Annotated in this window: 55 protein-coding genes (2 of these 55 running past the window's edge); 40 read left to right on the top strand and 15 right to left on the bottom strand. The window is 71.6% G+C overall.

What is annotated here, in order from left to right:
- The 16 genes from prfA to IEX42_RS06610 all read left to right on the top strand — a co-directional run.
- Window positions 1–507 carry the end of a peptide chain release factor 1 gene (gene prfA / locus IEX42_RS06685; protein WP_188779082.1) on the top strand. 567 nt of this gene lie to the left of the window's left edge, so the window shows 507 of its 1,074 coding nt (coding positions 568–1,074); its start codon lies off the left edge, out of view; it ends in the stop codon at window positions 505–507.
- Window positions 504–1,382 (top strand): peptide chain release factor N(5)-glutamine methyltransferase, encoded by an 879-nt coding sequence (gene prmC, locus IEX42_RS06680; protein WP_188779081.1) that lies wholly within the window; start codon window positions 504–506, stop codon window positions 1,380–1,382. The genes prfA and prmC overlap by 4 nt, the downstream gene beginning before the upstream one ends.
- Window positions 1,383–1,386: 4 nt before the next feature.
- On the top strand, window positions 1,387–2,103 hold the full coding sequence (locus IEX42_RS06675) for an L-threonylcarbamoyladenylate synthase (RefSeq protein ID WP_229660667.1): 717 nt from the start codon (window positions 1,387–1,389) through the stop codon (window positions 2,101–2,103).
- Entirely contained in the window at window positions 2,096–3,238 is a 1,143-nt protein-coding gene (locus tag IEX42_RS06670; protein WP_188779080.1) for an MraY family glycosyltransferase, read from the top strand. Before IEX42_RS06675 ends, IEX42_RS06670 begins: the two co-directional genes overlap by 8 nt.
- A gap of 123 nt (window positions 3,239–3,361) precedes the next feature.
- The gene (locus tag IEX42_RS06665) at window positions 3,362–3,838 is read left to right on the top strand and encodes a hypothetical protein (protein ID WP_188779079.1); all 477 of its coding nucleotides are present in this window, start codon (window positions 3,362–3,364) and stop codon (window positions 3,836–3,838) included.
- A gap of 45 nt (window positions 3,839–3,883) precedes the next feature.
- Entirely contained in the window at window positions 3,884–4,135 is a 252-nt protein-coding gene (locus IEX42_RS06660; protein WP_188779078.1) for an AtpZ/AtpI family protein, read from the top strand.
- A 28-nt stretch (window positions 4,136–4,163) separates the two neighbouring features.
- Entirely contained in the window at window positions 4,164–5,003 is an 840-nt protein-coding gene (atpB, locus tag IEX42_RS06655) for a F0F1 ATP synthase subunit A (protein WP_229660666.1), read from the top strand.
- A 95-nt stretch (window positions 5,004–5,098) separates the two neighbouring features.
- Window positions 5,099–5,302: an ATP synthase F0 subunit C gene (atpE, locus tag IEX42_RS06650; protein WP_188779077.1), complete on the top strand. Its 204-nt coding sequence runs from the start codon at window positions 5,099–5,101 to the stop codon at window positions 5,300–5,302.
- Between the two features lie 45 nt (window positions 5,303–5,347).
- Window positions 5,348–5,911 (top strand): F0F1 ATP synthase subunit B, encoded by a 564-nt coding sequence (locus IEX42_RS06645; protein WP_188779076.1) that lies wholly within the window; start codon window positions 5,348–5,350, stop codon window positions 5,909–5,911.
- Between the two features lie 5 nt (window positions 5,912–5,916).
- Window positions 5,917–6,738 (top strand): F0F1 ATP synthase subunit delta, encoded by an 822-nt coding sequence (locus IEX42_RS06640; RefSeq protein WP_229660665.1) that lies wholly within the window; start codon window positions 5,917–5,919, stop codon window positions 6,736–6,738.
- 77 nt (window positions 6,739–6,815) lie between these two features.
- Window positions 6,816–8,465 carry a F0F1 ATP synthase subunit alpha gene (atpA, locus tag IEX42_RS06635; protein WP_188779074.1) on the top strand — a complete coding sequence of 550 codons (1,650 nt, stop codon included), beginning with the start codon at window positions 6,816–6,818 and terminating at the stop codon, window positions 8,463–8,465.
- A gap of 3 nt (window positions 8,466–8,468) precedes the next feature.
- Window positions 8,469–9,389 (top strand): F0F1 ATP synthase subunit gamma, encoded by a 921-nt coding sequence (locus IEX42_RS06630; protein ID WP_188779073.1) that lies wholly within the window; start codon window positions 8,469–8,471, stop codon window positions 9,387–9,389.
- A 10-nt stretch (window positions 9,390–9,399) separates the two neighbouring features.
- The gene (gene atpD / locus IEX42_RS06625) at window positions 9,400–10,854 is read left to right on the top strand and encodes a F0F1 ATP synthase subunit beta (protein ID WP_188779072.1); all 1,455 of its coding nucleotides are present in this window, start codon (window positions 9,400–9,402) and stop codon (window positions 10,852–10,854) included.
- 34 nt (window positions 10,855–10,888) lie between these two features.
- On the top strand, window positions 10,889–11,278 hold the full coding sequence (locus tag IEX42_RS06620) for a F0F1 ATP synthase subunit epsilon (RefSeq protein WP_188779071.1): 390 nt from the start codon (window positions 10,889–10,891) through the stop codon (window positions 11,276–11,278).
- A gap of 69 nt (window positions 11,279–11,347) precedes the next feature.
- Complete coding sequence (locus IEX42_RS06615; RefSeq protein ID WP_188779070.1) at window positions 11,348–11,794, top strand: DUF2550 domain-containing protein; 447 nt, start codon at window positions 11,348–11,350, stop codon at window positions 11,792–11,794.
- Window positions 11,791–12,975 carry an MFS transporter gene (locus IEX42_RS06610; RefSeq protein ID WP_188779069.1) on the top strand — a complete coding sequence of 395 codons (1,185 nt, stop codon included), beginning with the start codon at window positions 11,791–11,793 and terminating at the stop codon, window positions 12,973–12,975. The genes IEX42_RS06615 and IEX42_RS06610 overlap by 4 nt, the downstream gene beginning before the upstream one ends.
- Here IEX42_RS06610 and IEX42_RS06605 read toward each other — a convergent pair.
- Window positions 12,972–13,562 (bottom strand): cob(I)yrinic acid a,c-diamide adenosyltransferase, encoded by a 591-nt coding sequence (locus IEX42_RS06605; protein WP_188779068.1) that lies wholly within the window; start codon window positions 13,560–13,562, stop codon window positions 12,972–12,974. The genes IEX42_RS06610 and IEX42_RS06605 overlap by 4 nt on opposite strands.
- Before the next feature lie 196 nt (window positions 13,563–13,758).
- Here IEX42_RS06605 and IEX42_RS06600 point away from each other — a divergent pair, with 196 nt between their 5' ends.
- On the top strand, window positions 13,759–15,858 hold the full coding sequence (locus IEX42_RS06600) for an ethylmalonyl-CoA mutase (RefSeq protein ID WP_188779067.1): 2,100 nt from the start codon (window positions 13,759–13,761) through the stop codon (window positions 15,856–15,858).
- 219 nt (window positions 15,859–16,077) lie between these two features.
- Here IEX42_RS06600 and IEX42_RS06595 read toward each other — a convergent pair whose 3' ends face one another.
- The gene (locus tag IEX42_RS06595; protein WP_229660664.1) at window positions 16,078–16,575 is read right to left on the bottom strand and encodes a DUF427 domain-containing protein; all 498 of its coding nucleotides are present in this window, start codon (window positions 16,573–16,575) and stop codon (window positions 16,078–16,080) included.
- An 82-nt stretch (window positions 16,576–16,657) separates the two neighbouring features.
- Complete coding sequence (locus tag IEX42_RS06590; protein WP_188779065.1) at window positions 16,658–17,647, bottom strand: malate dehydrogenase; 990 nt, start codon at window positions 17,645–17,647, stop codon at window positions 16,658–16,660.
- A 107-nt stretch (window positions 17,648–17,754) separates the two neighbouring features.
- Here IEX42_RS06590 and IEX42_RS06585 point away from each other — a divergent pair, with 107 nt between their 5' ends.
- Window positions 17,755–18,411, top strand: coding sequence for a DUF1707 SHOCT-like domain-containing protein (locus tag IEX42_RS06585; RefSeq protein ID WP_188779064.1), 657 nt, complete (start codon window positions 17,755–17,757; stop codon window positions 18,409–18,411).
- 52 nt (window positions 18,412–18,463) lie between these two features.
- Window positions 18,464–20,695 carry an NADP-dependent isocitrate dehydrogenase gene (locus IEX42_RS06580; protein ID WP_188779063.1) on the top strand — a complete coding sequence of 744 codons (2,232 nt, stop codon included), beginning with the start codon at window positions 18,464–18,466 and terminating at the stop codon, window positions 20,693–20,695.
- A gap of 85 nt (window positions 20,696–20,780) precedes the next feature.
- On the opposite strand, the gene IEX42_RS06575 is transcribed toward IEX42_RS06580, so the two are convergent.
- Window positions 20,781–21,908 (bottom strand): GNAT family N-acetyltransferase, encoded by a 1,128-nt coding sequence (locus IEX42_RS06575; RefSeq protein ID WP_188779062.1) that lies wholly within the window; start codon window positions 21,906–21,908, stop codon window positions 20,781–20,783.
- A gap of 84 nt (window positions 21,909–21,992) precedes the next feature.
- On the opposite strand from IEX42_RS06575, the gene IEX42_RS06570 reads away from it, so the two are divergent.
- Window positions 21,993–23,219: an MFS transporter gene (locus tag IEX42_RS06570; RefSeq protein WP_229660663.1), complete on the top strand. Its 1,227-nt coding sequence runs from the start codon at window positions 21,993–21,995 to the stop codon at window positions 23,217–23,219.
- Window positions 23,220–23,309: 90 nt separating this feature from the next.
- On the opposite strand, the gene trpS is transcribed toward IEX42_RS06570, so the two are convergent.
- Window positions 23,310–24,413: a tryptophan--tRNA ligase gene (trpS, locus tag IEX42_RS06565; RefSeq protein ID WP_373286184.1), complete on the bottom strand. Its 1,104-nt coding sequence runs from the start codon at window positions 24,411–24,413 to the stop codon at window positions 23,310–23,312.
- A 53-nt stretch (window positions 24,414–24,466) separates the two neighbouring features.
- Between trpS and IEX42_RS06560 the strand changes: the two genes are divergently transcribed.
- On the top strand, window positions 24,467–24,985 hold the full coding sequence (locus IEX42_RS06560; protein ID WP_188779061.1) for a 2'-5' RNA ligase family protein: 519 nt from the start codon (window positions 24,467–24,469) through the stop codon (window positions 24,983–24,985).
- Between the two features lie 21 nt (window positions 24,986–25,006).
- Here IEX42_RS06560 and IEX42_RS06555 read toward each other — a convergent pair whose 3' ends face one another.
- Genes IEX42_RS06555 through IEX42_RS06545 form a run of 3 tightly spaced genes read right to left on the bottom strand, consistent with a single transcriptional unit; the run spans window position 25,007 to window position 28,521 of the window.
- The gene (locus IEX42_RS06555; protein ID WP_188779060.1) at window positions 25,007–25,750 is read right to left on the bottom strand and encodes a succinate dehydrogenase/fumarate reductase iron-sulfur subunit; all 744 of its coding nucleotides are present in this window, start codon (window positions 25,748–25,750) and stop codon (window positions 25,007–25,009) included.
- 13 nt (window positions 25,751–25,763) lie between these two features.
- Window positions 25,764–27,791 (bottom strand): fumarate reductase/succinate dehydrogenase flavoprotein subunit, encoded by a 2,028-nt coding sequence (locus tag IEX42_RS06550; RefSeq protein WP_229660661.1) that lies wholly within the window; start codon window positions 27,789–27,791, stop codon window positions 25,764–25,766.
- Window positions 27,792–27,804: 13 nt separating this feature from the next.
- Entirely contained in the window at window positions 27,805–28,521 is a 717-nt protein-coding gene (locus IEX42_RS06545) for a succinate dehydrogenase cytochrome b subunit (RefSeq protein ID WP_229660660.1), read from the bottom strand.
- A gap of 97 nt (window positions 28,522–28,618) precedes the next feature.
- Here IEX42_RS06545 and IEX42_RS06540 point away from each other — a divergent pair, with 97 nt between their 5' ends.
- Window positions 28,619–29,197, top strand: a complete 579-nt coding sequence (locus IEX42_RS06540) for a GNAT family N-acetyltransferase (protein WP_188779059.1) — start codon at window positions 28,619–28,621, stop codon at window positions 29,195–29,197.
- An 88-nt stretch (window positions 29,198–29,285) separates the two neighbouring features.
- Here IEX42_RS06540 and IEX42_RS06535 read toward each other — a convergent pair whose 3' ends face one another.
- Window positions 29,286–30,767 (bottom strand): flavin-containing monooxygenase, encoded by a 1,482-nt coding sequence (locus IEX42_RS06535; protein ID WP_188779058.1) that lies wholly within the window; start codon window positions 30,765–30,767, stop codon window positions 29,286–29,288.
- A gap of 131 nt (window positions 30,768–30,898) precedes the next feature.
- Here IEX42_RS06535 and IEX42_RS06530 point away from each other — a divergent pair, with 131 nt between their 5' ends.
- From IEX42_RS06530 to IEX42_RS06470, 13 genes are all read left to right on the top strand, one after another.
- Window positions 30,899–32,671 carry a methylmalonyl-CoA mutase family protein gene (locus IEX42_RS06530; protein WP_188779057.1) on the top strand — a complete coding sequence of 591 codons (1,773 nt, stop codon included), beginning with the start codon at window positions 30,899–30,901 and terminating at the stop codon, window positions 32,669–32,671.
- Window positions 32,668–34,821, top strand: coding sequence for a methylmalonyl-CoA mutase (gene scpA / locus IEX42_RS06525; protein ID WP_188779056.1), 2,154 nt, complete (start codon window positions 32,668–32,670; stop codon window positions 34,819–34,821). Before IEX42_RS06530 ends, scpA begins: the two co-directional genes overlap by 4 nt.
- A 7-nt stretch (window positions 34,822–34,828) precedes the next feature.
- Window positions 34,829–35,821, top strand: coding sequence for a methylmalonyl Co-A mutase-associated GTPase MeaB (gene meaB, locus IEX42_RS06520; protein ID WP_188779055.1), 993 nt, complete (start codon window positions 34,829–34,831; stop codon window positions 35,819–35,821).
- A gap of 271 nt (window positions 35,822–36,092) precedes the next feature.
- Window positions 36,093–36,425 (top strand): antibiotic biosynthesis monooxygenase family protein, encoded by a 333-nt coding sequence (locus IEX42_RS06515; protein WP_188779054.1) that lies wholly within the window; start codon window positions 36,093–36,095, stop codon window positions 36,423–36,425.
- Window positions 36,426–36,435: 10 nt separating this feature from the next.
- Window positions 36,436–37,647: an amidohydrolase gene (locus IEX42_RS06510; protein WP_188779053.1), complete on the top strand. Its 1,212-nt coding sequence runs from the start codon at window positions 36,436–36,438 to the stop codon at window positions 37,645–37,647.
- Window positions 37,648–37,781: 134 nt separating this feature from the next.
- Window positions 37,782–38,807, top strand: a complete 1,026-nt coding sequence (locus IEX42_RS06505; protein WP_229660659.1) for a BMP family lipoprotein — start codon at window positions 37,782–37,784, stop codon at window positions 38,805–38,807.
- A 72-nt stretch (window positions 38,808–38,879) separates the two neighbouring features.
- On the top strand, window positions 38,880–40,442 hold the full coding sequence (locus IEX42_RS06500) for an ABC transporter ATP-binding protein (protein WP_188779051.1): 1,563 nt from the start codon (window positions 38,880–38,882) through the stop codon (window positions 40,440–40,442).
- Window positions 40,439–41,551, top strand: coding sequence for an ABC transporter permease (locus IEX42_RS06495; protein ID WP_188779050.1), 1,113 nt, complete (start codon window positions 40,439–40,441; stop codon window positions 41,549–41,551). The genes IEX42_RS06500 and IEX42_RS06495 overlap by 4 nt, the downstream gene beginning before the upstream one ends.
- Entirely contained in the window at window positions 41,548–42,798 is a 1,251-nt protein-coding gene (locus IEX42_RS06490; RefSeq protein ID WP_188779049.1) for an ABC transporter permease, read from the top strand. Before IEX42_RS06495 ends, IEX42_RS06490 begins: the two co-directional genes overlap by 4 nt.
- Window positions 42,795–43,184, top strand: a complete 390-nt coding sequence (locus IEX42_RS06485; protein ID WP_268236432.1) for a cytidine deaminase — start codon at window positions 42,795–42,797, stop codon at window positions 43,182–43,184. The genes IEX42_RS06490 and IEX42_RS06485 overlap by 4 nt, the downstream gene beginning before the upstream one ends.
- Window positions 43,156–44,310: a cytochrome P450 gene (locus IEX42_RS06480; RefSeq protein WP_188779048.1), complete on the top strand. Its 1,155-nt coding sequence runs from the start codon at window positions 43,156–43,158 to the stop codon at window positions 44,308–44,310. Before IEX42_RS06485 ends, IEX42_RS06480 begins: the two co-directional genes overlap by 29 nt.
- A 26-nt stretch (window positions 44,311–44,336) precedes the next feature.
- Complete coding sequence (locus tag IEX42_RS06475) at window positions 44,337–45,635, top strand: thymidine phosphorylase (protein WP_188779047.1); 1,299 nt, start codon at window positions 44,337–44,339, stop codon at window positions 45,633–45,635.
- A gap of 86 nt (window positions 45,636–45,721) precedes the next feature.
- The gene (locus IEX42_RS06470; protein WP_188779046.1) at window positions 45,722–46,621 is read left to right on the top strand and encodes a bestrophin family protein; all 900 of its coding nucleotides are present in this window, start codon (window positions 45,722–45,724) and stop codon (window positions 46,619–46,621) included.
- On the opposite strand, the gene IEX42_RS06465 is transcribed toward IEX42_RS06470, so the two are convergent.
- From IEX42_RS06465 to IEX42_RS06455, 3 genes are all read right to left on the bottom strand, one after another.
- Complete coding sequence (locus IEX42_RS06465) at window positions 46,602–46,904, bottom strand: hypothetical protein (RefSeq protein WP_188779045.1); 303 nt, start codon at window positions 46,902–46,904, stop codon at window positions 46,602–46,604. The genes IEX42_RS06470 and IEX42_RS06465 overlap by 20 nt on opposite strands.
- A 117-nt stretch (window positions 46,905–47,021) precedes the next feature.
- Window positions 47,022–48,116: a Nickel transporter NicT gene (nicT, locus tag IEX42_RS06460; RefSeq protein ID WP_188779044.1), complete on the bottom strand. Its 1,095-nt coding sequence runs from the start codon at window positions 48,114–48,116 to the stop codon at window positions 47,022–47,024.
- Window positions 48,117–48,263: 147 nt separating this feature from the next.
- Window positions 48,264–48,716 (bottom strand): MaoC family dehydratase, encoded by a 453-nt coding sequence (locus IEX42_RS06455; protein ID WP_188779043.1) that lies wholly within the window; start codon window positions 48,714–48,716, stop codon window positions 48,264–48,266.
- Between the two features lie 43 nt (window positions 48,717–48,759).
- Here IEX42_RS06455 and IEX42_RS06450 point away from each other — a divergent pair, with 43 nt between their 5' ends.
- The 4 genes from IEX42_RS06450 (at window position 48,760) to IEX42_RS06435 (ending at window position 52,978) form a co-directional block, all read left to right on the top strand.
- Window positions 48,760–49,866: an adenosine deaminase gene (locus IEX42_RS06450; RefSeq protein ID WP_188779042.1), complete on the top strand. Its 1,107-nt coding sequence runs from the start codon at window positions 48,760–48,762 to the stop codon at window positions 49,864–49,866.
- A gap of 220 nt (window positions 49,867–50,086) precedes the next feature.
- Complete coding sequence (locus IEX42_RS06445; protein WP_188779041.1) at window positions 50,087–50,542, top strand: OsmC family protein; 456 nt, start codon at window positions 50,087–50,089, stop codon at window positions 50,540–50,542.
- A gap of 46 nt (window positions 50,543–50,588) precedes the next feature.
- Window positions 50,589–51,923 (top strand): HNH endonuclease signature motif containing protein, encoded by a 1,335-nt coding sequence (locus tag IEX42_RS06440; protein ID WP_188779040.1) that lies wholly within the window; start codon window positions 50,589–50,591, stop codon window positions 51,921–51,923.
- Window positions 51,924–51,952: 29 nt separating this feature from the next.
- A complete protein-coding gene (locus IEX42_RS06435; protein ID WP_188779039.1) occupies window positions 51,953–52,978 on the top strand; it encodes a 5'-3' exonuclease in 1,026 nt (341 codons plus the stop codon).
- Here IEX42_RS06435 and IEX42_RS06430 read toward each other — a convergent pair.
- From IEX42_RS06430 to IEX42_RS06420, 3 genes are read right to left on the bottom strand one after another with little or no spacing between them, the layout of a single operon-like run.
- On the bottom strand, window positions 52,960–53,562 hold the full coding sequence (locus IEX42_RS06430; RefSeq protein ID WP_188779038.1) for a nucleoside/nucleotide kinase family protein: 603 nt from the start codon (window positions 53,560–53,562) through the stop codon (window positions 52,960–52,962). The two genes, IEX42_RS06435 and IEX42_RS06430, sit on opposite strands and share 19 nt — an antisense overlap.
- A 5-nt stretch (window positions 53,563–53,567) precedes the next feature.
- Complete coding sequence (deoC, locus tag IEX42_RS06425; RefSeq protein ID WP_188779037.1) at window positions 53,568–54,248, bottom strand: deoxyribose-phosphate aldolase; 681 nt, start codon at window positions 54,246–54,248, stop codon at window positions 53,568–53,570.
- 45 nt (window positions 54,249–54,293) lie between these two features.
- Complete coding sequence (locus IEX42_RS06420; protein ID WP_229660658.1) at window positions 54,294–55,031, bottom strand: IclR family transcriptional regulator; 738 nt, start codon at window positions 55,029–55,031, stop codon at window positions 54,294–54,296.
- Window positions 55,032–55,159: 128 nt separating this feature from the next.
- On the opposite strand from IEX42_RS06420, the gene IEX42_RS06415 reads away from it, so the two are divergent.
- On the top strand, window positions 55,160–57,112 hold the 5' portion of the coding sequence (locus tag IEX42_RS06415; protein ID WP_188779035.1) for a malate synthase G. The gene runs 237 nt beyond the window's last position; 1,953 of the gene's 2,190 nt are visible here — the first part of the coding sequence; it begins with the start codon at window positions 55,160–55,162; the stop codon falls past the right edge of the window.

Raw genomic sequence — 57,112 nt, 5'->3', positions numbered from 1 at the left:
ACCGAGAGCCAGGGCCGGGTGCACACGAGCGCCGCCGGCGTGCTCGTGCTGCCCGAGGCCGAGCAGGTCGACGTGCAGATCGAGGACAAGGACCTGCGCATCGACGTCTACCGCTCCTCGGGCCCGGGCGGGCAGAGCGTCAACACCACCGACTCCGCCGTGCGGATCACCCACCTGCCGACCGGGGTCGTGGCCAGCTGCCAGAACGAGAAGTCGCAGCTGCAGAACAAGGAGCAGGCGATGCGGATCCTGCGCTCCCGGCTGCTGGCCGCGGCGGAGGAGCAGGCAGCGAGCGAGGCCTCCGAGGCGCGGCGCTCGCAGGTACGCACGGTCGACCGCTCCGAGCGGATCCGGACCTACAACTACCCGGAGAACCGGATCTCCGACCACCGCACCGGCTACAAGTCCTACAACCTCGACCAGGTCCTCGACGGTGCGCTGGACCCGGTCGTCGAGTCCAGCGTCAGCGCCGACCTCGAGGCCCGGCTCGAGGCGCTGGGCGAGTGACGCCGAGCTCGGAGCCGACCCGTGGGCTGCTGGGCGACGCGGCCGTGAGGCTCGCCGACGCAGGGGTCGCCAGTCCCGAGCACGACGCCGCCGAGCTCCTCGCCCACGTCGTCGGTCGCACGCGGGCGACGCTGCCGAGCGAGGTCCCCGCCGAGCTCGTCGGTCCGTACGACGCCCTGCTCGCGCGCCGCGCCGCGCGCGAGCCGCTGCAGCACCTGACCGGGTCCGCCGGCTTCCGCTACCTCGACCTGGCCGTCGGGCCGGGCGTCTTCGTCCCGCGACCGGAGACCGAGCTGCTGGCCGGGTGGGCCGTCGAGGCAGCCGCGCCGCTGGAGCGGCCGGTGGTGGTCGACCTGTGCTGCGGGTCGGGCGCGATCGCGCTGAGCGTGGCGACCGAGGTACCGCACGCCGTGGTCCACGGAGTCGAGCTCGACCCCGACGCGCTGGCCTGGGCCGAGCGGAACGCGGCAGCGATCGGCGCCGACGTCTCACTGGGCCTGGGGGACCTCGCCAGCGCGCTGCCGGAGCTGGACGGCCGGGTGGACGTCGTCGTCTGCAACCCGCCGTACATCCCCCTCGAGGCGTGGGAGTCCGTGGCTCCCGAGGCCCGCGACCACGACCCTGCCGCGGCGCTGTGGTCCGGCGAGGACGGCCTGGACGCGATGCGGGTCCTGGAGCGCACGGCGCACCGCCTGCTGCGCCCCGGTGGCGTGGTCGGTGCGGAGCACGCGGACGCCCAGGGCGAGTCGGCGCCGGCCTGCTTCGGCAGCACCGGGAGGTGGGCCGACGTACGCGACCACGCGGACCTGGCCGGCCGGCCCCGCTACCTCACCGCACGTCGGCTCCCTGCCGCGGGCCGGACCCTGGCACCATGAACGGGTGAGCGAGACCGACGCGGAACCACCGCAGCTGCAGCGCTTCGACATGCGCGACGGCGACCTGCGCGAGGAGGGGCTCGCGACCGCGTCGCTGGCGGTGCGGCGAGGCGAGCTCGTCGTCCTCCCGACGGACACCGTCTACGGCATCGGCTGCGACGCCTTCGAGCCGGAGTCGGTGCAGGCCCTGCTCGACGCCAAGGGCCGTGGCCGGGACATGCCGCCGCCGGTGCTGATCTCGGCGGTCACCACGCTGGACGCGCTGGCCTCCTCGGTGCCCGAGTGGGCGCGGGTGCTCGCGGACTCGTACTGGCCCGGGCCGCTGACCCTGGTCTGCCCGCAGCAGGAGTCGCTGCAGTGGGACCTGGGGGAGACCCGGGGCACGGTGGCGGTACGCATGCCCGACCACGACGTGGCGCTCGACCTGATCCAGCGCACCGGGCCGCTGGCGGTCTCGTCGGCCAACAGCACGGGTGAGCCCGCGGCCACCGACGCCGACGCGGCCGAGCGGATGCTCGGCTCCTCGCTGTCGGTGCTGCTCGACGCCGGACCGACCGCCGGTGAGCAGCCCTCCACGATCCTCGACTGCACCGGGGAGCGCCCGCGGGTGCTCCGTGAGGGGGCGCTGTCGCTGGCCGACATCCGGGCGACGCTGACCTCGGCGGGCACCTCGCTCGACGAGGGCCCCGAGGAAGGACAGGAGACCGGCGCCGGTGCGTGAGTACCTGGTCGTCTTCCTCGTCGCGGCCGTCGTCAGCTACCTGCTCTGCGTGGTCGCCCGGGAGCTGGCGATCCACGCCAAGGCGGTCGCGGAGGTGCGCGACCGCGACGTGCACGCCGTCCCCATCCCGTACTTCGGCGGGCTCGCGATGCTCGGCGGCCTGGCTGCCGGCTTCCTCGTCGCGCACCACCTGCCGTTCCTCTCCACGGCGGGGGACGTCACCTTCCACGACGCGGGCGTCGTGCTCATCGGCGGCGCCATCGTGTGCGCCGTCGGGGTTCTCGACGACCTCATCGAGCTGGACGCGCTGACCAAGCTCGGCGGGCAGGTGGTGGCCGCGGCGTTCCTCGTGCTCAACGACGTCCAGCTGATCAGCTTCACCATCCCCGGCACCCAGTTCTCGCTCGACCCGACCCAGGGGATGCTGCTCACCGTCCTGCTGGTGGTGGGCACGGTCAACGCGGTCAACTTCGTCGACGGTCTGGACGGGCTCGCCGGGGGAGTGGTGGGGATCGGTGCGGTCGCCTTCTTCGCGTTCTCCTACAAGCTCGCCGAGTTCAACGGCGAGACCCTGGCCATCACCGCCGCGCTGCTCTGCGCCGCGCTCGGCGGTGCCTGCGTCGGCTTCCTGCCGCACAACTTCTCGCCGGCCCGGATCTTCATGGGGGACTCCGGGTCCATGCTGCTCGGGCTGGTGCTGGCCGGCTCGGCGCTGACGCTGACGGGACAGTTCAGCACCGTCGACCTCGACGTGAACGCCGGTGCGGGGGCGAGCCCGCCACCGCTGGCGATGCTGGTGCCGTTCCTGCTGCCGATCGCGATCCTGCTGGTGCCGTTCACCGACCTGGTGCTGGCGGTCGTACGACGCACCCGCGCGGGCAAGATGTTCTACCAGCCCGACAAGAAGCACCTGCACCACCGGCTGCTCGAGATCGGGCACTCCCAGCGCCGGGCCGTGCTGATCATGTGGCTGTGGGCCGCGCTGCTCGCCTTCGGCAGCGTGCTGATCAGCATCTACTCCCGGCCGCTGGTCTGGGCCCTGATCGCGCTCTGGTTCGTGGGGACGTTGTTCGCGACCTTCCTCGTGCCTCGGTTGCGCCCCCCGCACGAGCTCACCGCCGGTGGCTCGGGTTAGGGTTCTGCGGAGTCGGGAGGGCACGTCGACGAGGTATCGGTTGGAGCCCCCAGCAGACTTTGTGCTAACTTTCACAAGCGCCGGAAACCCCCGGCGTACCACGACGATTGAGGCCGCCGAGCAATGACGACCGAGACGCCAACCACCCACCTGGCGCGCACCACGCCGCGCGGTGCGGAGCTGGTCGGCGCCGGCCTGGTCGCCCTCGGGGTGAGCGTCCTCGTGGCGCTCCTCGCGACCCTCGCGACCGGCCCTGCCGCGGGCGTGGGGGCGATGGCCGGCGGCAGCATCGCGCTGGTGTTCTTCCTCGCCGGCTCGGTGCTCGTCGGGGCGGTCGCCGCCTCGCAGCCGCAGCTGGCGATGCTGGTCGCGCTGCTGACGTACACCCTCGAGGTGCTGCTGCTCCTCGTCGTCTTCGTCGCCCTGGACCGCGCCGAGGTCTTCCCGACCGCCGCCGAGCGCGGCTGGGTCGTGGCCGGGCTGCTGGGGTGCACGCTGGCCTGGACGGCTGGCCACATCCGGGCCACCACGCGCCTGAGGATCCCGGCGTTCGAGGGGTCGCGGAGCCGCACACGCGAGCAGACGGTGAGCGGCTCATGAGCGCGCTCGCTGCGACCCTGCCGCGTTGCTACAGTCCGGAGCGCGATGGCCAGCCAGCAGACCGACGACCGCGACGACCTGACGCGCGGGGACCCTTGGCACGCCTTCAGCTACCTGGTGGCGGGCGTGCTGCTCTACGGCGCGGTCGGCTGGGGGCTGGACCGCTGGCTGGGGACGAGCTTCCTGGTGGTGGTCGGCATCCTGCTCGGCGTGGTGCTGGGTCTCTACGCCACCTGGGCGCGCTTCTACGGCCCACGGCGACCACCGCCCGCGACGAGATCGTCGCCCCACGACTGACCGACCGCACGAGACCTGAGGAGACGGTGTGACCTTCCTGGCCACCCTCGCGCCGATGGTGGGCTCCGTCCGCACCGAGGAGTTCACCCCGCCCGGTCCGGGCGACTTCAACCTGCCGCCGATCGGGCCCGACAAGACCTTCGAGTTCCTCGGCCAGACGATGTACCTCGGCGTCACCAAGCCGATGATCCAGCTGGTCCTGGTCGCCCTCCTCGTCTTCGCCTTCTTCCGGGTCGCCGGCGCCAAGCGGGCGATGGTGCCCGGCAAGCTGCAGTACGTCGGCGAGGCCGGCTACGGGTTCGTCCGCAACTCGATCGGGCGCGACATCATCGGCAGCCAGGACTTCATGCGGTTCGTGCCGTACCTCTTCGCGCTGTTCTTCTTCATCCTGATCAACAACTTCCTCGGGACCATCCCGTTCTTCGAGTTCCCGACGATGGGCCGGGTCGGGATCGTCTACTCGCTCGCGCTGATCAGCTGGCTGATCTACAACTACGTGGGCATCAAGAAGCACGGCTTCTTCGGCTACTTCAAGCACCAGACGATCCCGGGAGGGGTCACCGGCCCGGTCCTGGTGCTGATCGTCCCGCTGGAGTTCTTCTCCAACATCATCGTGCGCCCGGTGACGCTGGCACTGCGACTGTTCGCCAACATGTTCGCCGGCCACCTGCTGCTGATCCTCTTCGCGCTGGGCGGGGAGTACCTCCTCGTCCACGGCGAGGGCCTGGTCAAGGTCGTCGGCCCGGTCGCCTGGATCATGTTCATCGCCGTGGCCTTCCTCGAGGTGCTGATCCAGTTCCTCCAGGCGTACGTCTTCGTGCTGCTCAACGCGACCTACATCCAGGGCGCACTGGCCGAAGAGCACTGACCGGACCCGCCGGAGGCCCGCACGGCTCCGGCAGACAACTGAATAGCAACCCCGTCGACAGCACCAACGCTGCCAACAAGAGAGGAGAGCAAGCCATGGAAGGCTCGCTCAACATGGTCGGCTACGGCCTCGCCGCGATCGGTCCCGGTATCGGTATCGGCCTGATCTTCGCCGCCTACATCAACGGCGTCGCCCGCCAGCCCGAGGCCCAGGGCCGCCTGCAGTCGATCGCGATCCTCGGCTTCGCGCTCGCCGAGGCGCTGGCGATCATCGGTATCGCGCTCGCCTTCGTCATCTAGCACTCCCGGGACGCACACGTTTCCGGACCGATCGAAGGACACCAGATGTTCGTGATTCCCCTTGCGGGTGAGGAGAAGCTCAACCCGCTGATCCCGCACCCGATCGAGATCGTGCTCTCGCTCGTGGTCTTCGGGCTGCTCTTCTTCGCCGTGAAGAAGTTCGTCGTGCCCAACTTCGAGAAGACCTTCGCCGAGCGCACCCAGGCGATCGAGGGTGGTCTCGAGGCGGCCGAGTCCAAGCAGAAGGAGGCCGACGAGAAGCTGGCCGAGCTGGAGAAGCAGCTCGCCGACGCTCGTCACGAGGCCGCCCGGATCCGCGAGGACGCGCGCGAGCAGGGTGCCCAGATCGTCGCCGAGATGCGCGAGCAGGCCCAGACCGAGTCCGCGCGGATCGTCGACCACGGCAAGGCCCAGATCGAGGCCGAGCGCCAGCAGGCGGTCACCTCGCTGCGGGCCGAGGTGGGCACGCTCGCCACCTCGCTGGCCGGCCGGATCGTCGGGGAGAGTCTCGACGACGACGAGCGGTCCACCCGGGTCGTCGACCGCTTCCTCGCCGACCTGGAGACGATCGAGAGCGCGCAGGCCGCGGTCCAGCCGGACGGTCGATGATGGCCATGACGTCCCTGCGGGGCGCCTCGGCCGACGCGATGGCCGCCCTGACCGAAGAGCTGAGCACCGGCAGCCGGACGAACACCGCCCTGGCGCAGCTCGGCCAGGACCTGTTCGCCGTCGCCGGTCTGCTGCGCGCCGAGGGCGGCCTGCGCCGCGCCGTCAGCGACCCGTCCGTGGACGCCTCCGCCAGGTCCGCCCTGGTCACCGGCGTCCTCGGCGGCAAGGTCGGCGACGACGCGGTCGCCCTGGTCGCCACGGCGGCCGCGCAGCGGTGGACCGCGTCCCGTGACCTCGCCGACGCCCTCGAGGAGGTCGGGGTCGTCGCCACGGCGCGCTCTCTGGACGCCCGCAACGCCCGCTCGGAGCGGCTCGCGCGCGAGCTCTTCGAGCTGCACCAGACGGTGCAGCGCAGCCCGGAGCTGCGCGACGCCCTGTCCGACCCGCAGCGCTCGCTCGCCGACCGGCGTGGTCTGGTCCGCGGGCTGCTGGAGGGCAAGGCGCTGGACTCGACGGTCGCCCTGGCCGAGCAGGCGCTCGCCGGCTCGCACCGCACGTTCTCCCTCGCGCTGGAGGCGTACGAGCAGATCGCGGCGGACGTCTACGGCGAGAGCGTCGCCAAGGTGCGCGTCGCCCGTACTCTGGACGACACGGAGACCGAACGGCTGCGCGCCGCGCTGGCCAAGCAGTACGGCCGTGACGTGCACCTCGACGTCGTGGTCGACCCGGGTCTGCTCGGTGGCATCCGGGTGGAGATCGGTGACGACGTCATCGACGGCTCGGTCGCCGGCCGGCTCGACGAGGCCCGGCGCCGGCTCGCCGGCTGACGCACCCCCCACGCATTCACGAACCACACACCAGGTCCAACGGCCCGCAGGGGCCACAGAGAGTAGGGACACCGCACATGACGGAGCTTTCGATCCGCCCGGATGAGATCCGCGACGCGCTGGCCAAGTTCGTCTCCGACTACAAGCCGGAGGCCGCCAGCAAGGAGGAGGTCGGCACCGTCGCCGAGGCCGGCGACGGCATCGCCCAGATCTCCGGCCTGCCCTCCACGATGGCCAACGAGCTGCTCGAGTTCGAGGACGGCACCCGAGGCCTCGCACTGAACCTGGAGACCCGCCAGATCGGCGCCGTCGTCCTCGGCGACTTCGACGGCATCGAGGAGGGGCAGCCGGTCAAGCGCACCGGCGAGGTCCTCTCCGTGCCTGTCGGCGACGGCTTCATGGGCCGCGTGGTCGACCCGCTGGGCAACCCGATCGACGGCATGGGCGACATCGAGAGCACCGAGCGCCGCGCGCTCGAGCTCCAGGCGCCGAGCGTCATGCAGCGCAAGTCGGTCCACGAGCCGCTCGCCACCGGCATCAAGGCGATCGACGCGATGACCCCGGTCGGCCGCGGCCAGCGCCAGCTGATCATCGGCGACCGCGCGACCGGCAAGACGACCATCGCGATCGACACGATCATCAACCAGAAGCAGTACTGGGAGACCGGCGACCCGGACAAGCAGGTCCGCTGCATCTACGTCGCGGTCGGCCAGAAGGGCTCGACGATCGCCTCGGTCCGAGGTGCCCTCGAAGAGGCCGGCGCGCTGGAGTACACCACCATCGTCGCCGCCCCCGCCTCGGACTCCGCCGGCTTCAAGTACCTCGCGCCGTACACCGGCTCGGCCATCGGCCAGCACTGGATGTACGACGGCAAGCACGTGCTGATCGTCTTCGACGACCTGTCCAAGCAGGCCGACGCCTACCGCGCCGTGTCGCTGCTGCTGCGCCGCCCGCCGGGCCGCGAGGCGTTCCCCGGCGACGTGTTCTACCTGCACTCCCGGCTGCTGGAGCGCTGCGCCAAGCTCTCCGACGACATGGGCAAGGGCTCGATGACCGGCCTGCCGATCATCGAGACGAAGGCCAACGACGTCTCGGCGTTCATCCCGACCAACGTCATCTCCATCACCGACGGGCAGATCTTCCTCCAGTCCGACCTCTTCGCGGCCAACCAGCGCCCGGCGATCGACGTGGGCATCTCGGTGTCGCGCGTCGGCGGCTCGGCGATGACCAAGGCGATGAAGGCGGTCACCGGCTCGCTGAAGGTCGACCTCGCGCAGTTCCGCGCGATGGAGGCCTTCGCGATGTTCGCCTCTGACCTCGACGCCGCCTCGCGCCAGCAGCTGGACCGCGGTCAGCGCCTGATGGCGCTGCTCAAGCAGCCCGCGTACTCGCCGTACCCGCTCGACGAGATGACCGTCTCGCTGTGGCTGGGGACGACCGGACGCCTGGACGCGGTGCCGACCGACGACGTGCTGCGCTTCGAGCACGAGTTCATCGACCACCTCAAGCGCACCGAGGCGGACCTGATGACCGGCATCCGGGAGACGCAGAAGTTCGACGACGACACCGACGCGAAGGTCGCCTCGGCGTACGACAGCTTCACCGACCAGTTCGAGACCTCCGACGGCGGGTCGATCAAGGCCTCCGAGCACGAGAACGACAACGTCGAGGCCACCACCGACGACGAGCTCGACCAGGAGCAGATCGTCAAGCAGAAGCGGAGCTGACCCATGGCGGTGTCCCTGCGCGAGTACCGCGCGCGGATCAAGTCCACGGAGTCGATGAAGAAGATCACCCGTGCGATGGAGCTGATCGCGGCCTCGCGGATCATCAAGGCCCAGCAGCGGGCGCGCCAGGCGGCGCCGTACGCCCGTGAGCTGACCCGGTCGGTCTCCGCCGTGGCGACGTACGCATCCGTCGACCACCCGCTGACCACCGAGCCGGAGGACCCGAAGAAGGCCGCGATGCTGGTGATCACCAGCGACCGCGGGCTCGCCGGTGCCTACTCCTCGAGCGTCATCAAGGAGTCCGAGCGGCTCGCCGCGCGGCTGCGCGACGAGGGCAAGGAGATCAGCACCTACATCACCGGGCGCAAGGGGCAGGCGTACTTCACCTTCCGCGACCGCCCCGTGGTCGAGGCGTGGACCGGGTTCTCCGACCAGCCGACGTACGACGACGCCAAGGAGATCGGCGACACCCTCGTCGCGGCCTTCCTCGGCGACCCCGAGGACGACGACGACCACGGCGTCGACGAGGTGCACCTGGTCTACACGCAGTTCAAGTCGATGCTCGTCCAGGAGCCGCACACGGTGCGGCTGCTGCCGCTCGAGGTCGTCGAGGGCGAGGCGAAGCCGGAGTCCGACGAGGTGCTCCCGCTCTACGAGTTCGAGCCCTCGGGCGCCGAGGTGCTCGACGAGCTGCTGCCGCGCTACGTCAACAGCCGGATCTACTTCGCGCTGCTGCAGGCCTCGGCCTCCGAGCTCGCGGCCCGGCAGAAGGCCATGAAGGCCGCGACCGACAACGCCGACGAGCTGATCAAGAAGTTCACCCGGATCGCGAACCAGGCGCGCCAGGCCGGGATCACCCAGGAAATCTCCGAGATCGTCGGTGGCGTGAACGCGCTGGCCGACGCCAACGCGGCCAAGGAATGAGTGAGGCACGATGACTGCAACTGCCGAAGAGACCACCACCACCTCCGGTGGCGCGACCACCGGTCGCATCGCCCGGGTGATCGGCCCGGTCGTCGACGTCGAGTTCCCGACCGACGCGATGCCCGACATCTACAACAAGCTCGAGGTCGAGACGACCCTCGGTGGTGAGACGCGCACGCTCTCGCTCGAGGTCGCCCAGCACATCGGCGACGGCATGGCCCGCGCCATCTCCCTGCAGCCCACCGACGGCCTGGTCCGCGGCGCGCAGGTCACCGACACCGGCGAGCCGATCACCGTCCCGGTCGGCGACGAGACGCTCGGCAAGGTGTTCAACGCGCTCGGCGAGTGCCTCAACCTCGAGGGCGACGAGAAGCTCGAGGTCAAGGAGCGGTGGGGCATCCACCGCAAGGCACCGGCCTTCGACCAGCTGGAGTCGAAGACCACGATGTTCGAGACCGGCATCAAGGTCATCGACCTGCTCACCCCGTACGTCCAGGGCGGCAAGATCGGGCTGTTCGGTGGCGCCGGCGTCGGCAAGACCGTGCTGATCCAGGAGATGATCGCCCGCGTCGCCAAGGACCACGGCGGTGTGTCGGTGTTCGCCGGTGTCGGTGAGCGGACCCGTGAGGGCAACGACCTCATCGTCGAGATGGAGGAGGCCGGCGTCATCGGCCAGACCGCGCTGGTCTTCGGCCAGATGGACGAGCCGCCGGGCACCCGCCTGCGGGTCGCGCTGTCCGCGCTGACGATGGCGGAGTACTTCCGCGACGTGCAGAACCAGGACGTGCTGCTCTTCATCGACAACATCTTCCGGTTCACCCAGGCCGGCTCCGAGGTCTCCACCCTGCTGGGCCGGATGCCCTCCGCGGTGGGATACCAGCCGAACCTCGCCGACGAGATGGGTGTGCTCCAGGAGCGGATCACCTCGACCCGCGGGCACTCGATCACCTCGATGCAGGCGATCTACGTCCCCGCCGACGACTACACCGACCCGGCGCCGGCGACCACGTTCGCGCACCTCGACGCGACCACCGAGCTGTCCCGCGAGATCGCCTCGCAGGGCATCTACCCGGCCGTCGACCCGCTGACCTCGACCTCGCGGATCCTCGACGCGCAGTACATCGGGCAGGAGCACTACGACTGCGCGATCCGGATCAAGCAGATCCTCCAGCGCAACAAGGAGCTCCAGGACATCATCGCGATCCTCGGTGTGGACGAGCTGTCCGAGGAGGACAAGATCATCGTCAGCCGGGCCCGCCGCATCCAGCGGTTCCTCTCGCAGAACACCTACGTGGCCAAGCAGTTCACCGGCATCGAGGGCTCGACCGTGCCGGTCGCCGACACCATCGAGGCGTTCAACAAGATCGCCGACGGCGAGTACGACCACATCGCCGAGCAGGCCTTCTTCATGTGCGGCGGTCTGGACGACGTCGAGCAGAAGTGGGACGAGATCCAGAAGTCCTGACCTCTCCCACTCCTCCCAGCAGAAAGGAACGACGATGGCCGAGCTGCTCCAGGTGGAGCTCGTCGCGGCCGACCGCCTCGTGTGGTCGGGCGAGGCGACGCGGATCATCGCCCGTACGTCCGAGGGCGACGTCGGCATCCTGCGCGGGCACGCCCCGCTGCTCTCGGTGATGATCGAGGGCGTCGTCGAGATCGACACCAACGACGACGGATCGTTCCTGGCGGCCGTCGACGCGGGCTTCATCTCCGTGGCCAACGACCGGGTCTCGCTGCTCGCCGAGCACGTCGACCTCGCCGACCACATCGATGTCGACGAGGCCCGCGAGGCGGTGCGCAAGTACTCCGACGCCGACCCCGACGACACCGCGGCGCAGTCCGCACTCCGTCGGGCGGAGGCCCGGGTGCGCGCGGTCGAGCGCCGCTGAGGTCGCGTAGGCTGACGAGCGCAGTGAGCAGCCTCCTCCCGGAGGCCAGGAGGTCGCGAGGGGGGTTTGGTGGCACCGTGGTTGTGGGTCCTGGACTCGGCCGCGGTCGTCCTGATCGTCGTCCTCCTCTACGGCATCACCCTGGTGCTGCGGCGCCGGCTGCTCTCACGCCACGGCGGGACGTTCGAGCTCTCGGTACGCACCGGTGCCGGTGACGCCGGCCGCGGCTGGGTGCTCGGGCTGGGGCGCTACGACGGAGGCCGGCTGGAGTGGTTCCGGATCTTCTCGCTGCTGCCCGCCGCCAAGCGGACCTGGGACCGCGACGACCTCTCGTACCGGTCCTCGCGACCACCCGAGGGGGACGAGCGCCTGACGCTCTACGACGGTCACCTCGTCGTGATCTGCGACAGCCCCGGCGGCGAGGTCCAGATGGCGATGGCGAGCGAGGCGCTGACCGGTCTCCAGGCGTGGCTCGAGGCCGGCCCGCCGGGTGCCCAGTGGCCCTCGGCCAGATGAGCGGGGAGCGTACGCCGCGCGGACTGGCCGCGGCCCGTACCGCGGTCGTCGTCTCCTTCACGGTCAACGGATTCGTCTTCTCCAACTGGGCGGCGCGCGTCCCCGACACGCGCGCGCGGCTCGGGCTGGACACCAGCGGGCTGGGCCTGCTCCTGCTCTGCATGTCCGTGGGCTCCTTGACCGCTCTGGCCCTCTCGGGGCGCCTGGTGCAGCGGCTCGGCCCCGCCGGCACCGTGGGTGCCGGCACGGTGGTCAACGGCACCGGCCTGCTGCTGGTCGCGGTGGGCGTGGGCGCCTGGGCGTCGGTCCCGGTGGCAGGGGTGGCCCTGTTCCTCGCCGGCGCGGGCATCGGGCTGTGGGACGTCGCCATGAACGTCGAGGCCGCCGAGGTCGAGCGCCGCCTCGGGCGCACGATCATGCCGCGGTTCCACGCGGCGTTCTCGGGTGGGACGGTCCTCGGTGCCGGCGTCGGCGCGCTGCTGGAGGCGGTGGACGTACCCCTGCAGTGGCACCTGGGCGCCGTCGCCGTGCTCGCGGTCGCCGTCTCGCTGGGGACGGTGGGCGGGTTCCTGCCCGACACGGTGCCGGCGGTCGAGGAGTCCGCCCCTCGCGGGAGCAGCGCCTGGACCGAGCCGCGCACGCTGCTGATCGGGCTGATGGTGCTCGCGCTCGCGCTGACCGAGGGCACGGCGAACGACTGGCTCGCGGTCGCCCTCGAGGACGGGTACGACGTGCCGCGCTACGTCGCCGTGCTCGGGTTCGCCCTGTTCGTGGTCGCGATGACGGTCGGCCGGGTCCTCGGCCCGCCGCTGCTGGACCGTCACGGGCGGGTGCCGGTGCTCTGGGCGACGATGGTCTGCGCCGGCGTCGGAGTGCTGCTCCTCGTGCTGGGCGGCACGCCCTGGCTCGTCGTCCCCGGGATCGCCCTGTGGGGCCTGGGCGCCTCGCTCGGGTTCCCGGTCGGGATGAGCGCCGCCGCCGACGACCCGGGGCGGGCCGCGGCCCGGGTCTCGGTCGTCTCCACGATCGGCTACACGGCATTCCTCGCCGGTCCGCCGCTGCTCGGCTTCCTCGGCGACGAGGCCGGCGCGCTGCGAGCGCTGCTGGTGGTCGCGGTGCTGCTGGTCCCGGCGGCGCTGGTGGTGCCGTCGGCGCGAGAGGACCGGGAGGTCCGGGTCTAGCTCCCCGACTCCTCGCGGTCGCCACCGGGTCGCCACAGCACGTCGCCGCCGTGACCCACGTTGGCCTGGCGGGCGAGGATGAACAGCAGGTCCGAGAGCCGGTTGAGATAGGTCAGCGCGAGCGGGTTCATCGAGTCGGCGTGCTCCTCGTGGGCGCGCCAGGCGGCCCGCTCCGCACGTCGTACCACGGTGCGCGCGACGTGCAGCGAGGCGGCCGAGGCGGTGCCGCCGTTGAGGATGAACGAGCGCAGCTTCGGCAGGGACTCGTTGTACTCGTCGCACCACGCCTCGAGCCGGTCGACGTACTCCTGCTCGACCCGCAGCGGCGGGTACTCGGGGTCGGGTACGACGGGTGTGCACAGGTCGGCGCCCACGTCGAACATCTCGTTCTGCAGGTGCAGCAGCACCGCGCCCACGCCCTTGGGCAGCTTGCCGGACGCCAGCGCCATCCCGACGTGCGCGTTCGCCTCGTCGACGCAGGCGTACGCCTCCAGCCGCGAGTCGTTCTTCGAGGTCTCGCTCATGTCCCCGAGCCGGGTGCGCCCGCCGTCGCCGGTCCGGGTGTAGATGCGCGTCAGGTTGACCATGCGGTCCAGCCTAGGGCGCTACGTCAGCAGAGCGGCGCTGATGGGCAACGGCTCGCCGCCTTGCTCGAGCGGCGTCGGGCGGCGAGAACCCACCCGTCCGGACGGGCCCGGTCGGGACGGGCCTGTGACCGATCTGGCAGACAGATCGCTCACGACCCGGTGACCCGCCGGTAACCCGCGCCGTACATTGCCTCCCATGACGCAGAGCCCCGCCCAGCCCGCCGACGCCCCCGCAGCCTCGGTCGAGGAGAGCGTCCCGGCCGGCCAGCACGAGAAGGACCGGCCGTGGGTCATGCGGACGTACGCCGGGCACTCGACCGCCGCAGCGTCCAACGAGCTCTACCGGACGAACCTCGAGCGTGGGCAGACCGGGCTCTCGGTCGCCTTCGACCTCCCGACCCAGACCGGCTACGACCCGGACTCCCCGCTGGCGCGCGGGGAGGTGGGCAAGGTCGGCGTCCCGGTGATGCACCTGGGGGAGATGCGACGGCTCTTCGAGGAGATCCCGCTGACCCAGATGAACACCTCGATGACGATCAACGCCACCGCGATGTGGCTGCTGGCGCTCTACCAGGTGGTCGCCGAGGAGCAGAACCCCGACGTCGCGCCCGAGGAGGTCGCGGCCCAGCTGGCCGGCACCACGCAGAACGACATCATCAAGGAGTACCTCTCGCGCGGGACGTACGTCTTCCCGCCCGAGCACTCGCTGCGGCTGATCTCGGACACCATCGCGTACACCGTCAACCAGATCCCGAAGTGGAACCCGATCAACATCTGCAGCTACCACCTGCAGGAGGCAGGCGCGACGCCGGTGCAGGAGCTGGCGTACGCGATGTGCACCGCCATCGCCGTGCTCGACGCGGTCAAGGACTCGGGGCAGGTCTCCGAGGAGGACTTCGAGAAGACCGTCGGCCGGATCTCGTTCTTCGTCAACGCGGGCGTCCGGTTCGTCGAGGAGATGTGCAAGATGCGGGGGTTCGTACGCCTGTGGGACGAGATCACCCGTGAGCGCTACGGCGTCCAGGACCCCAAGATGCGCCGGTTCCGCTACGGCGTCCAGGTCAACTCACTCGGGCTGACCGAGGCGCAGCCCGAGAACAACGTCCAGCGGATCGTGCTGGAGATGCTCGGCGTGACCATGTCCAAGGACGCGCGGGCGCGTGCCGTCCAGCTCCCGGCGTGGAACGAGGCGCTCGGCCTGCCACGGCCCTGGGACCAGCAGTGGTCGCTGCGGCTGCAGCAGGTGCTCGCCTTCGAGTCCGACCTGCTCGAGTACGACGACATCTTCGAGGGGTCGACGGTGATCGCCGCCAAGGTCGACCAGCTCTGCGCCGACGCGACCGCCGAGATCGACCGTGTCCAGGCGATGGGCGGGGCTGTCGCGGCCGTCGAGTCCGGCTACATGAAGCAGGCCCTCGTCTCCAGCCACGCCGCCCGCCGCGCCCGCATCGAGTCCGGTGAGGAGAAGATCATCGGGGTCAACAGCTTCGAGTCGACCGCCGAGTCGCCGTTGACCGCGGACCTCGACGGTGCGATCCAGACCGCCGACCCCGCCGCCGAGCGGGCGGCGCTGGACAGCCTCGAGGCCTGGAAGGGGCAGCGCGACGCGACCGAGGTCGACGACGCGCTGCGACGTCTCACCGAGGACGCCAAGTCCGGGAGCAACCTGATGCCGGCCACCCTGGCCGCCGCCCGCGCGGGCGCTACGACGGGGGAGTGGGCCGGGACGCTGCGCGAGGTGTTCGGCGAGTTCCGCGCCCCCACCGGGGTCGCGGGCGCCGTCGTCGCCGACCAGGTCGGCGAGGCCGGCAACGCGCTGGCGCGGGTGCGTGAGCGGGTCAAGCAGACCGCGGCCGAGCTCAGTGGCTCCGAGAGCGCCGAGGGGGGCGTCCGGCTGCGGCTGCTCGTCGGCAAGCCCGGGCTCGACGGCCACTCCAACGGGGCCGAGCAGGTCGCCGTACGCGCCAGGGACGCCGGCTTCGAGGTGATCTACCAGGGCATCCGCCTGACCCCGGACCAGATCGTGTCCGCCGCCGTCGCCGAGGACGTGCACGCGATCGGTCTGTCGATCCTGTCCGGCTCGCACATGGAGCTGGTGCCCGACGTGCTGGACCGGCTCAAGGAGGCCGGCGTCGACGACATCCCCGTCATCGTCGGCGGCATCATCCCCGGCTCGGACGCCCGCAAGCTCGAGGAGATGGGGGTCGCGGCGGTCTACACGCCCAAGGACTTCAGCCTCACCGAGTCCACCGACGGCATCGTCACCCAGATCCGCAAGGCCAACGGCCTGTCCTGAGCCTGTCGAAGGGGGGGCTGGACCGACCGCGCGGGGTCCCCGGTCGACCTTCGGTCGCGGGGTCTCGACGCGCTCGCTGGCGCTCGCTGCTCGACCACCTGTCATCGAGCTCGTCGAGACCGGCACGGCGACCGCCTGGTCGAGTTTGTCAAGATCCCCGCACCCGGCCCGGACGCGCCACCACAGCCGACGCCCACGAGCGCCGGGTCGGCGGTGCGGTCACCAGCCCCAGGTGCCGGGCTCGCCCTTGAACGGGCCGACCACGCGCGAGGTGATCCACCCGCCGTAGAAGCCGCCGGCCTGGGGCACGACCTCCTCGCCGTCGACCAGGCAGCGGTCCACGGTCGACGGCATCACCGCGACGTGCTCGCGCAGCGCCTCGAAGCCCGACGTCGGATCGGGATAGGTCCACGCCGCACGCTCGGCGCGTACCCCACCGCCGACGAGGTCGAAGTACGCCGCGGCGCCCTTCCACTCGCAGTACGACGAGCCCGCCACCGGCACGAGGGCGCCGGCGACGAAGTCGTGCACGGGCACGTAGTACGTCGGCGGGTGGCTGGTCTCCAGCACCCGCACCGAGGCCGTCGTACGAGCCACCGTCTCGCCGCCCAGCACGACCTCGACGGTCTCGTCGGAGAGATCCACGGCAGGCGGACGCGGGTAGTCCCACACCGACTCCTGGCCGGGACCGGGCCGTACGACCTCTCGTCTGCTCACGACACCATCAGACATCGTCGGCACAAACGACGAGGACCTCGTGACGCCGAGCGGCGTCACGAGGTCCTCGTGGCGCAGGCCCTCAGATCAGGCCGAGGCCGGAGACGGTGTCGCGCTCGTCGGCGAGCTCCTTGACCGAGGCGTCGATCTTGCCGCGGGAGAAGTCGTCGATCTCGAGGCCCTGGACGATCTCCCAGCTGCCGTCCTTCGTGGTGACCGGGAAGGACGAGATCAGGCCCTCGGGGACGTCGTACGACCCGTCGGACTTGACGGCCATCGAGACCCAGTCGCCCTCGGGGGAGCCGGTCAGCCAGTCGCGGGCGGCGTCGACGGTCGCCGAGGCGGCCGACGCGGCGGAGGAGGAGCCGCGGGCGTCGATGATCGCGGCACCGCGCTTGGCGACGGTCGGGATGAAGTCGTCCTCGATCCAGGCCTGGTCCCCGACGACCTCGGCGGCGTTGCGTCCGCCGACCTCGGCGTGGAAGACGTCGGGGTACTGCGTGGCGGAGTGGTTGCCCCAGATCGTCATCTTCGTGATGTCGGTGACCGGCGAGCCGGTCTTGGCCGAGAGCTGCGAGAGGGCGCGGTTGTGGTCCAGCCGGGTCAGGGCGGAGAACCGCTCGTCCGGGATGTCCGGGGCGTTGGTCATCGCGATCAGCGCGTTGGTGTTGGCGGGGTTGCCGGTGACGCCGATGCGTACGTCGTCCGCGGCGACCTCGTTGAGCGCCTTGCCCTGGGCGGTGAAGATCGCGCCGTTGGCCTCCAGCAGGTCACCGCGCTCCATGCCCGGGCCCCGCGGGCGCGCGCCGACCAGCAGCGCGAGGTTGACGCCGTCGAAGACCTTGGTCGCGTCCGCGCCGGTCACGATGCCCGACAGCAGCGGGAACGCGCAGTCGTCGAGCTCCATGACGACGCCCTCGAGGGTCTTCAGCGCCGGCTCGATCTCGAGCAGGTGCAGCTGGACCGGGGTGTCCTTGCCGAGCAGGTCGCCGGCGGCGATGCGGAAGAGCAGGCTGTAGCCGATCTGGCCGGCGGCGCCGGTGACGGCGACCTTGACGGGAGTAGCGCTCACGGATGGTCTCCTCGAAACGGTGGGTGCCGCGTACGGGATCCGCGGCGGATCGCCGTCGACGCTAGCAGCGGGGTCCGGCCGACTCCGGGCGCCCCTAGACTGCGGTGATGGCCGAGCCCGTCGACCCCGTGGATCCCGGGAGCCTGCGCGTCTCCGACGCCGACCGCCACCGCGTCGCCGAGGCGCTGCGGGAGGCCGCCGGCGAGGGGCGGCTGGACATCGACGAGCTCGAGGAGCGGCTGGAGCTGGCGTACGCCGCCAAGACGTACGCCGACCTGGTCCCGATCACGCTCGACCTGCCGGGCGTACGACCCACGGAGCAGCTCCCGGAGCACCTCACGGCGCCCCGGCCGGACCGCGCGCCGAGCCGTCGTACGCCCGCCGGCGCGCGTTCGTCGTACGACACCTCCGTGGGGATCATGGGCGAGTGCAAGCGCGTCGGCGAGTGGGACATCGGCGAGCACCACCACGCCTTCTCGATGATGGGCTCGGTCGTGCTCGACCTGCGCGAGGCGCGGTTCCCGGCCGGCGAGGTGCAGATCGACGCCAGCGCGATCATGGGCAGCGTCGAGGTGATCGTGGACGAGACCACCGACGTGCGGCTCGACGGCGTCGGGATCATGGGCTCCTACCAGGAGGGACGGGCGCGGGTCGCCCCGGAGATCGACTCCGCCTCACCGCGGATCCGGCTGCGCGGGATCGCGCTGATGGGCTCGGTGGAGGTCAAGCGACGGGGCCCGCGCAAGCGGCTGCTGGGTCGGTGAGCGCCCCGACCAGCCTGTCGGCACCGCGTCGCTGCGCGATAGATTCGCGGTCGTGAACTCCGCCAAGTCGAACGCCATCATCTACACCCACACCGACGAGGCGCCGCTGCTGGCGACGTACTCCCTGCTGCCGATCATCGAGGCGTACGCCTCGACCGCCGGCGTCGCCGTCGAGACCCGGGACATCTCGCTGGCCGGGCGCATCCTCGCGCAGTTCCCCGACCGTCTCACCGACGAGCAGCGGGTCGACGACGCGCTGGCCGAGCTGGGTGCGCTGGCCGAGCAGCCCGAGGCCAACATCATCAAGCTGCCCAACATCTCCGCCTCGATCCCGCAGCTGAAGGCGGCGGTCAAGGAGCTGCAGGCCCAGGGCTACGACATCCCCGACTACCCCGAGTCCCCCTCCACCGAGGACGAGAAGGCGGCGCGGGCGGCGTACGACAAGGTCAAGGGCTCCGCGGTCAACCCGGTCCTGCGCCAGGGCAACTCCGACCGGCGCGCGCCGGCGGCAGTGAAGAACTACGCGAAGAAGTACCCCCACCGGATGGGTGCGTGGAGCTCGGAGTCCAAGACGAACGTCGCGACCATGGGCCACGACGACTTCCGGAGCAACGAGAAGTCGGTCGTCGTCGACGAGCCCGACACCCTCTCGATCGTGCACGTCGCCGGAGACGGCACCGAGACGGTGCTGAAGGACGACGTGAAGGTCCTCAAGGGCGAGGTCGTCGACGCGACGTTCATGGACGTCGCCGCGCTGCGCCGCTTCCTCACCGAGCAGATCGCTCGCGCGAAGGACGAGGACGTGCTGTTCTCGGTGCACCTGAAGGCCACCATGATGAAGGTCTCCGACCCGATCATCTTCGGCCACGCGGTGAAGGCGTTCTTCCCCTCGCTGTTCGAGGAGTACGCCGACCAGCTCGCCGAGGCCGGTGTCTCGGCCAACGACGGTCTCGCGGCGCTGCTCACCGCGGCCGAGACCATGCCCGACGGCGAGGCGGTCAAGGCGGCGGTGACGAAGGCGCTCGACGAGGGCCCGCGGATGGCGATGGTCGACGACCGCAAGGGCATCACCAACCTGCACGTCCCGTCCGACGTGATCATCGACGCCTCGATGCCGGCGATGATCCGTACCTCCGGCCACATGTGGGGCCCCGACGGCAACGAGGCCGACGCGCTCGCGGTGATCCCGGACTCGTCGTACGCCGGCGTCTACCAGACCGTCATCGACGACTGCCGCGCGAACGGCGCCTTCGACCCCTCGACCATGGGGTCGGTGCCCAACGTCGGGCTGATGGCCAAGGCGGCCGAGGAGTACGGCTCCCACGACAAGACCTTCGAGGCCCCGGCCGACGGCGCGATGCAGGTGCGGGCCTCCGACGGCACCGTGCTGATCGAGCACACCGTCTCGGAGGGCGACGTCTGGCGCGCCTGCCAGACCAAGGACGAGCCGATCCGCGACTGGGTGAAGCTCGCCGTGGACCGCGCTCGCGCCTCCGACACCCCCGCCGTGTTCTGGCTCGACGAGGACCGCGCCCACGACGGCAACCTCATCAACAAGGTCGAGGAGTACCTCCCCGAGCACGACCTCGACGGCCTGACCATCGCGATCATGGCGCCGGCGGAGGCCACGGCGTACTCCCTCGAGCGGATCCGCAAGGGCGAGGACACCATCTCGGTGACCGGCAACGTGCTGCGCGACTACAACACCGACCTGTTCCCGATCCTCGAGGTCGGCACCTCGGCGAAGATGCTCTCGATCGTGCCGCTGATGAACGGCGGCGGCCTGTTCGAGACCGGTGCCGGCGGGTCGGCGCCGAAGCACGTGCAGCAGCTGATCGAGGAGGACTACCTGCGCTGGGACAGCCTCGGCGAGTTCTTCGCACTGGCCGCCAGCTTCGAGCACCTCGCGCAGTCGACCGACAACGCACGGGCCCAGATCCTCGCCGACACCCTCGACCGGGCGACCGGGACGTTCCTGGAGAACGACAAGTCCCCGACCCGCAAGCTCGGCGGCATCGACAACCGGGGCTCGCACTTCTACCTCGCGATGTACTGGGCCCAGGAGCTCGCGAAGCAGACCGAGGACGCCGAGCTCGCCCAGGCGTTCTCCCAGCTGGCCGAGACGCTGACCTCGAACGAGGAGACGATCGTCGAGGAGCTCAACGCGGTCCAGGGCGAGTCCGTCGACATCGGCGGCTACTACTACCCCTCGGGCGAGAAGGCCGACAAGGTCATGCGCCCGTCGACGACGCTCAACCAGGCGCTGGCCGACATCCACGCGTGACCGGGTCCCGCGAGGCGTCGCGTGTTCGCGCCGTCTCGCGGGGTCAGTGGGGCGAGGCGTCGCGTGTTCGCGCCGTCTCGCGGGGTCAGACGGTGAGCTCGTAGAGCGCTGCGTCGGCCAGTCCGTCGCGCGTGCGGGTGGCACGGGACTCGACGCAGAGCTCCCGCATGCCGGCCTTCTCCAGCACGCGTCGCGAGGCCGTGTTGGCGACCGCCGCGTGGGCAGTCACCCGCTCCAGGCCGAGGCCACCGTCCTCCTCGGGGACGAGAGCGTGCCGCAGGAGAAGGCGCACGGCCTCGGTCGCGACACCAGTGCCCCGCTCGGCGGGGTGCACCCAGTATCCGAGCTCGCCACAGCGGCGGACGGTGCTCAGGTCGAAGATGCTCACCCGTGCCAGCAGCCGGTCGTCGTCGGTCGCGGCCACCGCCATCGGCAGGCTGGTCCCCGCGGCGGCGCCCTCGCGTGCGCGCAGGATGTCGTCGTACGCCGCCGCCTCGTCGTAGTCGGCGACGACACCGCTGAGCCAGCCACTGGTGTCGAGGTCCGTGCAGGCCTCGACGATCCGCGGCACGTCGGACTCGCGGAACGCGCGCAGGCGGATCGGCAGCCGCGGCGACTCGACACGAGGCACCTCGAGCCACGGCGTCGCCGGCTCGCGCGGATCGCCTGCGAGCAGCGTGCCGACCCAGGCGTCGTACGTCTCCTCGCGCTGGCGCAGGTACCGCCGCAGCGTGCCCTCGACCCGGACGCCGACCTTCCAGGCGAGGCGGCGAGACGGGAAGTTCCCGCGGTTGGCGTACCAGACCACCGTCTCGAGGCCCTGCTCGTCGAACCCCCACTCCAGGAGCAGCCGCAGCGCGCGCTCCATGACGCCGGTGCCGCGGACGTCGGGGTGTGCGCCGTACGCGACCTCGGCGCGGCCGGATCGCTCGGGTCGCAGCGTGACCGTCCCGCCGAAGCGACCGTCCACGTCGACCGCGAAGCCCCACTCCGTGCCGTCCTCCCAGCCGCCGGGGATCACCTGGGTGCAGAAGGTGATCGCGTCCTCCCGCGAGTAGGGCGCCGGCACCGCGGTCTGCGCGACGGACTGCGGGTCCCGGCACTGCTCGACCACGCGGTCGGCGTCGTCGACGGTGTGCAGCCGCAGCGCGACCACCGGGCCGTCGGGGGAGTCGTCGAGGAGGTACGGCGGCCGGGGCCGGGTGGACGTCATGGGACGAGCCAACATCGCCGGTGACGCGCGTCGCAAACGCATTGGTGCGGGAATAGACACGGCAGGGCCTCGTTGCGGGCTGGTGTGAGCGCCACGATCGAGCAGACCGACACCACCCGCGCGGGCGGTCGTCACGTCGTGCTCGCGATCCTCGCGCTGTCGGTCGGCGGCTTCGCCATCGGGACGACCGAGTTCGTGACGATGGGCCTCCTGCCGCAGATAGCGGACGGCGTCGAGGCGAGCATCCCGAAGGCCGGCCACCTGATCTCGGCGTACGCCGTCGGCGTGGTCGTCGGCGCACCGCTGCTGGCGCTGTTCGGCGCCAAGCTGCCCCGCAAGGGCCTGCTGCTGGTGCTGGCCGGCTGGCTGCTGGTCGGCAACGGTCTCAGCGCGCTCAGCGCGCACTACGGGATGCTGATGTTCGCCCGGTTCTTCGCCGGCCTGCCGCACGGCGCGTACTTCGGCGTCGCCTCGCTGGTCGCCGCATCGCTCGTCCCTGCCGAGCGCAAGGGCAGGGCCGTGTCCCAGGTGATGCTGGGGCTGGCCATCGCCAACATCGTGGGTGTCCCCGCGGCGACCTGGCTGGGTCAGAACCTCGGCTGGCGCTCGGCGTACTGGGCGGTCTCGGTGATCGCCGCGCTCACGCTCGTGCTCGTGTGGCGCTTCGTCCCGCACGTCGCGGCGGACCCGGACGCCTCCAGCCGTCGCGAGCTGCAGGCGTTCCGCCGGCCGCAGGTGTGGCTGACGGTGGTCACCGGCGCGGTCGGCTTCGGTGGGATGTTCGCGGTCTACTCCTACATCGCCCCGATCGTCACCCAGGTCGGCGGCCTCAGCGACTCCGCCGTCCCGGTCTTCCTGCTGGTCTTCGGCCTCGGCATGACCACGGGCACGTGGGTGGGCGGCATCGGTGCCGACTGGTCGGTCTTCCGGTCCCTGGTGCTCGCGATCGTCGGCACGCTCGCGCTGATGCTGATCTTCTTCGCCACCGCACGGACCGGCTGGCCGGCGATCGTGGTGCTCTACCTCATCGCCGTGGCCACCTCGGTCGTCGCGGTCAACCTGCAGCTGAGGCTGATGAGCGTGGCCGGTGAGGCGCAGACGGTCGGCGCCGCGCTGAACCACGCGGCGCTCAACCTGGCCAATGCCCTCGGTGCCTGGCTGGGCGGTCTGGTGATCGCCGCCGGGCTCGGCTACAACGCGCCCGCGCTCGTCGGTGCCGGCCTGTCGGTGCTCGGCCTGGTCGCGCTCGGCATCTCCGGCAACCTGCACGTACGCACCACACGGCGCGAGCGCGATCTCAGCGGGGTCTGATCGCCAGCGGCAGTGGTCGCCGCCCTGCGTCGGTGCGGGGGTCTCGACGTCCTCGCTCGCTGCGCTCGCCTCGGGCTCGACCACCGAGGGTCAACGGGAGTAGGACATCCCCATCCGGTCGCGGACCTCGGCGAGGGTGGCGTCGGCGACCTGGTTGGCCCGGTCGTTGCCGCGCCGCATCACCTCGTCGACGTACGACGGGTCCGCGGCGATCTCGGTGCGACGGGCCCGCAGCGGTGCGAAGTAGGTGTTCACCGCGTCGGTGACGCGCGTCTTGAGCGCGCCCCCGCCACCGTCGCCGATCTCCTCGGCCACGGTCACGGGGTCGCTGCCCTCGCACCACGCGGCGAGCTGGACGAGGTTGGAGACCTCGGGGCGGGTCGCCGGGTCGAAGGTGATGTGCCGGTCGGAGTCGGTCCTCGCCTTCTTGAGCACCTTCGCCGTCTCGTCGGCGCTCATCCGCAGCTCGACGGCGTTGCTGCGCGACTTGCTCATCTTGGTGCCGTCCAGGCCGAGGACGCTGCCGCCGGGGGAGAGGAGCGCGTCGGGCTCGGGGAAGGTGACGCCGTACCGCTCGTTGAAGCGGCGCGCGACGACGCGCGTCTGCTCGATGTGCGGCAGCTGGTCCTTGCCGACCGGGACGACGTTGCCCTTGCAGAACAGGATGTCCGCGGCCTGGTGGACGGGGTAGGTGAGCATCAGCCCGCTGATCGAGGAGATACCCGCGCTGGCCGCCTCCTCCTTGACCGTGGGGTTGCGCTGCAGCTCTGCCACCGAGACCAGGCTCAGGAAGGGCAGCAGCAGCTGGTTCAGCGCCGGCACCGCGGAGTGGGTGAAGACCGTGGAGCGCTCGTCGATCCCGGCGGCGAGGTAGTCGGTGAGCAGCTCGCGCACGCTGCCCCGGATGTCGCCACCGGTCTCGCGGTCGGTGATCACCTGGTAGTCCGCGACGATCACCCAGCAGTCGGCGCCCGAGTCCTGCAGACGCACCCGGTTGGCCAGCGAGCCGAAGTAGTGCCCGAGGTGGAGGGCCCCGGTCGGCCGGTCCCCGGTGAGCATGCGGAACTGCTCGGGGTGCGCGGCCAGCCGCTCCTCGACGGCTGCGCTGCGCTGCTCGGCGGCGCGGAACGTGGCGCTGGTGCCGGAGGTCTCAGGCTGGTCGGTCACGAGGAGCGATGCTACGCAGCGCCGCACCCAGGTCGTACGTCGGCACCGGCCGGCGGCGCCTGCGCACTACAGTGACGCGTGTGACCCTGATCGGCGTCTCCGTCCCCGTGCCCGACCCCGCCGGGCGCGCGCTGCAGGACTTCCGGGTCTCCCTCGGCGAGGACGAGGCGACCGGGATCCCGACCCACGTCACGCTCGTGCCGCCGTTGACGGTCCCGGGTCACGGGGACGACCTCGAGGAGGTCTGCGACCACCTCGACGCGGCCGCCGGGCGCCACCGCGGCTTCGACGTACGACTGCGGGGGACCGGCACGTTCCGGCCCGTCACCCCGGTGGTGTTCGTCAACCTCGTCGCCGGGATCTCCGAGTGCGAGCTGCTCGCCGCCGACGTACGACGTGGGCCCCTGGCCACCGACCTGGAGTTCCCGTACCACCCGCACGTGACGGTGGCCCACCAGGAGGACGAGGCCGCGCTGCGCCGCGCCTTCGACGAGCTCGCGGACTTCGAGGCGGCGTTCGCCGTCGGGTCGTTCTGGCTCTACACCTACGACGAGAACGGCTGGACCCCCCGGCAGGAGTTCCTGCTCGGGGGGTCCTGAGAAGCGGACCCAGCGTGTGCGTCAGTAGCCGTGCCGGATCGCCGTGCGCAGGTCTTTGTTGAGCTGGGAGATCACGTCCAGCGGGATCTCCTTGGGGCAGGCAGCGGCGCACTCACCGATGTTGGTGCAACCGCCGAAGCCCTCCTCGTCGGCCTGGGCGACCATGTTGACCACCCGGCTGTCCCGCTCGGGCTGGCCCTGGGGGAGGAGACCGAGCTGGGTCACCTTGGCGCCGACGAACAGCGAGGCCGAGCCGTTGGGGCACGAGGCGACGCACGCCCCGCACCCGATGCAGGTGGCCATGTTGAAGGCACGCGTGGCCTTGTCGTGGCCGACCGGCACCGAGTTGGCCTCGGGGGCCGAGCCGGTGTTCGCGGAGATGTAGCCACCCTGCTGGATGACGCGGTCGAAGGACGACCGGTCGACGACCAGGTCCTTGACCACGGGGAACGCCTCCGAGCGCCACGGCTCGATGGTGATGGTCTCCCCGTCGGAGAAGGACCGCATGTGCAGCTGGCACGTCGTCGTGACGTCCGGCCCGTGTGCCGAGCCGTTGATCATCAGGCTGCACATGCCGCAGATGCCCTCGCGGCAGTCGGAGTCGAACGCGATCGGCTCCTCGCCCTTGGCGTTGAGGTCCTCGTTGAGGACGTCGAGCATCTCGAGGAAGCTCATGTCCTCGGAGATCTCGGAGACCTCGTAGGTGTGGACCGCGCCCTCGGCGTCGGGGTCGGGCTGACGCCAGATCTTCAGCGTGAGGTTCACTTCTCGCCCTTCGTCACTTGTAGGACCGCTGCTTCATCTCGATAGCGGTGTAGATCAGGTCTTCCTTGTGCAGCACCGGCTGCGCGCCCTCGTTCTCGCCGCCGAACTCCCACGCCGCGACGTAGGAGAACTCGTCGTCGTGGCGCAGCGCCTCGCCCTCCTCGGTCTGCGACTCGGCACGGAAGTGCCCGCCGCAGGACTCGCGCCGGTTCAGCGCGTCGATGCACATCAGCTCGCCGAGCTCGAGGAAGTCGGCCACGCGGCCGGCCTTCTCCAGCGACTGGTTGAGCCCGTCGGCGGTGCCGAGCACCTTGAGGTTGGACCAGAAGTCGGCCTTCAGCTCGCGGATCATGTCGATCGCCTTGCGCAGGCCGTCCTCGGAGCGCTCCATCCCGCAGAACTCCCACATGATGTGGCCGAGCTCCTTGTGGTAGCTGTCCGCGGACCGCTCGCCGTTGATCGAGAGCAGCGTCTCGATCCGCTTCTCGACCGACTCGCGGGCCTCGACCACCGCCGGGTGGTCCTCGGCGATCTTCTCGAAGGGCGCGTCGGCGAGGTACTCGCGGATCGTGTTCGGCAGCACGAAGTAGCCGTCGGCCAGCCCCTGCATCAGTGCCGAGGCGCCGAGCCGGTTGGCGCCGTGGTCGGAGAAGTTCGCCTCACCGGTCACGAACAGCCCCTGGAGGTTGGACTGCAGGTCGTAGTCGACCCAGAGCCCGCCCATGACGTAGTGCACGGCGGGGTAGATCCGCATCGGGACCTCGTACGGGTTGTCGCCCGTGATCCGCTCGTACATGTCGAAGAGGTTGCCGTACTTCTCGGCGACCGCCTTCTGCCCGATCCGCTCGATGATCTCGGAGAAGTCGAGGTAGACCCCGCGCCGGAAGTCGCCGACCATCGGACCGACGCCGCGGCCCTCGTCGCACATGTACTTCGCCTGACGCGAGGCGATGTCACGGGGGACCAGGTTGCCGAACGAGGGGTAGATCCGCTCCAGGTAGTAGTCGCGGTCCTCCTCGGGGATCTCCCGCGGGTCCTTGTCGCAGTCCTCCTTGTTCTTCGGCACCCAGATCCGGCCGTCGTTGCGCAGCGACTCGCTCATCAGCGTCAGCTTCGACTGGTGGTCACCGGAGACGGGGATGCAGGTCGGGTGGATCTGCGTGTAGCAGGGGTTGGCCATGTAGGCGCCCTTGCGGTGCGCGCGCCAGGTGGCGGTGACGTTGCAGCCCATCGCGTTGGTGGACAGGAAGAAGACGTTGCCGTACCCGCCGGAGGCCAGCACGACCACGTCGGCGAGGTGGGTCTCGATCTCGCCGGTGACCATGTCGCGGGCGATGATCCCGCGGGCCCGGCCGTCGACCATGACCAGCTCGAGCATCTCGTGGCGGGTGTAGGTCGTGACCGTGCCGGCGTTCACCTGGCGCTCGAGGGCCTGGTACGCGCCGAGCAGCAGCTGCTGGCCGGTCTGCCCGCGGGCGTAGAACGTCCGCGAGACCTGCACGCCACCGAACGACCGGTTGTCCAGCAGGCCGCCGTAGTCGCGGGCGAACGGGACGCCCTGCGCGACGCACTGGTCGATGATGTTGGCCGAGACCTCGGCCAGCCGGTAGACGTTGGACTCGCGGCTGCGGTAGTCGCCGCCCTTGACCGTGTCGTAGAAGAGGCGGTACGTCGAGTCGCCGTCCTCCTTGTAGTTCTTGGCCGCGTTGATCCCGCCCTGGGCGGCGATCGAGTGCGCCCGGCGAGGAGTGTCCTGATAGCAGAACGACTTGACGTTGTAGCCGGCCTCGCCCAGCGTCGCCGCGGCCGAGCCCCCGGCGAGGCCGGTGCCGACGATGATCACGTCGAGCTTGCGGCGGTTGGCCGGGTTGACCAGCCGGTTGTCCATCTTGTGGTTGGTCCAGCGGTCCTTGATCGGACCCTTGGGCTCGCGCTCGTCGACGACGTTCTCGCCGTGGGTGTAGTACCCGTGGGCGTCGTCGGAGGTCTGGCTGCTGGGGGCGTTCTGGGGCTCGGTGCCGATGAGGTCGGATCCGGACAAGGCGATCGCTTCCTTACTTGGTGATGACGCCGACGACGGTGAAGATCGGGACCAGCGAGAAGCCGCCCGCGATGACGACGGCCAGGACCCAGCCCAGCGCCTTGGCGCGGGCGCGGGCACGAGCGGTGCCGGTGAGGCCGAGGGTCTGTGCGGCCGACCAGGTGCCGTGGTGCAGGTGCATGGCCAGCGCGGCCATCGCGACGAGGTAGATGATCGTCATCCACCACAGGTCGAAGGTGTCGACGAGGAGGTTGTACGGGTCGCCCGTCGCGCCGCCGGACGGGTTGACCTTGCCGATCGTGAAGTTCAGCAGGTGCCAGACGATGAAGACCAGCAGCGTGAGGCCGCCCCAGCGCATCGTGCGGCTGGACAGCGCGCTGTGGCCGTTCTTCTTGGCGACGTACTTGACCGGGCGGGCGTGGCTCGAGCGCCGCCACAGGGCCACCGCGGTCACCACGTGGGTGACCAGCGAGACGATCAGCACGACGCGGATCACCCAGAGCAGCCCGGCGTACGGCAGCATCGGCTCACCGAAGGTGCGCAGGTGCTCGGCGTACTCGTTGAACGCGTCGTGCCCGCCGAAGGCCTTGAGGTTGCCGTACATGTGCACGAGCACGAACAGGACGAAGATGATGCCGCTGCTCGCCATCAGGAGCTTGAGGGCGATGGTCGACCGGGTCGACTGGGGATTCCTCACCAGCGCCGGCGCGGACTTGGTCGGAGTGGCCACGGCGGACAACGTACTCCCGGAGCGAGGGCGTTCTCACCACCGGTGGGTGTGACATATTCGGAAGACGCGCAGGTCAGGGCACCCTAAGGTGCCGGGCGTGACGGATGGTCCGATGCTCCCGAGCAGTCCCTTCCTCGCCCTGCGCGAGGCCCGCGACTCCGACGCCGAGCGGTGGCTGGAGGCGGCCCGGGACCCGGTGCAGCTGTCGCTCGGGCTGCCGGCGTTCGTCGAGCCGCCCGCAGACACGGCGGCGGTCCTCGCGCGGTTCGGGGACCTCAACGCCGCCCTGGCCGAGGGACGCCCCGGGCCGCTCGTGGTCGCGGACGCCCACGACGACCGGTTCCTGGGGACGGTCTCCTGGCGCCAGGACGTACCGCCGCCGTTCGCGACCGCGGACCTGGGCTACCTGGTCCACCCGGCCGAGCGCGGCCGCGGTGTGGCCGCCGCAGCCATCGGGCTGCTCGTGGACTGGCTGACCGGACCCGACGGCCCCGGCATGGTGCGCGTCCAGCTGGACCACAGCACCGAGAACCCTGCGTCCTGCCGCGTGGCGGAGCGCGCCGGCCTCGAGCGCGAGGGCGTACGCCGCTCCTACCTGCCCCTGCGCGACCCGGCGGCGCCCGGCGGCGTACGACGCCACGACGTCTGCCTCCACGGACTGGTCACCGGAGGTTGAGCTCGACCGGCTCAGCAACCGGTGGTTGAGCTTGTCGAAGCCTCTTCGCACGTGTCGACAGCCGTGAGACCTCTCCGGGGTCGCCGCCTCAGCCCGGCACCGGCAGGTAGCGGAAGTCGGCAGGCTCGACCTCACGGGTGGCGTCGGCGTACTCGCGCATGTAGCCGGGCCAGTTGGCCACGATCCGGCCCGACTCGTCGCGGTACCAGGAGTCGCACGCGACCCAGGCGGTGCCGACGAACCGACCCTGCAGCGTGACGTCGGAGGAGCTCGCGACCTCGGGGCGCACGTCGAGGGCGGCCTTCCGCTCGCGGCCGAGGTCGAGCGCCTGACGGACGTAGCGCGCCTGGTGCTCGAGGAAGAACACGATCGAGCCGCCGGAGGTGTTCGTGTTCGGGCCGTAGAGCAGGAACAGGTTCGGGTAGCCCGGCACCGTCATGCCGAGGTGGGCGCGAGGCCCGTCCGCCCAGTCCTCGCGCAGCCGCCGGCCGCCGGAGCCGGTGACCTCCATCGGGAACATGAAGTCGGTCGTGCGGAAGCCGGTCGCGAGCGCCACCACGTCGACCTCGTGCACCCGGCCGTCCGCGGTGCGCGGACCGCGCTCGGTCATCGCGGTGACAGCGTCGCCGACCAGGGTCACGTCGGGACGCTGCAGCGCGGGCAGGTAGGAGGAGGAGAACAGCACGCGGCGGCAGCCGAAGGTGTAGTCAGGCCAGGCCGTACGTCGTACCTCCGGGTCGCGGAGCTGGCCCCGCATGAACAGCGTGGACCACGCTGCGAGCACGCGGCCCAGGGTGCGCGGGTGCCGGATCGCGGCCGTGAGGAACTCCAGGTACGCCGCGAGGAGGGCCCGGAAGACGCGGTTCAGCCCGGGGACGTGCGCGAGGAGTGCCTTGACCGGGGCGGAGTACTCCTTGCTGCGTCGCGGGAGGAACCAGTTGCCGCTGCGCTGGAACACCGTCGTGTGCGCCGCGGCCTCGGCCAGCTCGGGCACCAGCTGGGCCGCGGTGGCGCCGGTGCCGATCACCGCCACGCGGCGGCCGGTCAGGTCCAGGTCGGTGTCCCAGCGCGCGGAGTGCAGGACAGGGCCGGTGAAGTCCTCGAGTCCCTCGATGCGTGGGTACGACGGCTTGTCCAGCTGACCCGTGGCGATCAGCAGCGCGTCGGCTGTCCGCGTGGTCGTCGTGCCGTCGGGTGCCTCGGCTACCACCGTCCAGGTGCCGGTGCCCTCGTCCCACGCGCAGGAGGTCACGCGCTGGCCGGTGACCACCCGGCGGTCGACGCCGTGCGCGCGGGCGACCTCGCGCAGGTAGTCGAGGATCTCCTCCTGCGGTGAGCAGAAGCGCGACCAGCTCGCGCGCTGGTCGAAGGAGAACGAGTAGAAGTGGCTCGGCACGTCGCAGGCCGCACCCGGGTAGACGTTGTGGTACCAGGTCCCGCCGAGCTCCGCGGCGGACTCGAGCACGGTGACGTCGTCGTAGCCGTGCTCGGTGAGCTCGATGGCCGCGGCGATCCCGCCGAAGCCGGCGCCGACCACGATGACCCGTACCTGTGCGCTGGTCTCCGACACGCCCTCAACCTAGGTGATCGGTTCCAGCGGTGACCGGTTGCGGTGGGCCCCCGTCGCCCCCTGTTCCCCGGGAGAAGTGGCAACGGTCACAACCGGCTGGTAGCCCGCTCCCATGTCCTAAGGTGCCGCGCATGGACGACTCCGGCGACCGACTCGCCCTCGACGACGGCGGGGAGCACCCCACCGAGGACTGGGTCGCCGCCGCCGCGGGCGTGCTGCGCAAGGCCGGCCGGCTCGGCGAGGACGACGCCGACGACCAGGTCTGGGCGAGGCTGACCCGGCGCACCCTCGACGGTATCGAGGTCTCTCCGCTCGGGACTCCCGAGCTGGTCGCCGACCTCTCGACGCACGGTCGACCGACCCGGCACGGTGCGTGGGACGTACGAGCGCGCCTCGTCGTCGCCGACGAGGAGCAGCGCGACGCCGCTCGTGCGGCGGCGCTGGAGGACCTCGACGGCGGCGTCACCTCGCTGTGGCTGGAGCTGCCCGGGCCGACCGACCTCGCCCGACTGCTCGACGGTGTCCTGCTCGGCGTCGCGCCGGTGGTGCTCGACGCGCCGGCCTGGGCCGGCGAGGCGGCCCGGGGGCTGCTCGCCGCCGCGGCCGAGGGTGGGCTGCACCCCGACACCAACCTCGGGGCCGACCCCGTCGGCGCACGCCTGCGCGGCGCCGACGAGGCCGAGGACCAGCTGGTCGAGATCGCGACGCTCGCTGCCGACGCCGGGGTCCGTGCGGTGGTGGTGGACGCGAGCGCCGTGCACGACCTCGGTGCCTCGGACGCCCAGGAGCTCGGCTACGGCCTGGCGCTCGGGGTGGCGTACCTCCGCCGCCTGACCGGCTCGGGGTTGGACCTGGGCACGGCGCTGGGACTGCTGGAGTTCCGCTACGCCGCCACCGACGAGCAGTTCCCCACCATCGCGAAGCTGCGCGCCGCCCGTCGGGTGTGGGCCCGCGTGGTGGAGCTGTGCGACGGCCGACCCGAGGACGCCGTCCAGCGCCAGCACGTCGTCACCAGCCGGCCGATGATGGGCAAGTACGACCCGTGGGTGAACCTGCTGCGGGGCACCGTCGCCGCGTTCGCCGCCGGCGTGGGCGGAGCGGACGCGATCACGGTGCTGCCCTTCGACGCGCCGCTGGGCCGTCCGGACGCGATGTCTCGCCGGATCGCCCGCAACACCTCGGCCCTGCTGATCGAGGAGTCGCACGTGGCGGCCGTGACCGACCCGGCGGGCGGCTCGTACGCCGTCGAGCGGCTCACCGACGACCTCGCCGCGGCCGCGTGGGCCGAGCTGGACGCGATCGAGGCGGCAGGTGGCATCGAGGCGGTGCTGGACGCCGGCGACTACCTGCCCCGCCTCGAGGAGACCGTCGCCGAGCGGTCGCGCCAGGTGGCGACCCGGAAGCGTCCGCTGACCGGCATCAGCGAGTTCCCGAACCTGCACGAGGAGCTCCCCGAGCGCGACCCCGACCCGGCGGAGCGCCCCGTGCGGCGCTACGGCGCGGACTTCGAGGCGATGCGTGATGCACCGCCCTCCTCGCCGGTCTTCCTCGCCACGGTCGGGTCCGTGGCGGCCCACACCGCTCGGGCGACGTACGCCACCAACCTGCTGGCCGCCGGCGGCGTCGACGTGGTCGCCTCAGGGGCCACCGACGACGTCGACGCCGTGCTGGAGGCGTACCGCTCCCAGGACTCGCCCGCGGTGGTCTGTCTGGCCGGCGCCGACAAGACGTACGCCGAGTGGGGCGCGGACCTCGTCGCCGCGCTGCGCCGGGCCGGGGCGACCTGGGTGGTCGTGGCCGGCCGGCCGTCGGTGGGCGGGACCGACCTCGGGGTCGACGACGCGAACGCGGTCGGCGGCGATGCGCTGGCCTTCCTCACCACGATCAGGGAGCACCTTTCATGAGCATCCCCGACAGTCTCGCCGGCCAGCCGCTGGTCAGTGGCTCGCCCGCGACGGTCCCCGACCCCGAGCGTGGCGAGCCGTGGGCCTCGCCGGAGGGCATCGACGTCGAGACGTCGTACTCCGCCAGCGACCTCGAGGGCCTCGACGCGCTCGCCACGCTGCCCGGGCTGAGCCCGTTCCTGCGCGGGCCGTACCCGACGATGTACACCACCCAGCCGTGGACGGTGCGTCAGTACGCCGGCTTCTCCACCGCGGAGGAGTCCAACGCGTTCTACCGCCGCAACCTCGCAGCTGGGCAGAAGGGGCTCTCGGTCGCCTTCGACCTGCCGACCCACCGCGGCTACGACTCCGACCACCCGCGGGTGAAGGGCGACGTCGGGATGGCGGGCGTGGCGATCGACTCGATCTACGACGCGCGCCAGCTCTTCGACGGCATCCCGCTGGACCAGATGTCGGTCTCGATGACGATGAACGGCGCGGTGCTGCCGGTGATGGCGCTCTACATCGTCGCCGCCGAGGAGCAGGGGGTGAAGCCGGACCAGCTCGCGGGGACCATCCAGAACGACATCCTCAAGGAGTTCATGGTCCGCAACACCTACATCTACCCGCCGCAGCCGAGCATGCGGATCATCTCCGACATCTTCCGCTACACCGCAGAGAAGATGCCGCGCTTCAACTCCATCTCGATCTCCGGCTACCACATCCAGGAGGCCGGGGCGACGGCCGACCTGGAGCTGGCGTACACCCTCGCCGACGGCGTGGAGTACATCCGCGCGGGCCTGGACGCGGGGCTCACGATCGACAAGTTCGCGCCCCGGCTGAGCTTCTTCTGGGCGATCGGGATGAACTTCTTCATGGAGGTGGCCAAGATGCGCGCGGCCCGCGCGCTGTGGGCCCGCCTGGTCCGGCAGTTCGACCCGGAGAACCCGAAGTCGCTCTCGCTGCGCACGCACTCGCAGACCAGCGGCTGGTCGCTGACCGCCCAGGACGTCTTCAACAACGTCAACCGCACCTGCATCGAGGCGATGGCCGCGACCCAGGGGCACACCCAGTCGCTGCACACCAACGCGCTGGACGAGGCGATCGCGCTGCCCACCGACTTCTCCGCGCGGATCGCCCGCAACACCCAGCTCCTGCTGCAGCAGGAGTCGGGGACGCCCGGGATCATCGACCCGTGGGCCGGCTCGTACTACGTCGAGCGGCTCACCCACGACCTCGCCGAGCGGGCGTGGGCGCACATCACCGAGGCCGAGGAGGCCGGCGGGATGGCGAAGGCGATCGAGCAGGGCATCCCGAAGATGCGCATCGAGGAGGCCGCCGCGCGCACCCAGGCGCGGCTGGACTCCGGCGTGCAGAAGCTGATCGGCGTGAACACGTATCGACAGGCGGACAGTGACGCTAGCGACCCGCTCGAGGTGCTCAAGGTCGACAACGCCTCGGTCTACAAGCAGCAGGTGGCCAAGCTCGAGAAGCTCCGTGAGGAGCGCGACCCCGGGGCCGTCGAGCAGGCACTCGAGGCCCTGACCAACGCCGCCGACCGCAAGGACGGCAACCTGCTCGACCTCGCGGTCGACGCGGCGCGGGAGAAGGCGACGGTCGGGGAGATCTCCGACGCCCTGGAGAAGGTGTACGGACGCCACCGCGCGACCATCCGTACGATCTCCGGCGTGTACAAGTCCGAGTCGGGCAGCTCCGAGTCCCTCGACAAAGCGCTCGCCGCGACCGAGAAGTTCGCCGAGGACGAGGGCCGCAGGCCCCGCATCCTCGTGGCCAAGATGGGCCAGGACGGCCACGACCGCGGCCAGAAGGTGATCGTCTCGGCGTTCGCCGACATGGGCTTCGACGTCGACGTGGGGCCGCTGTTCTCCACGCCCGAGGAGGTCGCCCAGCAGGCGGTCGACGCGGACGTCCACATCGTCGGCGTCAACTCGCTCGCCGCGGGCCACCTGTCGCTGCTCCCCGAGCTGAAGAAGGCGCTGGCCGAGCTCGGCCGCGACGACGTGATGGTCGTGATCGGCGGCGTCATCCCGCCCGACGACGTCGAGCCGCTCAAGCAGATGGGTGCGGCCGAGGTGTTCCTGCCCGGCACGGTCATCGCCGACGCCGCCGTCCGTCTGCTGGAGCAGCTCGCCGAGCAGCTCGGGCACTGAGGGCGGCGTGTCGAGACCACTCGACGTCGCCGCACTCGTCGACGGCGTCCGCGAGGGACGGCGGGCCGACGTCTCGCGGGCGATCACGCTCGTGGAGAGCGGACGCACCGACCACCGGGGTGCGGCGCGCGAGCTCGTCGCCGAGCTCTCCTCGGTACGCCCGCCGACCACCAGCCCGACGGTGCGCGTCGGCATCTCCGGCGTCCCCGGCGTCGGGAAGTCGACCTTCATCGAGGCGCTCGGCAAGCTGCTCACCGGCTCGGGCAAGCGGCTCGGGGTCCTGGCCGTCGACCCGTCCTCGGTGCGTACGGGCGGCTCGGTGCTCGGCGACAAGACCCGGATGCCGGACCTCGCCGTGGACCCGGACGCGTACATCCGTCCGTCGCCGTCGGCCGGCACCCTCGGCGGTGTCGCCCGGGCGACGGCCCAGGCGATGATCGTGCTCGAGGCGGCCGGCTACGACGTCGTCCTCGTCGAGACGGTGGGGGTGGGGCAGTCGGAGGTCACCGTCGCCGGGATGGTCGACAGCTTCTGCTTCCTCACCCTGGCGCGGACCGGGGACCAGCTGCAGGGCATCAAGAAGGGGATCCTCGAGATCGCCGACGTGATCGCGGTCAACAAGGCCGACGGCGACCGCGCGACCGAGGCCGCCTCCGCCGCCAAGGAGCTCGCCGGAGCCCTGCGGATGGTGCAGCGGGGCGACAGCTGGGTGCCTCCGGTGCTGACCTGCTCGGCGCTGGAGGGCACCGACGTCGACACGGTCTGGGAGCGCGTGCTCGCCCACCGCGAGTCGCTGGGGGAGCAGGGGCTGGTCGACAAGCGGGCCGGGCAGCAGCTGGACTTCACCTGGGCGCTGGTGCGCGACGAGCTGGAGGACCGCCTGCGCCGCTCGCAGGCCGTGCGCTCGGTACGTGCGGAGATCCGCGAGGACGTGCTCTCGGGCGACCTGCCCGCGACGCTGGCCGCCGACCGGCTGCTGGCGGCGTACGACGAGGGCTGAGCCCGCGGCGACGTCACGGAGGTCGGTCTCGACGACCGTTCGTCGCTGGCGCTCCTCTCTGCTCGACCTGCGGTGGTTGGAGGGGTGGGCCTCGACGACCGCTCGACCTGCGGCGATTGGGGTGGTGGGCCTCGACGATCCGGGGGGATGGCGCGACCGCACGGTGGTCGAGCAGCGACCGAGGAACGAGGGAGCGGTCGTCGAGACCACGCGCGGTGGGACGCAGCGTGGCCGCGACCACGGGCGAGGCGGCTGCGCGATGATGGGCGGCATGACTGTCGTGAAGATCAACGCGATCACGGTCCAGCCCGACTCCGGGGACGAGCTGGCGAAGCGGTTCGCGGCCCGCGCAGGTGCGGTCGACGACGCCGACGGGTTCGAGGGCTTCGAGCTGCTCAAGCCGACCGACGACCGGACCCAGTGGCTCGTGGTCACCCGGTGGCGCGACGAGGCGGCCTTCGAGGCGTGGACGTCCTCGCCGGGGTTCGCGCACGGGCACCGCAGCGCCCAGGAGCGCGCGGGTGGCGACGCACCGAAGCCGGTGGGCATGCACAGCGAGGTCTGGAGCTACGTGCCCGCCGGAGGGTCCACCCCGGGCCAGTAGGGTCCGCTGCGTGCCGGATCCCACCCTCGCCGCCTCCGTCCGGCAGTCCGTCGACGCGCTGGCGCCCGAGCTGGTCGAGCTGCGTCGCGACCTGCACGCGCACCCGGAGCTGGCCTGGACGGAGGTCCGTACGACCTCCCTGGTCGCCGGCCGCCTGGCCGCCGCCGGCGTCCGGACCGTGCCGCTGGAGCCCACGGGGCTCCTGGCCGAGGTCGGTCCCGCCTCCGGCCCGGTCGTGGTCCTGCGGGCGGACCTCGACGCGCTACCGGTGGACGACCTGACGACCGACCCGTGGCGCAGCGCGGCGGCCGGCACCGCCCACGCGTGCGGTCACGACGTGCACACCGTCGGTCTGCTCGGGGCCGTGCTCGCGCTGGCGAGCGTCGCCGAGCGGCTGCCGGTGCGGGTACGAGCGGTGTTCCAGCCTGCCGAGGAGGTCATGCCCGGCGGCTCCCACCGCGCGATCGAGCAGGGCGCGCTGGCCGACGCGGCGGCGATCTTCACCGTCCACTGCGACCCCGGGGTCGACGTCGGGTCGATCGGGCTGCGCGAGGGGCCGATCACCGGCGCCGCCGACGCCCTCGAGGTGCGCCTGAGCGGGACCGGTGGACACACCTCGCGACCGCACCTGACCCAGGACCTGACCTTCGCGCTGGCCAAGCTCCTCACCGAGGTCCCGGCGGTGCTGTCGCGCCGCTTCGACCCGCGCTCCGGCGTCTCGGTGGTCTGGGGTGCGGTCAGTGCCGGGTCCGCGATGAACGTCATCCCCGCCGCCGGCCGCGCGCTGGGCACCGTGCGCACCCTCGACCCGGTGGCCTGGGCGGACGCCGAGGCCGTGGTCAGGGAGGTGGTCGCGGCGGTGCTGGCGCCGTACGGCGTGCGCAGCGAGGTCGGGTACGTCCGCGGCGTGCCGCCGGTGGTCAACGACCCCGCGGCCACCGCGGTGATCCACCGTGCGGCGGCGGAGCTGCTGGGGGAGGAGGCCGTCCAGGGCACCCCGCAGAGCACCGGCGGTGAGGACTTCGCGTGGTACCTCGAGCACATTCCCGGGGCGATGGCGCGGCTGGGCACGCGGACGCCCGGCGGGCCGACGTACGACCTCCACCAGGGCGACCTGCGCGTCGACGAGCGGGCCGTCGCGACGGCGTCGGCGCTGCTCGCGAGCATCGCCCTGACCGCGATGGACGACCCGGAGATCGCCGGAAACATCACCGGGCGGTAACACTTCGGTCACCCCGGCCCCGTTGGCTGGCTCAGCCGAGCCCCGCGGCTCTATCTTTCTCGCACTCGCCGCGCCGGGCAGACGGCGCGAGCACGTCTTCATGAGGGGGTCATCTCGTGCGTCGTACGACGAGGATGGCAGCACTGCTCGCGGCCGGGGTCATGTCCCTGGGCGCCCTGAGCGCCTGTGGCAGCAGCGGCGGATCGGACAGCTCCGGCAGCGGATCGGGCGACGGTCTGAAGGTCGGCATGGCCTACGACGTCGGCGGTCGTGGCGACCAGTCGTTCAACGACTCCGCCGCCGCCGGCCTGGACAAGGCCAAGAAGGACCTGGGCATCGAGACCCAGGAGTCGGAGGCGGTCGACGGTGAGGCCGAGAGCGCCCGCGAGGAGCGGCTGCGCACGTTCGCCGACGCCGGCTACAACCCCGTGATCGCCGTCGGCTTCGCCTACTCGGCGTCGGTGGCGAAGGTCGCCAAGGAGTACCCCGACATCGACTTCGCGATCATCGACGACGAGGAGGCCAAGGGCGACAACATCGCCAACCTGGTCTTCGCCGAGGAGCAGGGCTCGTTCCTCGTCGGCGCGGCCGCCGCGCTGAAGACGAAGAGCAACGAGGTCGGGTTCGTCGGCGGTGTCGAGACGCCGCTGATCCAGAAGTTCGAGGCCGGCTACGTCGCCGGTGCCAAGGCGGTGAAGCCGGACATCACCGTCGACACCACCTACCTCAGCCAGCCGCCGGACTTCTCCGGCTTCGGCGACCCGGCCAAGGGCAAGACCGCGGCGCAGGGCATGTACGACAAGGGCGCCGACGTCGTGTACCACGCGGCCGGCGGCTCCGGCGGCGGCGTGTTCGAGGCGGCCAAGTCGGCGAACAAGCTGGCCATCGGCGTCGACTCCGACCAGTACAAGACCGTGGACGCCTCGCTGAGGAGCGTCATCCTCACCTCGATGCTGAAGAACGTCGACGTGGCGGTCTACAACTACCTGAAGTCCGCCAGCGAGGGCGACATCCCGACCGGCGTGCGTCGCTACGACCTGAAGGTCGGCGGCGTCGACTACTCCACCAGCGGTGGCCAGGTCGACGACATCAAGTCCAAGCTCGACGACTACAAGCAGCAGATCATCGACGGAAAGATCACGGTTCCCACCAAGCCGTGACCTGCCCCATGACGGCGGACGTAGGGTCTCCTGCGTCCGCCGTCGGTCGTCGTCTCCAGGAGGTTCTCACCCATGGCGTCCGTTGAGACTCCGAGCCGGTCCGATGCGCCGCCCGCCGTACGCCTGCGCGGCATCGGCAAGCGGTTCCCCGGCGTCATCGCCAACGACGACATCAACATCGACGTCGCGCGCGGCACGATCCACGCGATCGTCGGCGAGAACGGCGCCGGCAAGTCGACGCTGATGAAGATCCTCTACGGCGTCCAGCCGCCGGACTCCGGCACCATCGAGATCGACGGCGCGGCCGTGACGCTCGGCTCCCCGGCAGACGCGATCAAGGCGGGGGTCGGCATGGTCTTCCAGCACTTCATGCTCGCCGACAACCTGACCGTGGCGGAGAACGTCGTCCTGGGTGCGGAGCGGCTGCACGGCATCGGTGCGGCGGCGCGCGAGGAGATCACGCGGATCTCCGGCTCGTACGGCCTCGGCGTCGACCCCGACCGCCTGGTCGAGGACCTCGGCGTCGGCGCCCGGCAGCGGGTGGAGATCCTCAAGGTGCTCTACCGCGGCGCGCGCATCGTCATCCTCGACGAGCCCACCGCGGTGCTGGTGCCGCAGGAGGTCGACGAGCTGTTCGACAACCTGCGCGAGCTCAAGGCCGAGGGCCTCTCGGTCATCTTCATCTCCCACAAGCTCGACGAGGTGCTCTCCGTGGCCGACGAGATCACCGTCGTACGACGCGGGACGACCGTCACCACGGTCGACCCCGCCGGCGTGACGGCGCGGCAGCTGGCCGAGCTGATGGTCGGCTCGGAGCTGCCCTCGCCCTCGACCGAGAGCTCGACGGTGACCGACGAGGTGCTGCTGAGCGTCCGCGACCTGACCCTGCCCGACCCCGCCGGCGGCCGACCGCTGGTCGACGGCGTGTCCTTCGACATCCACCGCGGCGAGGTCCTCGGCATCGCCGGGGTCGAGGGCAACGGCCAGGCGGAGCTGGTCGAGACGATCATGGGGATGCGAGACGGTGCGACCGGCACCGTCGAGCTTGCGGGGACCGATCTGTCGGGCCGCTCGACGGGTCAGCGTCGCGAGGCGGGCATCGGCTACATCCCCGAGGACCGGCACCGCCACGGGCTGCTGCTGGACTCCAGCCTCTGGGAGAACCGCGTGCTGGGGCACCAGACCCGTCGGCCGAGCGTCAGCCACGGCCTGGTGGACCGCGCGGCGGCCCGGGCCGACACCCAGCGCATCATCGAGGCCTACGACGTCCGCACCCCCGGGCCCGAGGTCCCCGCCCGGGCGCTGTCGGGGGGCAACCAGCAGAAGCTGATCGTCGGGCGCGAGATGAGCGGCGACCCGGTGCTGCTGATCGCCGCCCACCCGACCCGCGGTGTCGACGTCGGCGCCCAGGCGGCGATCTGGGACCACGTGAAGAACGCCCGTCGCAACGGGCTGGCGGTGCTCCTCATCTCCGCCGACCTCGACGAGCTGATCGGCCTCTCGGACCGCATCGAGGTGATCCTGCGCGGAGGGCTGGTCGGCCGCTTCGACCCCTCGGAGGTCACGCCGGAGGACCTGGGCTCGGCCATGACCGGTGCCGGCTCGGACGCTCCGCGCGAGGAGGGTTCCCCGTGAGCGGCGGACGCGTCCGACGGCTGCTGCTCGGCGCGGCCGCACCCGTGCTCGCGCTGGTCGCCGCGATCCTCATCACCAGCCTCGTGCTGCTCGTCGCCGGCGACCCCGTGCTCGACACGTGGAGCACGATCCTGTCGGCGCCGCGCGAGCGCAACGTCGCCAACATCATCAACAACGCGACGGTGCTCTACCTCTCCGGCCTCGCAGTGGCGGTCGGCTTCCGGATGAACCTGTTCAACATCGGCGTCGACGGGCAGTACCGCATCGCGGCCTTCGCCGCGGCGGTGGTCGCGGGCGAGGCGTGGCTGCCCGGCTACCTCAACACGGTGCTGGCCATCGTGGTGGCGATGGCGGTCGGCGCCGCCTGGGCCGGGATCGCGGGCCTGCTGCGCGCCACGCGCGGGGTGAGCGAGGTGATCTCGACGATCATGCTGAACTTCATCAGCACCTCGCTGGTCGCCTTCCTGCTCCGCAAGGCCGCGGTCCGCGCGCCCGGCAGCAACTCGATCAACACCAAGGAGATCCCGGAGGGGAGCCGGATCCCGGGCATCCCGTTCGGTGGCGGCGTCGTGGAGATCTACGGCTTCGTGGTCCTCGCCGTGCTCTCCGGGCTGGCGTACTGGTTCGTCCTGAACCGGACCCGCTTCGGCTTCGACCTGCGCGCGACCGGGCAGTCCACGACCGCGGCGGTCGCGTCCGGCATCAACGTGCGCCGGATGATCGTGATCGCCATGCTGATCTCCGGTGCCGCCGCCGGCCTGGTCGGGCTCCCGATCCTGTTCGGGGACGCCTACTCCTACGGCTCGACCTTCCAGTCCGGACTCGGGTTCTCCGGCATCGCGATCGCGCTGCTGGGCCGCAACCACCCGGTCGGGATCGGTCTCGGGGCGCTGCTCTTCGCCTACCTCAACGAGCAGTCCAACCCGTTGCAGATCCTCGTCGGGGTCTCCCCGGAGATCGTCGCCATCACCCAGGGCGTGATCGTGCTGACCGTCGTCGTGTCGTACGAGGTGGTCCGCCGCTACCGGCGCCGCCTGGAGCAGCAGGCGGTCGCCGCGGCCACCGACCGGCCCGAACGCCCCGCGCCGACCGAGGAGGTGGCGACATGAGCGCCCCCGCTGTCGCTCGTACGCCCGCCCCGCGGGTGCGGCGACGCTCGCCGTACACCTATCTCGCCGTGGTCGTCGGGCTGCTCGTCGCGGTCTCGCTGCTGGAGGTGGTGACCGGCGCCGACGACCTCACGTCCTCGGGCACGATCAGCGCGACGCTGGTCGCCACCGTCCCGATCGCGCTGGCGGCGCTGGGCGGGCTGTGGTCGGAGCGGGCCGGGATCGTGAACATCGGGCTCGAGGGGATGATGATCCTCGGGACGTACGGCGCCGGCTTCTTCGGCTACCACTACGGCGCCTGGGCGGGTGTGCTCGGCGCGATCCTGCTGGGCATGGTCGGCGGGCTGATCCACGCCGTGGCGACCGTGATCTTCGACGTCGACCACATCGTCTCCGGCGTCGCGATCAACATCATCGCGCTCGGTGCCACGCAGTACCTCGCGTCCCGCACCTTCGTCGGGCTCCCGGGCGGCGGCTCGACGCAGTCGCCGACGATCCCCTCCCTGCCGAGTCTCACCATCGCCCCGGTGAGCGACGGCCTGCAGGGCCTCGAGCAGCGCAACGTCTTCGTGATCTCCGAGGTCGCCGCAGTGGTCCGCGCCCTGACGACGAACCTCTCGGCGCTCACCGTGATCGGGCTGCTGCTGGTGCTCGTGACCTACCTCGTGCTGTGGAAGACCACGTTCGGCCTGCGGCTGCGCTCGTGCGGGGAGAGCCCGGTGACCGCGGAGTCGCTGGGCGTCGCGGTGCTGCGCTACAAGTTCGTCGCGGTGCTGATCTCCGGGGCGATGGCCGGTCTAGCCGGTGGGTTCCTGGCCATGGTCGCCTCCAGCAACTACCGCGACGGGCAGACCGGCGGTCGCGGCTACATCGGCCTCGCCGCGATGATCTTCGGCAACTGGCGACCCGGCGGGATGCTGGCCGGGTCCGGGCTGTTCGGCTACACCCAGACCCTCGGTCTGCGCAGCGGCCGCGACTCCGTGCACGCGCTGCTGCTCGCCGTCGCGGTGCTCGCGCTCGCCGTCGCGGTCCTGCAGCTGCGCCGCAGGCACGTCCGCGCGGCGATCGGCTTCGCGGTCGCGGGCGTGGTCGTCGGCGCGGTGTACTTCGCGATCGACGAGGTGGCCGACGACTTCACCCGGATGACGCCGTACGTCATCACGCTGCTGGTGCTCGGCCTGTTCTCCCAACGACTACGCATGCCCGCGGCCGATGGGGAGTCCTACCGCAAGGGATCGGCCGGGTGAGCAGCCCCGACTGGGAGTCGTTGCGGGCCGCGGCGACGGAGGCGATGGGGCGGGCGTACGCGCCGTACTCCGCGTTCCCCGTCGGGGCCGCGGCACTGGTCGACGACGGGCGCACGGTGACCGGGTGCAACGTCGAGAACGCGTCGTACGGCATCGGTCTGTGCGCCGAGTGCGGCCTGGTCTCGCAGCTGCACCTGACCGGCGGCGGGCGGCTGACCCACTTCGTGTGCGTCGACGGCTCCGGTGAGCTCCTGATGCCGTGCGGCCGCTGCCGGCAGCTCTTGTGGGAGAACGGCGGACCCGCTCTCGAGCTGATGACCGGCTCCGGCGTCCGCCGGATGGACGAGGTGCTGCCCGATGCCTTCGGTGCCCACGACCTCGGTTGACCTGGCCGACGCCGGCCTGGTCGCCGACCCGTACCCGGTGCTCGCCGCCGAGCGGGCGCGCCACCCGGTCGCCTGGCACGAGGCGTCACGGCGCTGGCTGGTCTTCTCCCACGCGGCGGTGAGCGCGGCCCAGCGCGACCGGCGGCTGGGACGGATCTGGGTCGACCACGAGCCTGCCGAGGCGCTGGCGCCGTTCAACCTGCTGCACCGGCACCAGATGATGGAGAACGAGCCGCCCGAGCACACCCGCCTGCGCCGGCCGGTGGCGCGGGCCTTCGCGCGCGGCCACGTGGAGCGGCTGCGGCCACGCGTCGGCGCCCTGGCCGCGGAGCTGCTGGACGAGGTCGACGCAGGCTCCTTCGACGTGCTCGCGGACTACGCCGAGCCGCTGCCGGTGCTGGTCATCGCCGAGCTGCTGGGCGTGCCGTCGTCGTACGTCGCGGACCTGCGGCGCTGGTCGCAGGCGATCGTGCGGATGTACGAGCCCACCCGCCCGGCGTCGGTGGTCGAGGACGCGGTGGCGGCCGCCACCGACTTCGCCGCACTGGTCCGTGACCTGGTCGCGTCCCGGCGGCGCACGCCCGCCGAGGACCTCCTCAGCGACCTCGCCGCGACCGACCTGAGCGAGGACGAGGTGGTGGCGGCCGTCGTGCTGCTCCTCAACGCCGGGCACGAGGCGTCGGTCAACGTCTTCGGCAACGGCCTGGTGGCGATGCTCGGGCGTGGTCCGCTGCCCGACGACGACGCGGCCTCCTGCGTCGAGGAGATGCTGCGGTTCGACTCCGCCCTGCAGCTCTTCGAGCGCACCGCGACCGAGGACGTCGAGCTCGGGGGCGTACGGGTCGCGGCCGGCGAGCGGGTGGCACTGCTGCTCGGCTCGGCGAACCGCGACCCCGCGGTCTTCGACGCACCGGACGAGCTGCGGCCCGCCCGCACGCCCAACCCGCACCTGGCCTTCGGCGCCGGAGTGCACTTCTGCCTCGGCGCACCGCTGGCCCGGATGGAGCTGGCCGAGTCGCTGGGCGCCCTGCGGTCGCGCTTCCCGGGCCTCGGCCTGGCCGCCGACCCGGTGCGTCGACCCACCTTCGTGCTCCGTGGCTACCGCGAGGTGCGGGTCGCCGGCTGAGTGGTCCGGGCGATAGCGTCGATCGGGTGAGTGAGAACGACGCGCACGACGTCATCGAGGTGATCACCGCCAAGCGGGACGGGCAGGTGCTCACCGACAGCCAGATCGACTGGGTGGTCGCCGCCTACACCCGCGGCGACGTGGCCGACGAGCAGATGTCCGCCCTGGCGATGGCGATCCTGCTCAACGGCATGCAGCGTGCGGAGATCGCGCGCTGGACCGCGGCGATGATCGCCTCGGGCGAGCGGATGGACTTCTCCTCGCTGTCGCGGCCGACCGCCGACAAGCACTCGACCGGGGGAGTGGGCGACAAGATCACGCTGCCGCTGGCGCCGCTGGTGGCGGCGTGCGGCGTCGCCGTACCCCAGCTGTCGGGGCGGGGCCTCGGCCACACGGGTGGGACGCTCGACAAGCTGGAGTCGATCCCGGGCTGGCGGGCGGCGCTGTCCAACGACGAGATGCTGGCCCAGCTCGAGGAGGTCGGCGCCGTCGTCTGCGCGGCCGGCGACGGCCTCGCCCCGGCGGACAAGAAGCTGTACGCGCTGCGCGACGTCACCGGCACCGTCGAGGCGATCCCGCTGATCGCGTCGTCCATCATGAGCAAGAAGATCGCCGAGGGCACCGGGTCGCTGGTGCTCGACGTCAAGGTCGGCACCGGGGCCTTCATGAAGCAGGTCGACCAGGCCCGCGAGCTGGCCGAGACGATGGTCGGCCTCGGCCAGGACGCCGGCGTGCACACGGTCGCGCTGCTCACCGACATGTCCACGCCGCTGGGACGTACGGCCGGCAACGCGCTGGAGGTGCGCGAGTCCGTCGAGGTCCTCGCCGGAGGTGGACCGGCCGACGTCGTCGAGCTGACGGTGGCACTCGCTCGCGAGATGCTCGCGGGCGCCGGCCACGAGGACGTCGACCCCGCCGACGTCCTGGCCTCGGGCCGGGCGATGGACGCCTGGAGGGCGATGATCCGCGCGCAGGACGGCGACCCGGACGCGGAGCTGCCCACCGGCCGCGAGACGCACGTCGTCCCGGCGCCGGCGACCGGCACGCTGAGCCGGCTGGACGCGATGGCGGTCGGGATGGCCGCGTGGCGGCTGGGCGCGGGTCGCGCCCGCAAGGAGGACCCGGTCCAGGCCGGGGCGGGCGTGGAGTGGCACGCACGACCCGGTGACGAGGTCCGTGAGGGCGAGCCGCTGCTGACGCTGCACACCGACGAGCCGGAGCGCTTCGAGCGGGCACTGGCCTCGCTCGAGGGCGGCTACGAGATCGGTGCGTCGCACGAGCCCGGCCCGCTGGTCATCGACCGGGTCGCCGGGGCCGTCCGGTGACACCCGCCACCATGGGATAGGTCACGCACGACGAGAATTCGCTGAGAACGCGTGAACGCGGAGGACCGACCGGTCACAGTGGGCCCATGATCGTCTCTCGGGTCCCCCTTCCTGCCAGCGCCTGGCGACCACTCCTGGTCCCCATCCTCGTCCTGCTCGCCTGGGACGTCGGTGTGACCGTCGTGTTCAAGCTGGGCTGGATCGACTACACCGGCATCACCATCCAGTACACGCTCTACGGCACCGCGATCGCGCTCTTCCTCGGGTTCATGGTCAACGCGGCCTACGCCCGGTGGTGGGAGGCGCGGACGCTGTGGGGCACCGTCGTCAACCACTCGCGCAACCTCGCCCGCGAGGCGGTGACGCTGCTCGACGAGACGGCACCCGACGCCCGGCCCGGGCTCGGCGCGGAGATGGTGCGGGCGCAGGTGGCGTACGTGCACACGCTGCGCACCGCGCTGCGCAAGCAGGACCCGCCCGCCGAGCTGGAGGTCTACCTCTCCGAGGACGGCCTGCGGCGCGTGCGTACGGCGACCAACAAGCCCACGGCGGTCCTCACCGAGGTCGGCCGCCTGCTCACCGAGGCACGGCGCCGCGGGATGGTCGACGAGATCGCGCGGGTGCAGATCGAGCAGACCCTGTCGATCCTCACCGACGCCCAGGGCGGGATGGAGCGGATCAACAACACTCCGCTGCCCGTGCAGTACCGCTTCCTGCCGTCGTTCTTCGCCCGGGTGTTCTGCCTCATCCTCCCGTTCGCGATCTACAAGGACCTGCAGTGGTGGACGCCGCTCGGCTCGGGCCTGGTGGGGGCGATGTTCCTGCTGGCGGTGCAGATCGGGCGGGACCTGGCGGACCCGTTCCTCGACCGGGTGCACGACGTGCCGATGACCGCGATCTGCCGCAACATCGAGATCGATCTGCTGGAGATGATCGGCCACGACGCGCCTGCAGCGGTCACGCCGGTCAAGCAGGTGCTCTGGTGATGCCCTGACCCGTGGCGGCGGCGAGATCCTCGCCGCCGGCACGGGCCAGCACCCCCAGCGCCTCCGTCTGGTCCACGATCTCGGCCACCAGCGCCGCACAGGTCGAGAGGAACCGCTCCGCGGCCACCGCGGCAGGCCCCGTCCCCGAGCCCGCCATCGCGGCGGCGGCGCTCCGGAGCGCCGGGACCACGTCTCGCAGCTCCTCGGCGGTGGCGCTCATCAGCCCGGCACCGTCGAGGAGCACGTCGAGGACGCCTCCGGTGAATCCCGTGCTGAGTCCCATCGCGTGCTCCCGTCCACGGCCTCGTCCTGGCAGGACCAGAGCGTGCGTGACGCGGGCCGGTGCGGGAAGCGTGCACCGCAGCGCTGTGGAGAAGCCCGGCGCACCGGGGCGTACGGGCTACTGGGAGAGGCTCGCGCCCCAGCGCTCCTCGATCCGGCCGAACCGCCAGATCGCGAGGGAGAGCAGCCAGGTGAGGACGAAGAGGACCACGATGCCGTAGCCGACGTACTCCAGGTCCAGGCCGCCCAGCCACGCCAGCGGCCCGGACTCGATGCCCGCCTTCTCGGCGAGCAGCCCGATCAGCTCGATGCCGCCGATGATCAGCGCGACGGCGACCGACAGGGCGGTGACGGTGATGTTGTAGTAGACCTTGCGCACCGGGCGGGCGAAGGCCCAGCCGTACGCGACGTTCATGAAGGCGCCGTCGATGGTGTCCAGCAGACTCATCCCGGCGGCGAAGAGGATCGGCAGCACCAGCACGGCGTAGAACGGCAGGTTCGCCGCGACGGCGCCCCCGGCGATCACCAGCAGCCCGATCTCGGTGACGGTGTCGAAGCCGAGGCCGAACAGGAACCCGGTCGGGTAGAGGTGCCACGGCTTGGTGACCAGCTTGGTGACCCGCCCGAGGATCCGGTTCATGAAGCCTCGGGAGTCCAGCTGCCGCTCGAGCTCGGCCTCGTCGTAGCGGCCCTGTCGCATCTCGCGGAACACGCCGACGATGGCGACCAGCGAGACCAGGTTGATGATGCCGATCAGGAGCAGGAAGACCCCGGACACCGAGGTCCCCCAGATGCCGGTGAGGTTGGCCAGCTCGGAGTTGTCGTCGGAGATGCCGCTGGCCAGGGCGCGGATGCCCAGCGCGATCCCGCCGACCATCACGAACACCACGGAGGAGTGGCCCAGGCTGAACCAGAAGCCGGTGGAGACCGGCTCCTTGCCGTCGGCCATCAGCTTGCGGGTGGTGTTGTCGATGCAGGCGATGTGGTCGGCGTCGAAGGCGTGCCGCATGCCGAGCGTGTACGCCGTGAGTCCCAGCCCGACGCCGAGGATCTGGTTGCTGACCTCGAAGTCCTGCGGTGCGACGACGAAGATCAGGCCGCCCCAGCCGACGACGTGCAGCAGCGCGACGAAGGCCAGGCAGCGGTACAGCGCGGCGCGTCCGGACGCGGTGAGCTTCTGGCGTACGGGGGGCGCGTCAGGGGCGAGGGTCACGGTTCGCGAACGTACGCCGTCCGCGAGCCAGATGCCACATGCTTGCAACAAGCCGTACGGCCCACCTGGCGATCCTCGACCGGAGCACTCTCCCTCACCTGCCCGACCGGGCAGGCGAAAGCGGACACGCCCGGGATCAGGCGGGGATCAGGGCAGCAGCAGGACCACGGTCTCGGCCACGCAGGCCGGCTTGTCCTGACCCTCGACCTCGACCACGTGCTTGAGCGTGAGCTGCTTGCCGGTCGGGATGTCGACCACGTCGCCGACGCTGACCGTGGAGCGGATCCTCGACCCGACGAGGAGCGGGTTCGGGAAGCGCACCTTGTTCACGCCGTAGTTCAGCTTCGCCCCCGGGGTCTCGAGCGAGAACACGCTCGCTCCGAGCATCGGGATCAGCGACAGGGTGAGGTAGCCGTGGGCGATGGTCCCGCCGAAGGGTCCGTCCTCGGCCCGCTCGACGTCGACGTGGATCCACTGGTGGTCGCCGGTGGCGTCGGCGAAGGCGTCGACGCGCTCCTGGTCGATGGTGAGCCAGTCGGAGGAGCCGAGCTCCTCGCCGACCGCGGCCTGCAGGTCGTCCAGGGAGGTGAAGGTGCGCATGGGGGCGAACCTACCCCGGTCGCGTCGTGGTGGGATGGCGGGCATGAGCCTGCAGAGCACCCCGGGACCGCTGAGCGAGGACGTCGTACGCCGAGCCCCGAAGGTGCTGCTGCACGACCACCTCGACGGTGGGCTGCGGCCCGGCACGGTGGCCGATCTCGCCGCCGAGTGCGGCCACGAGCTGCCGGCGCCGCGCGAGGAGCTGGGTCGCTGGTTCGCCGAGTCGGCCGACTCGGGCTCGCTCGAGCGCTACCTCGAGACCTTCACCCACACTGTCGCGGTCATGCAGAGCGCCTCGGCGCTGACCCGCGTGGCGCGGGAGTGCGTCGAGGACCTGGCGGCCGACGGCGTGGTGTACGCCGAGGTCCGCTGGGCGCCGGAGCAGCACGTCGAGGCCGGGCTGAGCCTGGACGAGGTCGTGGCCGCGGTGCAGCAGGGCTTCGACGAGGGCGTGGCCGCGGTCGAGGCGACCGGCGGTGTGTTCGTCGTACGACAGCTGCTCACGGCGATGCGGCACGCCGCGCGCTCGCAGGAGATCGCCGAGCTGGCCGTGGCCTGGCGCGACCGCGGGGTGACCGGCTTCGACATCGCCGGCGCGGAGGCCGGCTACCCGCCCACCCGCCACCTCGACGCCTTCGAGTACCTCCACCGCGAGAACGCGCACTTCACCATCCACGCCGGCGAGGCCTTCGGGCTGCCGTCGATCTGGGAGGCGATCCAGTGGTGCGGCGCGGACCGGCTCGGCCACGGCGTGCGGATCGTGGACGACATCGAGGTCGCCGACGACGGGACCGTACGGCTCGGCCGGCTGGCGCAGTACGTCCGCGACAAGCGGATCCCGCTGGAGATGTGCCCGTACTCCAACGTGCAGACCGGCGCGGCGACCTCGATCGCCGAGCACCCGATCGGGATGCTGACCGACCTGCGGTTCCGGGTCACCGTCAACACCGACAACCGGCTGATGAGCGGGACCTCGATGACCCGCGAGATGACCGCGCTGAGCGAGGCGTTCGGCTACGGGCTGGCCGAGCTGCAGTGGTTCACCGTCAACGCGATGAAGTCGGCGTTCCTGCACTTCGACGAGCGGCTCGCGCTGATCGACGACGTGATCAAGCCGGGGTACGCCGCCCTCGCGGCGGAGTCCGGGTGAGCTGGGTACGCCGCCCTCGCCGCGGAGGGCGGGTGAAGCGGGTGGTCGAGCCCGACCGAGCGCAGCGAGGGAGGACGTCGAGACCCTTGTCCTACCGAGCGGGCCGTGACCCCGACGACCGCACCTCCGGTGCGGCGTGGCGGCAGCGTGCTCGGGGGGATACGACCACCTGAACTGTAGTATCTAGATCAACATTAATTAGTCGTTGATCGGAGCATCCATGCCTACCGTCCCCTTCGTCGTCGAGAGCACCGGAACCGGCGTCGCCCAGGACGTCACCGTCCGGGGCGAGAACGCGCACGAGTTCAGCGCGGACACGTACGCCGCCTTCGGTGGCGCCGACGCGGCGCCGAGCCCGCTGGCGTACACGCTCGGCGCGCTGACGTCCTGCAACCAGATCACCGCCCAGCTCGTCGCCAAGGACCTCGGCATCCGGCTCGGGGAGTTCGCCTTCGCGGCGCGGGGGGACCTCGATCCGTCCGTCTTCGTCGGCGGTGCCGAGGGTGACGCCAACTTCGACGCGGTCACCGTCGAGGCGCAGGTGCAGACCGACGCCGAGGGGGAGACCTTCGACCGCTTCGTCGCCGAGCTCGAGCGGCGCTGCCCGGTGACCCAGCTGTTCAAGCGCAGCGGGCTGTCGTTCTCCTCGACCTGGAAGCCGCTGCCGCTGGGGTGAGGCGACGCCGCCGGAAACTGTCGGTGGGCGGTGGTGTGATCGGCTCATGAGCGAGGGCGTCGACGCCGTGCACCCGATGGGGGGAGTGCGTGGCTGCGTGTCGTCGGTGCGGTCGGCGCTGGCTGGACTGCCCGAGGGTGACCTTCCTGGTGACGGGGCAGGAGTCGCGGGGCTGCTGGTGGAGGTGGTCGCCGCGGAGCGGCAGCTGGCTGAGCTGCGGGTTCGGCTCTCCCGGGTCGCGGAGGCGCAGGCCGAGGCCGCGAAGGTCGCTGCCGCGGGCACCGACACCTGGATCGCGGCCCTCACGGGCACGACGCGGGGCCAGGCCGCGGGCGGGCTGTGGCTGGCTCGGGTGCTGGCCGAGAACTCGCTGTACGAGCCGGTGCGGCTCGCGTTCGCGCGCGGGGATCTCGGCGCCGAGGCGGTGCGGGTGATCCTGAAGGCAGCCGAGGCCGTCCCGGCCGGAGTCGTGGCTCCGGCCGACCTGCAGGAGTGCGTCGAGTCGCTGGTGGCTCGCGCGGTGGGTGGGCGGCTCGACCCGCGCCGGCTGCGGCGGGTCACGCGGCGGACGCTCGACCGCCTCGACCCTGCCCTGGCGGACCGGCACCAAGCGGCACTGCTGGAGGCGTCCGAGCAGCGCGCCGATGTCTGGTTCACCATGCACGAGACCACCCGTGGGGTGTGGGAGGGCCGGTTCAGCATCCCCGCGCTGCACGCCGACCTGCTCCGCACCACGCTGCAGCACCTGACCGCTCCGCGGCGGCTGTCCCGCAACCGCGCCGGAGCCCCGGTGGTCGACGAGTCCGCACCGACCGCACCTCGTTGGCACAGCGTCCAAGGTGCGGCGTTCTGCGAGCTGCTCGAGCACCTGCCCACCGGTGGCTGGACCCGGTCGAGCCCGGCCACCGTGATGATCCACCTCGACTACACCCACCTCGACTACACCCACCTGCTCGACTCCCTCGCCGCCGCGCACCTCGACACCGGAACCGACATCTCCGCCCGCAAAGCCCGACGCCTGGCCTGCGGTGCCGGGATCATCCCCGCCGTCTTCGACGGCGACCCGCTCCCGCTCGACCTTGGCCGGCGGCAGCGGCTGTTCACCCCCGCCCAGCGCGCCGCACTGTCCTCGGTCCACGACACGTGCGCCGCCGAAGGCTGCCAGCGCCCCTACGCCTGGACCGAGCTGCACCACCTCGACTGGTGGAGCCATGGCGGGCCCACCGACCTGGCCAACGCCCTGCCGCTGTGCTCGTGGCACCACCACCGCATCCACGACCCCGACTACACCCACACCCGTCTGCCCAGCGGCGAAGTCCGGTACCGACGCCGACGGCGAGGCCTCGGACCACCTGAACGCGTCAACGACCGCGCCGCGTGAGGCGGGTGGCGAACAGGCAAACTGGGGGAGTGGCTGAGCGCGTCGTCCTGGTGGTGGACGGCAACTCCCTGCTCCACCGCGGCTACCACGCACTCGCGCACACCGGGACGCGCACGCTCGGCGGCGAACCGGCATGGGCGGTGCGCGGTCTGCTCAGCCAGCTCGTGCACGCGGTCGACCGGGTGGGGGCGACGCACGTGGTCGTCGGGATGGACGACCCGGACCGCAGCCTGCGCCGGGAGCGGCACCCGACGTACAAGGCCCAGCGGCCGGACAAGCTGCCCACGCTGGTGTCCCAGCTCGAGCTGGCCGGGCGCGTCCTGCGTCAGGTCGGGGTGCCGGTCGTGGTGCCGCCCGGGCTGGAGGCCGACGACGTGCTCGCCTCGGTGGCGGCGCGAGTCGGGGCCCAGGGCGGCCGCACCGTCGTGGCCACCTCGGACCGCGACGCCTTCGCGCTCATCTCGTCGACCACCAGCGTGCTGCGGATCATCAACGGGGGCGTGGAGGCCTCGCCGGTGCTGACGCCGCAGCGGCTGGAGATCATGCTCGGGGTGCGCCCGGAGCAGTACCCCGACTTCGCCGCCCTGCGCGGCGACCCGTCGGACAACCTGCCCGGTGTGTACGGCGTCGGGCCGAAGACCGCGGCCCGGCTGCTGAGCGCGTTCGGCGGCGCGGAGCGGGCCTTCGCGGACCTGGCCGAGGTGCGCGAGCTGCTGGGCGACGCCGTGGCCGCACGGATGGCGGCCGACGGTGCGCGCGAGGCGTGGGCACGCAACCGCGAGGTGATGGCGATGCACACCGACCTCGACGTCGACACGGGCGCCGCGCTCCCGCTGCCGGCCGACGAGGTGAGGCACGCGTACGCCCACTGCCGCCTGCCCGGCACGACCACCCGCGCGCTGCGCGCGCTGTGCGGCGTCGACCCGCCGGCGCAGCCGGTGCCGGAGGAGACGCTCGCGTGGGACCCGCGGGCCGAGTGGCGCGCCCAGCGACCCGAGCGGACCTTCCCGCCGCTGCCGGAGAAGGCGGCGGACCCTCAGCTCACGCTGTTCTGACCCGCGCGCAGCAGCTCGTAGGCCTGGTCGCCGGTCATCGGTGTGCAGCCCGCGGCGACGGCCCGGTCCACGATCGCCCGCTGGGCGCGGGCCAGCGCGAGTCCGCGGCGTACGAGCACCAGCGGCGGCTTGCGGTGCTCGCGCAGGTCGCGCACCAGGCGGCGGGCGAACGTGACCACCGGGGCCTGGGTCACGCAGATCGCGTCGCCGAGGATCCCGCGCTCGCGGCACCCGGCGACGACCAGGTGGGCGAAGATGCCCTCGGCCACCACGCTCGCCGCACCGTCGAGGCGCAGCTCGCGCGACCCGACCCGGTCGCTGAGCCCGATGTCGTACGTCGGCACCTCCACCGCGCCCGACCGGCACAGCCGCTCCAGGGCGTCCACGGCCTCGTCGTGCAGCCAGGAGCCGGGATCGTCCCAGTCGACCAGGCCGGCGTTGGGGCCGGAGCTGATCAGCGGGAGCGCCGGGTCGCCGGCGGAGCGGTAGAAGTCGTCGAGCCGCAGCACCGGCAGACCCAGGCGTTCGGCGAGCCGCGACTTGCCGGCCCCCGAGGGCCCGGCGAGGACGACGACGCGAGCCACGCCGGTCAGCCGTCGGCTCCGTCGAGCACCTCTCGTGTCGCCGACAGCCCGAGGCGGGTGGCCCCCGCCGCGATCATCGCCCGCGCGGCGCGGGCGTCGCGGATGCCGCCACTGGCCTTGACGCCGAGTCGTCCGTCCACGGTCTGTGCCATCAACCTGACGGCCTCCTCGCTGGCGCCGCCGGCGGGATGGAAGCCGGTCGAGGTCTTGACGAACTGGGCGCCCGCCCGCTCGGCGGCGCGGCAGCACTCCACGACCGCCTCCTCGCCTCGCGGCGAGGCCAGGAGCGCGGCCGACTCGATGATGACCTTGAGAGCGGCGTCGGGAGCCATCGCCTCGCGCACGGCGGCGACGTCGGCCTCGACGTCGTCGTACCGGCCCTCGATGGCCGCGCCGACGTCGATCACCATGTCGACCTCCCGGGCCCCCTGCTCGACGGCCAACCGCGCCTCGGCGGCCTTGACCGACGAGTGGTGCTTGCCGGAGGGGAACCCCGCGACGACGGCGACGACGAGGTCGCCGGTGTCGCTCAGCGGCAGCATGGACGGTGAGACGCAGATGTGCGGCACGCCGAGGTCCTGCGCGTCGCGGACCAGCGCGCGGACGTCCTGCGCCGTCGCCTCAGGCTTGAGGAGGGTGTGGTCGACCATCGCGGCGATGTCGAGCCGGCTGATCTCGGTGGGCATCGCGCCATCCTAGGGGGCCGGGCACCGGTGATCGGCAGGCCCGGTTCAGCGGTCGAGGTCGCGGCTCAGCACGTCGGCGGCGCGCACGAGGTGCGGCACCGCGCGGGCGACCTGCTCGTCGTCGAGACGCGCCGCCGGGGCGGAGACCGACACGGCGAGGGGCAGCGCGACATCGGGCACGGCGACGGCGACGCACCGGACGCCGACCTCCTGCTCCTCGGAGTCGACGGCGTACGACGTCTCGCGGACCGTCCGGAGCGCGGCGAGGAAGTCCTCGGTCGAGGTGATCGTCTGCGGCGTCATCCTCGGCAGCCCGGTGCGGGCGAGGAGGTCGCGCACCTCGTCGTTCTCACGGCGCGCGAGCAGCACCTTGCCGACGGCCGTGCAGTGCGGGTGCACCCGACGGCCGACCTCGGTGAACATCCGCATCCGGTGCCGGCCCGGGGCCTGGGCGACGTACGCGATCCGGTCGCCGTCGAGCAGGGCGAGGTTCGCGGTCTCGCCGAGCGCGTCGACCAGCCCGGCCAGGGCGTGCTCGGCGCCCAGCCCCGCGGTGGACCCGGCCGCGGTGCCGAGCGGCACCAGCCCGAAGCCCAGCGCGTAGCGGCGGTCGGCGTCGCGGCGCACGTGCCCGGTCGCCACCAGCGTGCCGAGGATCCGGTGCGCGGTCGCGAGGGGTACGCCCGCTCCCGCGGCCGCCTCGTTGATCGGCAGGCTGCCGCCGCTCTCGGCGATCGTCGTCAGCAGGGCGAAGGCGCGCTCGACGGACTGGACACCTGGCACGCGCACCTCCTGTGACCGTTGACACACCGCGAGTGACCTGTCAGCGTTTCCGATATCGCGGCCTCAAGTTTCCACGATGCGGAAAGCATTGGCAAGAGGCCCACCGACCCCAGGAGCGTGCCAGGACCGTGACGGAGCAGCCTGTCGAGATCGGGGGCCTGCGGGTCTCCGCACCCGTGCACCGGTTCGTGACCGAGGAGGGGCTGCCCGGCACGGGCATCGGGGAGGCGGAGTTCTGGGCCGGCCTGGAGACCCTCCTGCGCGACCTGTCGCCGCGCAACGCCGCGCTGCTCGCCGAGCGGGACCACCTGCAGTCCGCACTGGACGACTGGCACGCCGCGCACCCGGGCAAGCCGGACGCGGCGGCGTACACCTCGCTGCTGCGCGATCTCGGCTACCTCCTCGACGAGCCCGCCGACGTCGCCGTCACCACCGACGGCGTCGACGACGAGGTGGCCCGGATCCCCGGTCCGCAGCTGGTCGTGCCGCTGCTGAACGCGCGGTTCGCGACCAACGCCGTCAACGCCCGTTGGGGCTCGCTCTACGACGCGCTCTACGGCTCGGACATCATCGACACCGACGGGGACCTGGACCCCGGCGACTCCTACAACCCGGTGCGCGGAAAGCAGGTGATCGCCCGGGCGAGGGCGTTCCTCGACGAGAGCTTCCCGCTCGACGCCGGCTCGCACGCCGACGCGACGTCGTACGAGATCGACGACGACGGGCTGCTGGTCCGGCTCCCCAACGGAGAGGCGCGGCTGAGCGACCCGGCACAGCTGGTCGGCCACCGCGGCCCGCGCGACACCCCCGAGGCAGTGGTCCTCGTGCACCACCACCTGCACGCCGAGATCCTCCTCGACCCCGAGGACGAGATCGGCCGAGGTGACGCCGCGGGGGTGAAGGACGTCCTGCTGGAGGCCGCGGTCTCCACGATCATGGACCTCGAGGACTCGGTGGCGGCGGTCGACGGTGAGGACAAGGCGCTGGGCTACCACCACTGGCGCGAGCTCATGCGCGGGACGCTGGCCGAGGAGGTCACCAAGGGCGGTGAGACCTTCACCCGCTCGATGCACGCGGACCGCACCTGCACTGCGCTGTCGGGCGAGGAGGTCACGCTGCGCGGCCGGTCGCTGCTCTTCATCCGACAGGTCGGGCACCTGATGACCACCGGCGCGGTGACGCTCGACGGCGAGGAGGTCCCGGAGGGGATCCTCGACGCGGTGATGACGGCGCTCGGCTCGATCCCCGACCTTCGAAGGGACGGGGACGACCTGTCTGGTCTTCAGAACTCCCGGACCGGTGCGATGTACGTCGTGAAGCCCAAGATGCACGGGCCCGCCGAGGTGGCCTTCGCGGTCGAGCTGTTCGGCCGGGTGGAGGAGCTGCTCGGGCTGCCGCGGCTGAGCATCAAGGTCGGCATCATGGACGAGGAGCGGCGTACCTCGCTGAACCTCAAGGCCTGCATCGCGGAGGCCAGCGAGCGGGTCGCCTTCATCAACACCGGCTTCCTCGACCGCACCGGCGACGAGATCCACACCTCGATGCAGGCCGGGCCGGTGGTCCGCAAGGCGGCGATGAGGTCCGAGACCTGGATCGGCGCGTACGAGGACCTCAACGTCGACGTCGGCCTGGAGTGCGGGCTGCTCGGCCGCGCACAGATCGGCAAGGGGATGTGGCCCGCGCCGGACAGCCTCGCCGACATGCTCGAGACCAAGATCAACCACCCGCAGGCGGGCGCGACCTGCGCCTGGGTGCCCTCGCCGACCGCGGCCACGATCCACGCGCTGCACTACCACCAGGTCGACGTGCTCGCCCGGCAGGAGGAGCTGCTCGCGGGCGGGCGGCGTCGACCGCGCGAGGACCTGCTGGCCGTGCCGCTCGGTGACCCGGCCGACTGGTCCGAGGACGAGCGGACCGAGGAGATCGAGAACAACCTGCAGTCGCTGCTCGGGTACGTCGCTCGCTGGGTCGAGGAGGGCGTCGGCTGCTCGAAGGTCCCCGACCTGTCCGGCGAGCCGCTGATGGAGGACCGCGCCACCTGCCGGATCTCCGCCCAGCACGTCGCGAACTGGCTGCACCAC

The sequence above is a fragment of the Marmoricola endophyticus genome, from assembly GCF_014644415.1.
Lineage (GTDB): Bacteria > Actinomycetota > Actinomycetes > Propionibacteriales > Nocardioidaceae > Marmoricola > Marmoricola endophyticus.
This window is presented reverse-complemented; position numbering and strand designations above follow the sequence as displayed.

Bases quoted from the DNA above. Each gene is read 5' to 3' on its own strand.
- IEX42_RS06505 (WP_229660659.1), top strand. From the start codon at position 37,782: ATGGCAGCACTGCTCGCGGCCGGGGTCATGTCCCTGGGCGCCCTGAGC.
- IEX42_RS06480 (WP_188779048.1), top strand. From the start codon at position 43,156: ATGCCTTCGGTGCCCACGACCTCGGTTGACCTGGCCGACGCCGGCCTG.
- IEX42_RS06515 (WP_188779054.1), top strand. From the start codon at position 36,093: ATGACTGTCGTGAAGATCAACGCGATCACGGTCCAGCCCGACTCCGGG.
- deoC (WP_188779037.1), bottom strand. From the start codon at position 54,248: ATGCCCACCGAGATCAGCCGGCTCGACATCGCCGCGATGGTCGACCAC.
- IEX42_RS06450 (WP_188779042.1), top strand. From the start codon at position 48,760: ATGAGCCTGCAGAGCACCCCGGGACCGCTGAGCGAGGACGTCGTACGC.
- IEX42_RS06455 (WP_188779043.1), bottom strand. From the start codon at position 48,716: ATGCGCACCTTCACCTCCCTGGACGACCTGCAGGCCGCGGTCGGCGAG.
- IEX42_RS06600 (WP_188779067.1), top strand. From the start codon at position 13,759: ATGACGCAGAGCCCCGCCCAGCCCGCCGACGCCCCCGCAGCCTCGGTC.
- atpD (WP_188779072.1), top strand. From the start codon at position 9,400: ATGACTGCAACTGCCGAAGAGACCACCACCACCTCCGGTGGCGCGACC.
- IEX42_RS06530 (WP_188779057.1), top strand. From the start codon at position 30,899: ATGGACGACTCCGGCGACCGACTCGCCCTCGACGACGGCGGGGAGCAC.
- IEX42_RS06620 (WP_188779071.1), top strand. From the start codon at position 10,889: ATGGCCGAGCTGCTCCAGGTGGAGCTCGTCGCGGCCGACCGCCTCGTG.
- IEX42_RS06640 (WP_229660665.1), top strand. From the start codon at position 5,917: ATGACGTCCCTGCGGGGCGCCTCGGCCGACGCGATGGCCGCCCTGACC.
- IEX42_RS06465 (WP_188779045.1), bottom strand. From the start codon at position 46,904: ATGGGACTCAGCACGGGATTCACCGGAGGCGTCCTCGACGTGCTCCTC.
- IEX42_RS06630 (WP_188779073.1), top strand. From the start codon at position 8,469: ATGGCGGTGTCCCTGCGCGAGTACCGCGCGCGGATCAAGTCCACGGAG.
- IEX42_RS06610 (WP_188779069.1), top strand. From the start codon at position 11,791: ATGAGCGGGGAGCGTACGCCGCGCGGACTGGCCGCGGCCCGTACCGCG.
- IEX42_RS06645 (WP_188779076.1), top strand. From the start codon at position 5,348: ATGTTCGTGATTCCCCTTGCGGGTGAGGAGAAGCTCAACCCGCTGATC.
- IEX42_RS06470 (WP_188779046.1), top strand. From the start codon at position 45,722: ATGATCGTCTCTCGGGTCCCCCTTCCTGCCAGCGCCTGGCGACCACTC.
- IEX42_RS06440 (WP_188779040.1), top strand. From the start codon at position 50,589: ATGAGCGAGGGCGTCGACGCCGTGCACCCGATGGGGGGAGTGCGTGGC.
- IEX42_RS06665 (WP_188779079.1), top strand. From the start codon at position 3,362: ATGACGACCGAGACGCCAACCACCCACCTGGCGCGCACCACGCCGCGC.
- scpA (WP_188779056.1), top strand. From the start codon at position 32,668: ATGAGCATCCCCGACAGTCTCGCCGGCCAGCCGCTGGTCAGTGGCTCG.
- IEX42_RS06445 (WP_188779041.1), top strand. From the start codon at position 50,087: ATGCCTACCGTCCCCTTCGTCGTCGAGAGCACCGGAACCGGCGTCGCC.
- atpE (WP_188779077.1), top strand. From the start codon at position 5,099: ATGGAAGGCTCGCTCAACATGGTCGGCTACGGCCTCGCCGCGATCGGT.
- IEX42_RS06605 (WP_188779068.1), bottom strand. From the start codon at position 13,562: ATGGTCAACCTGACGCGCATCTACACCCGGACCGGCGACGGCGGGCGC.
- IEX42_RS06660 (WP_188779078.1), top strand. From the start codon at position 3,884: ATGGCCAGCCAGCAGACCGACGACCGCGACGACCTGACGCGCGGGGAC.
- IEX42_RS06490 (WP_188779049.1), top strand. From the start codon at position 41,548: ATGAGCGCCCCCGCTGTCGCTCGTACGCCCGCCCCGCGGGTGCGGCGA.
- IEX42_RS06500 (WP_188779051.1), top strand. From the start codon at position 38,880: ATGGCGTCCGTTGAGACTCCGAGCCGGTCCGATGCGCCGCCCGCCGTA.
- IEX42_RS06575 (WP_188779062.1), bottom strand. From the start codon at position 21,908: ATGACGTCCACCCGGCCCCGGCCGCCGTACCTCCTCGACGACTCCCCC.
- IEX42_RS06585 (WP_188779064.1), top strand. From the start codon at position 17,755: ATGGCCGAGCCCGTCGACCCCGTGGATCCCGGGAGCCTGCGCGTCTCC.
- atpA (WP_188779074.1), top strand. From the start codon at position 6,816: ATGACGGAGCTTTCGATCCGCCCGGATGAGATCCGCGACGCGCTGGCC.